This is a genomic window from Streptomyces sp. NPDC002867 (assembly GCF_053591895.1).
The window spans coordinates 55,803-112,263 of record NZ_JBSFUR010000016.1; the positions used below are offsets into that span (position 1 = coordinate 55,803).

The window sequence follows — 56,461 nt, forward strand, 5'->3', positions numbered from 1 at the left end:
CCATCCCCACGAGGTGAACGCGGCGTCCGAGAGCAGGGCGGTGAGCGCGGAGAGCACGCCCGTCGCGAGCAGCTGCCCGGCCGGCGCGCCGGTCTGCGGCCACGACGCCCAGAAACCGCGCCGGTCGGCGTCCCCGTGCTCGGACACGAGCAGGACGGCCCCGCCCCATTCGCCGCCGAGGGCGAAGCCCTGCACGAGGCGGAGGACGGTGAGCAGCACGGGCGCCGCGGTCCCGATGGTCGCGTGCGTGGGCAGCAGCCCGATCGCGAACGTGGCCCCGCCCATCAGCAGCAGGCTGAGCACCAGCAGCTTCTTGCGTCCGAGCCGGTCACCGTAGTGCCCGAAGACGAGCGCACCGAGCGGCCGGGCGGCGAAGCCGACCGCGTAGGTGAGGAAGGACAGCAGGGTGCCGACGAGCGGGTCGGACTCGGGGAAGAAGAGCTTGTTGAACACCAGCGCGGCGGCCGAGCCGTACAGGAAGAAGTCGTACCACTCGATGGTGGTGCCGATGAGGCTCGCGGCGACGATGCGCTTGAGCGAGTTCGGCGCTGGTGGAGCGGTTTGTGCGGCGGCCATGAACACCACTTCCGGACGGTTGGGCGGGGACGATTCCGTGTCGCCACACCGTAGAAACACGCAGGTCACGGGCACATGTGCTGGGACACCATAGTTCTGGGCGTGGAAGTGCGTGCGCCCCCCATGCGGGCGGTGCCGGGGTCTCCGCGACGGCCTTGACGAGGCCGCGAAGGGGGCTGTCCGAGGTGCGTTGTTCGGGCATGATGTGGAGGCGCCGTGCTGACTCCCGTGCTGGTTTGATGCTGACTGAAAGCCCACGTCATCACCCGTTCCCGCCCCTCCCGTGGCTGACTTGGTGCTGACTACGCTGCGTAGAACTACGGCATGTGGTGCAGATCGGGCGTTGGGGTTGAGTGCTGGGCAGGCCGACTGGTAAGTCGTAGCGGCCGACCACGATCCGCGAAGGGCCGGCCGAATCGTGGTCTGGCACAGGGATGTGCGACGGAAGCGTCGTGGCTTGGGCCGCCACTGTTGTTGGGCAGTTGCGCGTCAGCGGCAGGGCGCAGGGTCGCAATCTTTGTCTGCATGCCGACGCCGCGCAGAGACCTGGTCGTGCGACGCTGCGACAGCTGCCCGGGTGCGGCTTTGCGGAAACTTGGCTTTTCGCTGCCACTCGGTCCAGAGTCGACAGGCAGCGGTGGGCGGAGTCGGCGCCGAGACCTCTACGGCAGCGGATGGTCGGGGTGCCGGCTGACGGCACCCGGGGTCGTCGGGTCACCGCTCGGGTGGCGAGTGGCCGGGTGGGGGATCAGGTTGGTGTCGAAGTCGCCGTCGGCGATCTCGCGGGCCAGCTGTGCGAGCTGACGTTGGTGGGCGCGGGCGTAGGAGCGGAAGGCGGTGAACGCGTCGTCGAGTGAGATGTGCCAGCGTTCCGCGAGGATGCCCTTGACCTGCTCCAGGACGATGCGGCTGGTGAGGGCGTACTGGAGTTGGGCACGCTCGATGTGGCTGTGGTCCAGGGTGCGCTGCTGCAGGATGGCGATGGTCGCGATGTCGGCCAGTGCCTGAGCGAGGGTGATGTCCTGATCACTGAGGGGTTCGGGGTCGGTCTGGAACAGGGCGAGTGCGCCGATGACGTGGCCGCGCAGCCGTAGCGGGAGTGCGTTGGTGGCCACGAATCCGGTCTCGTGAGCACGGGTGGCGAACTGCGGCCAGCTCTCCGTGGTCTTCGGATCGGTGAGGTTGATGTTGGTGCGGGCCTGACCGCTCTTGTAGCAGTCCACGCAGGGGCCTTGGTCGTGCTGCAGGGCGAAGAGTTCCAGCAGCCGGGTATGTTCGTCGGAGGCGGCGATGGTCTGCAGGATGTCGTGCTGGTCGGCCAGCAGGATGCCGACCGCCGCCACGTCCAGCAGTTCCACGCAGCGCACCGAGAGCTGCTGGAGGAAGTCGATGAGGTCGAAGTCGTCGGTCAGGGAGTCTGCGACTTCCACGAAGACCTCGGTGAGTCGTTGTTCGCGGGGCATGTCGATCAGTCCTTGTCTACGACGGTCGGGGGCGTGCCGTTGCCGTTGCGGTCCAGGCGAAGCTGCCGGTCCACCACGTCCTGTGATATGTCGGTGAGGGAGCGCCCACTGCTGTAGGCATGCGCGCGCAGCCGCAGCAGGGCTTGGGGCAGGGGCAGGGAGAGTTGGACGCTGACCATGCCCGTCGCCTGGTGGATCACGGCGTGCTGCAGGGTGGGCGGGGAGCCGGCCGGGGGCGGCCCAGCCACGCGTGACTCGCCGATGCCCAGGCACCGGGCGGTGAGCGCGTCGGCCAGGATCAGCGCGTCGTCTGCCTGCTGTGCAGCCAGCGGGCCCGGAGTGCGGCGTACAGCGGTCAGGACACCTGTGCGGATCGCGCCGATCGCCATGGGGAAACAGAAGACCGCCCGGGCCGGCAGGGCGGGGGCCTCCATGGCCAGCGCGGGCCAGCGCGCAAGGCGAACGCCGACCAGGTCGGGCACCCACACCATCGCACCGGTACGGGCCGCGTCGGGCCCTGGGCCCTCCCCGAGGGTGAGCTGAAGGTCCTCGAAGCGGCGCGTCTCGGCATCCGAGCACCACAGGAGCTCCGTGAGGTCGCCCTCGGTGACCAGGGAGACCGCGAGGCCGTCCACGCCCAACGCGGCGGCGCCGGCCGCGGTGACATCGGCTACCTGGCCGGAGCCGTCGTCGGACTGCAGCAGACGCAGAACCCCGACCATGCGGTCACTGATCACCCACCACCACCTTGCCCCGTGCCGCCGGCGCCGAGCGGGGTCTTGGTCATGCTTCCCGGCCCGGTCACGAGGCCGGCGATGTGGGATGCCCGGCGGCCAGGTCGTCCGCGACGGTGGCACGCGACGCGGATACCAAGGGCCGGTCGTCGAGGAGGAAGCCGGTGGCGGTCAGATCCAGGAGGCGGGTCAGCATCGGGCTCGGATGTTGCAGACACAGCGACCCCCCGGCCGTGGTGGTGAGCCGAGATGTGACCAGGAAGGCATTGAGGCCGCTGACATCGCAGAAGGTGAGGAGGGTCAGGTCGATGTCGACCGTACGGATTCCGTCCCCCAGGCAGTCTTCGATCACCACGCGCACGGAGTGTGCCGTCTCCAGGTCGAGTTCACCCGCCAGGGTGATGGTCGCGTGGCTTCCCCGGTCGCGCCGGTGGATGTTCAAGCTTGAGAGAACAGGCATAGTGCCTCAGTTCTTATGACCACCTGGTGCAGCGCTGGGCGGGCCTGGAATTTCGGCTACGCCTGGCACGTATTCCGCGTGGTCGGACGCTTTTACAGGTGAGGCAAGCGCGACCGATGGCAACCCTGTTGCAGGGCCGTGAACCCGACCGGCTTCGCCTCGAATGTGGGCCTGTGGTGATCCAGACGTCCTGTCCTCTCCCCGCAGGCACCAGCACGACAACAGCATTGGGCCACGCCGGGGTCTGGGACGTCCATCGCAGCATAGCCCTCGCGTCCACCCCCCGGGCAGCCGTTCCTCGGCCACAGCCTTCCACCGACCCCGCGGCACCTTGTTCCGGCGTCCGGCTTCACGGGCCGTCCTTTCCCCGGTGCCCCATCGTTCACTTGTGATGCATGAGCGTGGTTGGTCGGGATTGGGTCCTGGGTCCCACCGGTGGGCTACGCCGCCAAGGCTGCGTCGTTCTCGCGGGCTGTCCGGTTCGATCACCTGATGTCCGAGGTGGCCAAGAGCCTGGCGGGGTTGCGGGCGTGGTGGCGGAGGCCGTCGGCGATGTTTGTGCGGCCGGTGAGCCGGAGGGGGCCGATGGCCAGGTTGCTGAGGGCGGCCATGGCTCGGGGGGCCGGTCCTCACTCGGGAGGCGTCTTCTGGTGGTTGAGTCGGCGGTAACCGGTCAGCCATGACATGGTGCGTTCGATGACCCACCTCGGCCGAGGCGTTCGCTGGATTCGATGCCTTTGCGTGCGATGCGGACACCGATGCGCTTGCCGCGTTTCGACCTGGTGGCTCCCGGCTTTGCGGGTCAGCGCGGAGTCCGCGCGGCGGCCGCGACGGTGAGGCAGAACAACGCGGGGGCGAGTCTGCGGCCCTGCCGTGTCGCGTTGGAGTCGGTGAAGCCCCCGCGGTGCCCAGACAGAAGGGCGGCAGCCGGCTCGATGTCGCGCGCCAGGCCATGGCCGTCGAAGGCGCGGGCGTGTTCCTTCGCCGCGGCCACCAGGCTCGCGTCGAGGAGAGGACCGGCCGTCGTGACCGCGGTCCTGAGCGTCATTGTCGCGGCCGGGCCGTCGGGGTCCCTGCGGATCTCGGCGATGGTGCCTGCGCCGACCGAGGGGTCGATGGCGGCTATCCTCATGCCCAGTGTGAAGGCCAGCGTCGCGGCGACATCGGCGTCGCGCTTCGGGTCGTAGTCCTTCTCGTGCTCCGGGTGAGCATGGAGGAAGTCGTCGATGGCCGCCCTCCACGCACGCTGGTGGGCGGTCCTGTCGAATCCGGCCGGGCCCGGTGGTATCAGTCCGGTGGTCCGCGAGGCATGCAGTGAGGTGACCGACAGACCGGCTTCCTCGAGCAGGGTCAGCCACGGCGGCTCGGGCAGGTCGAGAATGGACGGGTCGAACAGCGGATCGTTGACCTGCAGCGGCCGCTTCAGCTGTGCTTCCCGCAGCTTCCGCTGGAACTTCACCAAGGCCGCGGCCTGCTCTCCGAGCGCGATGTGTTCGTGCTCGCTGGTCCGGACGCATGTTCCCGGCCGCAGGGCAAGCGCCTCCCGTACGGCGGCGATGCCGATCTCTGATCGCCAGGAGACGTGGGCGCGCTCGGCCGGGACGTGCACCTGGGGCAGTGTCATCAGCCGCGCGAGCGTCTCGGCACTGCCCAGGCGCTGGGCCATTGCCCGGCAGGCGAGGTCGGCGACCGCGGTGACCGGAGCTCGTTCGGGAAGTCCGGCCACCCAGTCCTGTGCGCGCTCGCGAGCAAGCGCTGCGGTGACGCCGGCCGCGCCCTCGGCGTATCCGGTGTATCCGAAGAAGAGGGCCGGCAGTACGAGTTCGTGGTCGGCTGCTCTGACGTCGGCCGCGGTGAGAGTCCGCAGGCCGATGCGGAGGGCGTCGGCCGGAGTGAGGTCGTGGGGCAGCTCGGTCTCGACGGCCGCGAGCGCCCGCACGGCATCGGCCGCGCGGTGGGATTCCCGGGTGGGTTCGGGCAGCCGCTCACGGAGGTCGATGCCGGCAATGGATCGGTGCCCGGCGAGTGCCTCGGCAGGATGGAGGCCCAAGGGGAGCGCTTCCATGCACCGCTCAGCGGTAGAGAGGTCCGCGGACAGTTCCAGGAACAGTCGCGGGGTGTCGATGGGCACATCCAGCCTGTTGCTGAGCGCGAGCATGCGCTCCAGCAGCTCGGCGACGGCGGGCCACTGCCGGTTCTCGCGCAGTACGTCCAACCAGGCGTCCCGCGCGTTGGCGAAGGACGCCTCGCCCTTCGGGGACTTGCCCCTGCACATGCCCAGGAACAGAAGGTCAAGCGGATCGCACTTCGAGTGCCAAGGCGGGGCCGTTCCGGCCTGCAGCCTGGTGACGACCTCGGCATAACCCATGAACAGCCCGGCGGCCGACGACAGTTGGCGACCACGAATGGAGCTGAGGACCTGCTCCAGCCGCTCGTCCTGTGACGGCGTCCTCGCGCGAGTGCCCGCCCGCGACGTGTTCCTGACTCTCTTGCGGCTCCTGCTGGCCCTTCCCACCTCGAGTTCCTCTCACGTTTGTGCGGCGCTCGGCAGCGTCGGTCTGTGGTCCGGCTCGTCCCTGACGCGACCGGACCTGTCGCCGGCTTCGTCGTGGCCGAGCGCCCTTCGCCGAGAAGCTTCGTACCAAGGCAGACATCACCCGGCCGGCCAGCCGTAGGCGGTGCGGGGGAGGCCGGTCAGGCGGTCGAGGGCCGGCGGGCGCACCCCGATGGCGGCTGCGCGGTCCGCCCAGGCCGAACGCCCTGTGCGGAGCGTTGCCGGGCCGGCGGCGGCCGCGGCGTGCGCGGCACGGATTCTGAGCACCGCGACCACCGCGGCCAGCTCCTCGGGGGTGGGCCGCCCGTACAGCACTTCGATGGAATCCATGGGGTGCGTGCTCCTGATGCCGGAAGAACGTGTGACCTGGTGCGGCGCCGACTGGCAGGCCCAACACCTGTCCTACAGGGGGATGTTGCCGTGCTTCTTCGCAGGAAGAGCCTCCCGCTTCGTACGCAGCGCTCGCAGGCCGCGGACGATGTACTGACGTGTCCTGGAGGGCCTGATCACCGCATCGATGTCGCCGCGTTCGGCACTGGTCGAGGGGTTGAGCAGCGTCTGTGCGTACTCGGCCATCAACGTGGCGCGCCGTTCCTCCGCCGAGGCAACTCCGCTGTGGTCAGCTGTGGCCGGCTCGTGCGGAAAGAGGGGAGCCATGGCGGTGTGGGGACCGGCCGCAGCGATCTGTGCGGTGGTCCAGGCCACGCAGAGATCGGCGCCCAGGTGCTTGGTGCCCATCACGTCGTACGCGCCGCCGTACGCTTTGCGGGTGATGACGGTGACGAGGGGGACCGTGGCCTCACCGTAGGCGTATATCAGCTTTGCCCCGCGTCGGATGATGCCGTTGTGTTCCTCAGCGACTGTGGCGAGGAAACCTGGAACGTCGACGAACGTCAATATCGGCACGTTGAAGGCGTCGCAGGTCCGAACGAATCTGGCTGCCTTCTCGGAGGCGTCGATGTCCAGGCACCCGCCGAAGTGCAGCGGTTGGTTGGCGACCACGCCGACCGGGCTGCCCTCCACCCGGCCGAAGCCGGTCATGATGTTCGGGGCGAACAGTGGCTGCGTCTCGAGGAACTCCCCGTCGTCGAGCACGGACTCGAGGATCTGCCGCATGTCGTAGGGCTGATTGGGGGATCGGGGAACGACCGTGTCCAGCTCCAGGTCCTCGGTGCAGTGGTCCCGGCCCACCTCGCAGGGGTGTACCGGCGGCTCGTCACAGTTGTTCGACGGGAGATACGACAGCAGAGCCCTGACGTACTCGACGGCGTCTTCCTCATCGCCCGCCATGTAGTGCGCGACGCCGGAGGCGGCGGCATGCGTGCGTGCGCCGCCCAGCTCTTGAAGGCCGACATCCTCACCGGTGGCCACGGCGATGACGTCCGGCGCAGCGGTGAACATGCACGAGGTTCCCTCGGTCATCACCGTGAAGTCGGTCAACGCGGGTGAGAACACCGCGCTGCCGACGCACGCGCCGAAGACGAGCGAGATCTGGGGCAGCACGCCCGAGCAGTGCACATGGCGGCGGAAGATTCCGCTGTAGACGCCGAGGGCGCTCGTCCGGTCCCCCCAGCCGTCCAGCCCGGCATCATGGATGGCAACGACTGGACAGCCGGTCCTGAGTGCGAAGTCGATCACCTTGACGATCTTCCGGGCCGGCGCCTCGTCCAGAGCGTCACCGGGAACCATGCAGTCGACCGCATAGACGGCCACCCTCCGACCGTCGACCGTGCCGTACCCGGCAACCACCCCACTGCCGCGCGGGCGGCCGTCTCCAGGTCGCGCGGCCGCCTCCTCCAACTCCAGGAAGGAGGATGTATCGACCAGCTGCTCCACGCGTTCCCGGGCGGTCGTCCTTGCCCCCTGCTCCGCGCCCTCGACGCTCCAGTGATCCACGGGTTTCTTGGGCACCGCAGCGCCACGGTGGTCCTTGTTCTCGGCGGCCATGGGCGCCTCCTTATTTTGGCGAGCGGGCGGGTGACAGGTGGGTTGTTCCGGCTCATACCGCGCTCGGTGCGAGACGGGTGGCAGGGATCCGACGCTGCAGGGCTCCCTTGGGCGGTGGGGGTGGCCGCGGCCCGTCGGCGGTGAGGCCGTACCGGAGGAGGGCCGGCGCCGAAGCTGCTTCGTAGGCACTGCCGGCGGTATGCGGGGTCAGAAGAGGTCATGGCACGCCTTGGGTGTGTGGCGCGGCAGGACGCATGAGGCGGCATGGTCGAGGCGTCGCTGAATACGCGAGTGTAGTGATTGTTGAACGATTCCTCAATCCATTCCTCGTCGGTGGCGTCAGTGGTCCGCGTTCCTCTTCGGCGGCATGGACTCCAGGGCGGTCCGCACGTGCCCGTGAGGGCGGCTGAGCGACGGAGACGTTGCCCCAGTTCACCTGTCGTCGCCCCCAACCCGGGGCGCCTCGCCCGGTGAAGCGGGCGGCAGTGCCTGGCGTCTGGAGGGGCACCTGGGGGTGGCTGCAACTTCAAGGCGAAGCCCTTGACAATCGGTGAATTGCCTGCTAATCCAGAAAAAGGATTGTAGAACGATCCCCGGAAAAGGTAGGCGAAAGTCGGGACTCGCGAGCCCATGATCGCGGTCTCACCGAGCCAGAGGCGCCAGTCGCCATTCATTCCGCTCCGAGCCCTCTCGAGGCGGACCGCCTGCGGTCAGTCCCGGCAACGTCGGTGCCGCACACACATCCCTCTTGGGGTACGCAATGCCTCCCTTCGTTTCCGCCCAGGTGGAGCCGGCCGGTCCGACCTTCGGTCAGGCGGAGCTCCAGGCGAGTGTGACCTGGGTTCTGCCCCCGGCCGCCAGTTCCGCCCAGACCGCTCGTCGGCAGGTCGGCGCCCAGCTGGAGGCCTGGGGTCTGCGGCATCTTGTCGACAATGCCGAACTGATCATCTCCGAGCTGGTCACCAACGCCTTCAGGCATGGCTCGAAGGTGGAGCCGGTCTGGCACACGACGCGCCGCATCTCCACCGACTGCGGCGACATGATCCGCCTCGAAGTCGGCGACTGCGGGGGGTCGGGCAGTGTTCCCGCTCGGCGGGAGGTGGCCGATTCCGGCGCCGACGGGGACGAACTCCTCTGTAGTGGCCGGGGGCTGTGCCTGGTGGAGGCCGTCTCCTCGGACTGGGGAGTGTGGCGCCTGCCGCATGGCCATGTGGTCTGGGCGGTGCTGCCTGCCGGAGAGGCCGACCCGGGGATGATCCGCGCTGAAGAGCTGCCGACTGAAGAGCTGTCGTACGAGTACGGCCTGAAATGAACCCGAGTTGTAGAAGTAACCTCCCACCCTCTTGAAGGATCGTTCAACGATCCCTACCTTGTTCCCATCGTCGAGCCGAGCCCGATGTGCGTGATCTCCCGATCGCGAGGCCGGAAGCACCGCTTCACCGGCAGTTCTCCAGAGGTCTCGGCCCGTTCCTTCCCTCCCTCCGTGAGGTCATCGTGACATCCATCCCCACCACCCCCCCGACGACTGTCGAGGCTGAGCCGACCGGCCGGTTCGCCTGGTACCGGTCGATGTCCCCGCAAGGCCGCAAGGCGTTCAAGGGGGCTTTCGGCGGCTATGCCCTCGACTCCTACGACTTCCTTGTGCTGCCGATGGCGATGGTGGCCATCACCGCCTACTTCGGCCTGACGACGGCTCAGACCGGCCTCCTGACCACTGTCACGCTGCTTGCCTCCGCAGTCGGTGGCGTGATCGCGGGCATGCTGATCGACCGTATCGGCCGGGTGAAGACGCTGATGGTCACGGTGGCCACCTACGCGCTGTTCACCGTGCTGTGCGGCTTCGCCACCAACTACCCGATGCTGCTCGGCTTCCGGACGCTCCAGGGAATCGGCTTCGGCGGGGAGTGGGCGGCCGGAGCAATCCTGGTCGCCGAATACGCCAAGGCCCGCTACCGCGGCCGTGTTCTCGCCTGGGTCCAGAGTTCGTGGGCGGTGGGCTGGGCGCTGGCCGTCGTTGTCGGCACCGCCGTCATGAACAACGTCGACCCGGATCTCGCCTGGCGGGTGCTGTTCTGGACCGGAGCGCTGCCGGCGGTACTGCTGGTGTACGTGCGGCGCAATGTGGAGGATGCGCCCGAGGTGACCGAGCGGCTCGCGGAAAAGGACGCGCGCGTCCCACTGTCCTCCATCTTCCAGGGTGACCTGACCCGCAGGACGTTCTTCGCGACCTTGCTGGCCACCGGCGTGATGGGCGGCTACTACACGTTCGCCACATGGCTGCCCGCCTACCTCAAGGCGGAGCGTGGCCTCACCGTCGTCGGTACCGGCGGCTACCTGAGCGTGCTGATCACCGGCGCCTTCTGTGGCTATGTCACCGCAGGTCACCTCGTCGACCGGCTGGGACGCAAGGCATCGTTCGCCCTCTTCGCATTCCTCAGCGCGGGCCTGCTGATGACCTACGTGAACATCCCCGAGGGGTCGAACACTCTCCTGCTCGTACTCGGCTTCCCCCTCGGCTTCAGCGCCTCCGCCATCTTCTCCGGCTTCGGCTCCTACCTGGCCGAGCTCTACCCGAGCGCGGTCCGCGGCACCGGCCAGAGCTTCACCTACAACGTCGGACGGGCCGTCGGGGCCATCTTCCCCACCGCCGTGGGCTTTTCGTCGGCGGGTGTCGGCGGCGCGCTGATCTACGGTGCCATCGGCTACGGACTCGCCCTCGTCGCGCTCCTTTGGCTGCCGGAAACCCGCGGCAGGGAACTGTCCTGACGCACAGTCGGCCTTCAGGCAGATGATTCTGCAGATCAGTGGTGGTCGGCGGCACTGCCGGCCACCACTGTCATGCCTGGTCCGGACCGCCGGGCCGGCACTCACGAGAGGTTCCAGCCGTTGCACACCAGAGCGAGCCATTCCCTCAAAGGAAGGCTTCGGCGCCGGTATGAGCCGGACGTCAAGGCCGTGCGCCGCTTGTACCGACCCGAGAACTGGCGCGTCCGGCACAAGCTGACCGCGGTCGTGCTGTTCCCCGGCCTGCTGGCGGCTGCCATGGCCGTCGTGAGCATTTCGCACACCATCGGCGACGCGAACGACCACAGACGCTTCTCCGAGATGGCCCGGCTCCAGCAGCCGGCCCTCGACCTGGTCCGGGCTCTCCAGGACGAACGCGACGTCACGGCATTCTTCATCCGGGGCCGGCGCGAGGCTGAGGATACCGACCCACGGGAACAACGCGCCGAGGTCGACACGGCGGTGGCCGCCTACCGCTCGGCAGCGGCCGGCATCGACACCACCGATGATCCGCAACTCGACACAGTCCTCCAGGACATCGCCAGGGAACTGCGCAGCCTGCCGGAACTGCGCATCTCCGTGGACCGGGCCAACCTCACGCAGAGCTCCATCCTCGCCAACTACACCACGGCCATTCGCAGGTTGCTGGAGATCGGACCGGCCCTGGCCTCGCGAAACGGCGGCAGCGCGGCCGCTTCCCACGTGCGCTCCCTCAACGCCCTCTCCCGGGCCACGGAGAACACCAGTCGGGTGCGTGCCTCACTCAACAGCGTCCTGACCACCCGCACCTTCCTCGTCGGGCAGTTCCCGGACTTCGCCGGCACAGTCGCCCGCCAGCAGGAATCCATCAACGAATTCATGACCACGGCGAGCACGGAGCAGCGGAGTCTGTACGCCGACACCGTGAAGGGCGCACCGGTCAGCACCGCACACGCCATCCAGGAACGAGCCACCGAACAGGCGCAGTCTGCGCGCATCGACGTGGACCCCGCGGCCTGGCACAGAGCCTCCAGCCACAAGATCACCCTGATGCGGGAGGTGGAAGCGGAGATCCTCGCCGACCTCGTGACCGTCAGCAGCGAGGCACACGCCTCCCGGGAGCGTGTGGCCCTGTGGTCCGCGGTCGGACTGGCGGCCGTGTTCGCAGCCACGGGCTGCGTGATCACCGCCGTAGTGCGTTCCCTGACCCGTCCGCTGGCAAAGCTGCGCATGTCGGCACTGGAGGTTGCCAACGAGCGCCTGCCCGAGGCGCTCACCCGCCTGCGGCAGGCGGATGTCGACGATCTCGACGGTTACCGGTCGACGCCCACCGGCGTGGCGTCCGACGACGAGATCGGGGAAGTCGCCGAGGCCTTCGACGCGGTGCAGAGCGCCGCCGTCGCCCTGGTCAGGGACCAGGCAGCGCTGCGCGCGCACATCAACGGCATGTTCATCCACCTGTCACGCCGCAACCAGCAACGGGTGGGCAGGCTGCTCACTGAGATCGGCGACCTCGAGCAGCACGAGCGCGACCCCGACCACCTTGCCCGCCTCTTCCGCCTGGATCACCTCGCGACGCAGATGCTGCGCACGGACGAGAGCCTTCTGGTGCTTGCGGGGTCCGACACCGGCCGCATCTGGGAACAGCCGATGCCCCTGGCCGACATCATGCTGGCGGCCGGCGCCGAGGTCGAGCAGTACACCAGGATCGACTACCGTCCCCTGGTGACCGCGGACATAGCGGCGGATGCGGTCACCGACCTGGTGCACCTGCTCGCCGAGCTGATGGAGAACGCGACGGACTTCTCCGGCGCAGACACGCGCGTCACAGTGACCTGCGGGATGGCACCGGACCGTCTGAGCGACCTCCTCATCTCCATCCAGGACCACGGCACCGGGATGGCGCCCGATCACCTGGCCGCGGTGAATCAGCGGCTCGCTTCCGCTTCGTCTCTGGACCCGGGCGCAGGCCGGAGCATGGGACTGATCGTCGTCGGCCGCCTCGCCGCCAAACATGGCGTCCACGTCCATCTGGTCTCCGGCGTTCAGCGGGGGACCACGGCACTGGTACGCATCCCGGCGAGCCTGCTCACCGCCCGCCACCACGGCGCTCCGGCCACGCACGAGCAGTGCCCCCCGCCCGCCGACCGGCCCGTCTCCCGATCCGAGCCCGCCCGGCTCTCCTCCCAGGGAACTGCCGACGACCCGGGAACTGCCGACGACCCGGGAACTGCCGACGACGACGGTTTCCCCCGCGGCGCCCCCCACAGCACCGACGCCGCACCGGCCTTCTCCTCGCCCCAGGAATGGCTGACCCAGCGCCGGTTCGCCCAACGCTTGCACAGCGGTGACACCCCCGCTCCCTGCCCGCCGCCTCCCGCCCGATCCGGCAGCACCCCACCCGACACGGAAGGTCGCCTCTGATGCCCAGACCAGCTGCCGGCGTCGCCGCGCTCCTGTCCACCGCGCTGCTCGTCGCAACGGCCTGCACCGGAAGTGCCGACGTGCCGGTCCAGCCTCACAGCACGGTGAACATCGGCTTCCTCGCACCTGTGTCGGGGCCCGTGGCCACAGTGGGAACCGACACCCGGCGGGGCGCCGAACTGGCCGTCGAGATCGTCAACGGCCGTTACCCGATCCCTCTGCCACTGGCGAAGGGCGCTGGCCTGCCACGCCTGCACAACGCCCGGATCAAACTCCTGGTGGCCGACACCCACGGCTCCACGACGCGTGGTGCCGCCGAAGTCGAGCAGTTGGTGACCGATGGGCAGGCGGTTGCCGTCGTCGGTGGATACGAGTCGGCCGTCACCGAAGCGTCCAGCGCGCGGTCCGAGAAACTGAAGATCCCCTACGTCAACGGAGGCTCCTCCGCCTCCTCGCTGACCGAACGGGGACTGGACTGGTTCTTCCGCACCGGCCCCTCGGAGCTCGACTACGGCCGGGTGGTCTTCTCCCTGCTCAAGGAACGCCAGAGCACGGGTACGTCCGTCCGGCGCATCGCCGTCATCCACCAGGACGATCAGTACGGCAACGACGGAGCCGCCATGATCAAACGCCTCGCGTCCCACGTCGACGGGCACGTCGTCGCCGACGTGGCAGTCGAGAGCGGGACGGAGGGCCTCGTCGCTCCTGCGCGTGCGGTTGCGGAGGAGGAGCCCGACGTCGTCCTGACACTGCTGTACACCGCGCAGGCCCTGGCGCTGCAGGAGTCCTTCCGCTCCCTTGCCTACCGCCCCGAGGCACTCATCGCGTTCGGCGGCGGCCATGCGGATCCTGCCTTTCTGCGCAAGGCCCGGGCCGGGGCGGAAGGAGTGTGCAGCCGGTTCGCGTGGTCGGCAGACCTGGCCGAACGCAATCCCACGGCCAAGGCCGTCGCGGACCTGTACAGGAAGCACTATCGCGCTCCGATGAACGACGACGCCGCCCGCGCGTTCACCGCCGTCATGACCCTCGCCCAAGCGATCAACAGTGCTGGATCCCGCAAGCCGGCCGACATCCGCTCGGCACTGGTGAACACAGACGTACCGGGACGGGACACGATCATGCCCTGGGACGGTGTGAAATTCGACGACAATCATCAGAACATCGGCGCACGCGGCATCGTGGAACAGGTGCACGCCGGCAGATACCGCTTGGTCTACCCCTACGACGTCGCTCAGGCCCAGCTGGCGTGGCCAATGACGGGTGACGGTGGGTGAGCGGCCGCACGTCACCGGCGTCGGCCGGGTGGGGCCGGCGCGCCGGCCTGATGCCCGGCCCGTCAGGCGGTCCGGAGCTCCGAGTACCTCTGAACCAGCAGCTTTTCCGCGTCGGCAAGGTAATCGGCCAAGAGCAGTTCGGCTCTGACCCTGTCCGCCTCGCGCAGGGCGGACAGGATCTGCCGGTTGCGCTCCAGGAAGGGCTCGTGAAAGCCGCGCGGGTTGTCCATGGCATGGAAGACCAACCGCAGTTCCGCCAGGACACCGCGCATCAGCTCGTCCAGACGCTTGCTCCCGGCGAGGGCCACGACAGCGTGATGGAAGTGGATGTTCGCTGTGCCGAGCTCGAGCCAGGAGCCTTCTGCCGCCGCCTTGTCACCTTCGGCGACCGCGGCTTCAGCCCTGCTCAAGTCGTAGGGGGGTGCCCCGAGATTGCGGACTGCCGCGCATTCGATGAGCTTGCGGACCCGGTAGATGTCGGTCACGTCCTGCACCGTGAGGTCGCGGACGAAGACGCCGCGGTTGAGCTCGTGGACGAGCAGCCTCTCGTGGGTCAGCAGACGGAAGGCCTCGCGCAGTGTGTTGCGGGAGACTCCCAACGCGCTGCCGATCGCGTCCTCGGACAGCTTGCTTCCCGGTCGCAGATACCCGTCGGTGATACGAGACCGCAGGATGTCGGCCACCCGGTCCGCGGTACTGGACCGCCCCAAGAGCGCCCGGTCCCCGGCGAGAACTGACGGGTCGACCTCGGTTGTCATCCCTTTTCCTTCCCCGACGGCCGGCGGTGCGGCCGATGACCTCTTCAAGCCTGCTCGTTTCCAGTCAACCGGAAATGGGTGAACGAAACAACACACCATCTACCGGATCGTTCAACGATCCTCTAGTATGGATCCCAGAGGTGTTGCTCTGCCGGGTCAAGATCTGGGTCCGGATCAGGGGCACGCCGGCGCTGTCGAGGGCCGCTGCGCCCCAGTGGCCAGAGCTTGATTCCTACAGGCCTGCACAGGACGGGAGTCGTCGCCGACACCTGTGACGAGAGGATCATCGATGACAAATGTTCCAGCCCCGGTAGCCCTGACTCCCCGGGCGGCGCGGGCGAGATTCCGCGACGGCACCGACGTGCCCACCACGGGTTGGTGCGCCGCCTATACGCAGGTGAACCTCATCGCAGTGCCGGCCGACTGGGCCTACGACGTTCTTCTGTTCTGCCAGCGCAACCCCAAGCCGTGCCCTGTCCTCGACGTCACCGACCCGGGCTCCTGGTCGACACCGCTGGCCCCCGGCGCGGACCTGCGCACCGATGTCCCCCGCTACCGCGTCTGGCAGGACGGACAGCTGGTCGACGAGCCCACCGACGTCGTCGACGTGTGGCGCGAGGACCTGGTCACGTTCCTCATCGGCTGCAGCTTCTCCTTCGAGACAGCACTGGCCGAGGCAGGCGTACCCCTGCGCCATGTGGATCAAGGCCGCAACATCGCCATGTACCGGACCAGCCTCGACTGCCGGCCGGCCGGCCGGATCAAGGGATCCGTGGTCGTGTCCATGCGGCAGATTCCCGCCGGCCTGGTCGACACCGCGACACGCGTCAGTGCTCTCATGCCGGCGGTGCACGGAAGCCCTCTGCACGTCGGCGACCCCGCCGCTTTGGGCATCAAGGACCTCGACCAGCCCGATTTCGGAGATCCGGTGGCGGCCGTGCCGGGCGACGTACCGGTGTTCTGGGCCTGTGGGGTCACGCCCCAGGCAGCGCTGATGGTGTCGCGACCCCCCTTCGCGATCACGCACGCCCCCGGGTACATGCTTATCACCGACGCTCGTGACACGGACTACCGCCTCGCATGACCGCGCAGTGGCTGCTCGTGCCGAGTGGACTGCTTCAAGGAGACACAACAGCTGTGACAGACATCGTGATCGACCTCAACGCCGATCTGGCAGAAGGCTTCGGTCGCTGGACGCTCACCGACGACGAGGCGATGCTGTCGGTGGTGACCAGTGCCAATGTCGCCTGCGGTTTCCACGCCGGAGACCCGAGCATCATGCACCGCGTCTGCGACACGGCAGCCGAACGCGGCGTGCGGATCGGAGCCCAGGTCTCCTACCGAGACCTGGCCGGCTTCGGCCGCCGAGCCATGGACGTCCCCGCCCAGGAGCTCGCCGACGAGATCACGTACCAGATCGGCTCCCTCCAGGTGTTCGCCCGGGCAGCCGGAGCGGACGTCGCGTACGTAAAGCCTCACGGGGCGCTGTACAACCGTGTGGTGTTCGACCACGAGCAGGCAGCCGCCGTCGCTGCGGGTGTCCGGCTCGCGGATGCCACGCTGCCCGTCCTGTGCCTGCCCGGCTCGGCCATGCATGCCCAAGCCCGGCTCGTCGGCCTGCCGGCGGTCGAGGAGGCTTTCGTCGACCGCGCCTACACGGCGGAAGGGACGCTCGTTCCCAGGGCCACCCCGGGCGCGGTGCTCACCTCTGCCCAGCAAGTCGCCCGGCGGGCCGTGGACCTGGCGCGGAAGGGCTGCGTCGACTCCCTCGACGGGGAAACGGTGCCCATCAGGGCGCGCTCGCTGTGCCTGCACGGAGACACCCCTGGGGCCGTCGAGCTGGCCAAGCACGTGCGCGGGGCGCTGGAATCGGCGGGTGTCAGGGTAGAGGCCTTCGCATGAGACTGAACCCTGTGGGAGCCGATTCCCTCCTGGTCGACCTGGACACGCCGGAGGAGGCGCAAGCCTGGCATGTTCAGATCCTGGACCGCCGCAGCGCAGGCACGCTCCCGCCGGTGCGCGAGGTCGTGCCCGGCGAGAAGACCGTACTGCTGTACGGAGTCGGCGACGTCGACGCCATGGCCGCAGAACTGCGTCACTGGTCGGTACCGGCGCTCACAGCCGACAGCGGCCCGCTGGTCGAGATTCCGGTGCGCTACGACGGTGCCGATCTTCCCGCCGTGGCGGAGCTGTGGGGTGTCACCGAGCACGATGTGGCCGGCATCCACAGCAGCACCCAGTACCGCGTGGCCTTCTGCGGCTTCGTTCCCGGGTTCGCCTACATGCTCGGGCTCCAAGAGCCCTACCACGTGCCCAGGAAAGCGGAACCCCGCACGTCCGTACCCGCGGGCTCCGTGGCACTGGCAGGCCCCTACACCGGCATCTACCCCCGCGCCTCTCCCGGCGGCTGGCAGCTGATCGGCACGACTGACGTGTGCCTGTGGGACATGGAACGCGACCCCGCCGCGTTGCTGGCCCCGGGCACGCGTGTCCGCTTCATCCCACAGCCCGTATCCCGTGATCGGGGCGCGACCAAGAGAACCGTGCAGGCCGACACGAAGGGCGGGGGGCACAACGCATGAGCGGCGGCAAGATGGAAGTCATACGGGCCGGCGCCCTCACAACGATTCAGGACCTCGGCCGGTTCGGCCACGCCAGTCTGGGCGTACCGCGGTCCGGCGCCCTCGACCAGCCGGCGCACCGTCTGGCGAACCGGCTGGTGGGCAACCCGGCCGACGCTGCAACCCTGGAAACCACACTCACCGGCGTGGCCGTACGCGTCACGCAGGCTGTGGTCGTGGCCGTGACCGGTGCCCCCGCCCCGGTACGCGTCAACGACAGACCCGCGGCGTGGGCCGAGCCGGTGTACCTGCCCGCAGGCGCTGTGCTGTCGGTGGGCACGGTCACGAGCGGCCTGCGCAGCTACGTCGCCGTCAGCGGAGGTATCACCGTCCCGTCCACCCTGGGCAGCCGCTCCACCGATCTCCTCTCCGGCCTCGGCCCCGCCCCTCTCCGGGACGGCGACACCGTCGCCGTGGGCGTACCCGGCGGTCGGCCGATGCGATGCGACACCGTGGCATGGCAGGCGCCCCCGTCCGAATTGGTGCTCCCGGTACTCCTCGGCCCTCGGGACGACTGGTTCACGCGCGCCGCGGTGGACACTCTCGCGAGCGCCCGATTCTGGGTCTCCTCCAAGAGCAACCGCATCGCGCTGCGGACGGACGGCCCTGTTCTCGAGCGCGCCGTGCACCGTGAAATGGCCAGCGAGGGCATGGTCGTCGGCGCGATTCAGGTGCCACCCGAGGGGAAACCCGTGGTCTTTCTGGCCGACTCCCCGACCACCGGCGGCTATCCCGTCATCGGTGTCGTACCCGAGAACCGACTGGCTGCGGCAGCTCAGGCCGTGCCGGGCCTGCCGGTCAGGTTCGGTCCGATCCACCGACGCCGCCGGATCTGAGCCGGCCGGAGCGTGGGGCGGACGGGCTCCGCGCCGGCCGGCCCTCCAGACCTCCGCACTCCTGGCCCGCCACCGGACCGACGACGGGCGGCTGCCTGCGCCGCTGAGCCGGTCAGGTGAGTTCCGTGCCGCGGGTCTCCGGCAGACCGACAAGGGCGATGAGGGCGACGGCGTAACCCATGACGCCGTAGACAAGAGCGCCGCCGACGCCTTCGTCGCCTGCCGCAAACCCCACGGACGTCGGGAAGAAGGCCCCGCAGGCACGTCCGACGTTGTAGGTGAAACTCTGCCCGGTGCCCCGGACAGCACTCGGGTAGAGCTCGGCGAGGAAAGCGCCGAAGCCGGAGAAGATGGCGGAGGCACAAAAGCCCAGAGGGAAGCCCAGGACCAGAAGCATTCTGTTGGAACCCTGGGGGATGTTGATGTAAGCCATCAGCAGGCCCCCGCTGAGAACCGCAAAAAGGGCGAAGGACTTCTTGCGTCCCAGAAAGTCGATCACGTAGCCGGCGGTGACGTAACCACAGAAGGCGCCGGTGATGAGCACGAACAAATAGCCGCCGGTACCGACGACGGTAAGACCGCGTTCGGTCTTGAGATAGGCGGGCAGCCAGGTCGCAATGGTGTAGTAGCCGCCCTGCACCCCCGTCGCGAGCAGGGTGGCGAAGAACGTCTTGCGGGCCAGGGCGCCTTGGAAGACCGATGACAGCGGGACGCGCACCTCCTTCGCGAGCCGCCTGGTCACCTGGGGGGCGTCCTGCACCTTGCGGCGCACGTACACCAGCAGCAGTGCGGGAAGAGCGCCGGTCCAGAACATCACGCGCCAGGCGATGGCGGGGTCGAGGTTGTCCATCACCACGGTGCTCACGATGACCGCCAGCCCCCAGCCGACGGCCCAGGAACTCTGGATGAAGGCCAGCACCCGGCCCCGGTACTGGCTCCTGGCGTATTCGGCGACCAGGACGGCACCGGCCGCCCACTCGCCGCCGAACCCGATGCCCTGAAAGGCCCTGCTCACCAGCAGCATGGGATAGTTCACGGCGAAACCGCACAGCACGGTGAACAGGGCGTAGGTGCCCACGGTGATCATGAGGGTGCGGACCCGGCCCACACGGTCGATCAGCACCCCGGCGAGAATTCCACCGATCGCAGACATCAGCAGTGTGACGGTCGTCAGCAGTCCCGTCTGCGCCGTGCTGAGGCTGAAGTAGCCCGCGATCGCGACCATGCTCAGCGGCAGTACCTGAAAGTCGTAGGAGTCGAGAGCGAAGCCACCGAACGCCCCTTTGAAGGCCCGGCGTCCCTCGCGAGTGAACGACCGGTACCAGGACAGAGGGCCCGTCACCTCCTGGCCGTCCGGCCCCAGACCGCTCGGCGTGGACGCCACGGTGTACCTCCTATCGCCAGAGAGGAGGCACATCGGAGGCTGCTGAGCCGCCCGACGCGGGCCTCGCCGGGAAATCCGCGCTTCCAGCCTCTCATCCGCCGAAATGTGGTGAGCCCAGCTGCGCAGGATGTCGGCCAAGTCTGGCGCCCTTTCGAAGGGAATCCGGTGTCCCGGCGCGCGGGCCCCCGGTCGTCTCTGCGCCGGATTGCCGCATTGGTGAACGACCCCGTCTCGGCCACGGCCACGAGCAGCCGCAGCGCGTCGTTCTCGAACACGTTCCTCCCGCCGCCCCGGGCCTCCCCCCGGCCCTCGACTCGTCCTCAACCCATGCCTGTGGCGCATGGATTCCATCCAATCCAGTCGCTGGTTACATCTCTTGCCGCGCCCTAGCGTCTTTCGTGCGGCGGCGCTGCGGAGGAGGAAGGCGCACGGCCGCTCCACCGACACGTGCGATCCGAGGGGAGAGGTGTGATGTCGCGACGAGCTGAGAAGGGGCGGGGCCGGTGGGATCAATGAACCGGAGGGGCGTGCTCCAGTTGCCGGTCATGCTCGCTGATCTGAAGGAACTCGTCCGGTGCGAGTCCTTCTCGGGAGACCACGCCGCGGTGGCGCGCAGTGGCGAGGCGGTCGGCACCCTCGGCACGAGGCTGCTGCGAGCCGAGCCGGAGACGATAGTGATCGACGGGGTGACCCATCTGCGCTGGGCCTTCGGTACCCCGCGGGTGCTGCTGGTGGGACACCACGACACGGTGTGGCCCATGGGATCGCTCCGGTCCCGTCCCTGGTCGGTGGCCGACGGCATGGCCCGTGGCCCCGGGGTCCTGGATATGAAGGCGGGCCTGGTGCAGATGTTCCACGCGCTGGCCTCGCTGCCTTCCCCGGACGGAGTGTGCGTCCTGGTCAACGGGGACGAGGAGGTCGGCTCCCCGACATCCCGGCACCTGATCGAGGAAACCGCGCGGGGGTGCGGCGCCGCCTTCGTGCTGGAGGCGGCCGCGGACGAGAGGGGTGCGCTCAAGACCGCCCGCAAGGGCACCTCACGGTACGAAGTCGTGGTGCACGGCCGGGCAGCCCACGCGGGTCAGGAACCGCACAAGGGGGTCAACGCCGCCGTGGAGGCCGCTCACCAGGTACTGGCCCTCGCCGGCATCGAGGCAGCCGTGGGCGCAGCTCACCCTCTTCTGGGCGCCGCGACCGTCACGCCCACCCTGCTGTCGGCCGGCAGCGCGCGCAACACGGTGCCCGCGACGGCGAGGGTGTCGGTGGACGTACGTGTACCGACCGCGGCGGCACAGGACCGGATCGACGGGCTCGTACGAGAGCTCACCCCACGAACGCACGGTGCCCGGCTGGAGGTTCTGGGCGGCCCCGGGCGGCCGCCCATGGAACCGGAGTCCAGCGCCGACCTGTTCGCCCTCGCCTTCCGCGTCGCCGCGGAACTGGGCCAGGCGCCCCTGAGCGCAGCCGCCGTCGGAGGCGCCTCGGACGGCAACCACATCGCGGCGACGGGCTGCCCGACCCTGGACGGCCTGGGCGCGGTGGGTGGTGGAGCCCACGCGGACACCGAGTACGTGGAGGTCGCGCAGATGGTCCCTCGCGCGCGTCTGCTGGCCGAGTTGATGAGGAGGACCGCGCGATGAAGCAACCGGCACGACACCTCGCCCGGGACGAGGAAGCCGCCGCGCTGCTGGCTGCCCGCATCGAGGCGGAACACTGCTGCGACACCCCGTCGTGCCGGCGGCACAGCGTCGAACCGTCCAATGCCGTCGGCCTGCTCGCCGCGATCCGCGAACGTCAGGGCTTCCGCTCATGGTCGCGTGCGGCTTGAGTGAGGAAGCGATCGAGCAGGCACGAGCCCACCCTGAGGGCGGCACCTGGTACGCGGTCCGGTCCATCGCCGAATTGGTGGCGGACGCTGGACGCACCGAGGAGGCCGTCGCCGTTCTCGAACAGCACACCCCCGCTGACAGCAGCATTCTGGCCTGGCACCTCATCGACCTCGGTCGCGTCAAAGACGCCATGGCGCTTCTTCAACAGCGCGAGGCCACGCCGGCCGAGCCGCTGTGGACCGGCGCGCCCGACGACGAGCCTCCGTTCTGAATTCGCTGCCTGGCCAAGGGGCGCCGAGCCGGCCGACGACAGCGGTGGCGCGGCCGGCTTCGGCGGTCCGAACCCAGGAGGGCTGCCTTGTCGGTACCGCGGTCTACGGTGCGACCATGTCGTTTGACCTGCCCGATGGTCTGCCTCCCGGCCGGTTCCTGTCTTGTGGTCCCGTACGCGTGTGGAGCTCTGACGAATTCCCTCAAGACGTCGAACGGCTGTGGCCCCGCCTGCTGAGCGAGCAAGGAGCACACGGCCTGGTTCCCCTCCTGTGCCGGCCCGCCGCCATGGGAACACCGCTCAGCTTGGACCAGGTTCACGCCGTCCGTCTGGACGGGGTGCTGGCCGCGGACTTCGCCGAGTATCGCCGCAGGAGGCTGCCGTTGTGGACGGATCCGACGCCGGCCCCGGTACCTGAAGGAGTCGAGCCGTGGCCACACGACCCCGGGCCGCCCTTCGAACAGTGGCCGGGCCTGGCGCCTGAGTTGTCCTTCACCTCTGAAGGCCCCACGCCCGAGGAGGCTGCGTCAAGCCTGCTGGCCGGGCTCATCGAGACGGGCCGGTTCGGGCTGGACGAGTGTCGCCTCGTTCTCGTCCCTGCCCATCGCAGCAGCGATGCTCTGGCGTTGATCGGCTGGTCTGCGGAGGCGCCGCTTCCTCTGCTGTCCGCACTCCTGCGGAGCTGGGAGGACCGCTTCGGTGCCCAGGTCGTGGCGGTGTTCGGCAGGGAGCTGTACGTCTCGGTCGCGCGACCTCCCGTTGAAGCAGAGCACGCGAACCTGCTCGCTTTGGAGCACGTGCTGTCGACCGCGGACAACATCCTCGATGACCCGCCCACGCCGTTCCCCGAGTATGCGACGGAGCTCGTGGGGCGGACTTCCTGGTCGTTCTGGTGGGACTAGGCACGACGGCCGGGCTGCCCAAGGAAGTAGGTGTGGTCGAGAAGGCGGAGCTCGGCCGTGAGCGCACCGCAGTCCCGCCCAGCAGCAGGTCCTGCTCATCCTTGCCGGGCAGGCGTCGGCACTGCTGTCACAGGCGGCGTTCGACCTCCGCCGCCTGGAGGGAGCCAAGCGCCTCGCGCGCACGGCTGTTCTGGACGGCGAACAGCGCGGTGCGAGCCGCTGCGGGCTGGATCCGCTCGGTGTCTCACTCCTGCAGGCAGCTCAGCGCCTGCATGGCCTCGCGCTCCAGGCGTGAAAGATCGCACAGGATGGTCCCTGCCTGTGCGAGGTGCTGCGCATCGCCTGACTCGCCGGCTTTTGTGATCAGTGCTGCGGCTTCCGTCCACAGGGTGGCTGCCTCGGTGTACAGCCCGTGGCCGGTGCGCAGGTGTCTGCTGTCGAGTAGGTGGGTGCATTCGGCGAGGAAGTCGCGGTAGAGGTTACGGAACAGGGCGCCGCCGGTGCCGGCCTTCTCCATCAACAGGGCGGCTTGGGGCAGGTCCCGTTGCGGGTTGTCGGTCCGCTGGAGCCATGTGCGTACCAGCTTGCCGGCCTTCTCGATCCCACGGTGGCCCAGGTTGGAGATGGGCGGGTTGAGGAAGGCGTCGGCGCAGGCGGTGATGGCGGGAATGATCTGGCCCTGTGGGGAGGGCGGGTTCGTCGGAGCGGTGAGGGTGAAGGACCGGTGCTTGGCGGTCATCGGGCCGCGCGCGGCCCTGGCCCGGGCGAGGCTGGTCAGGCTGGTGGATACCGCTCCGCCTTGCTGGTCGGTGTCCACCAGGTAGGCGTCGTGGTCGCCATAGCCGTACATGGCGACGACATGACCGCCGAAGTGCACCTTCGACCCGAAGTAATCCAGGTAGTAGCTGTCGAGCTGCAGTCCGACGGGGCGGCCAGCGTCGATGAGGGCTGCCACGTTCTCCCATGCCCTGCGGGGGGAAGCGGTCTCCTGGACCAGGAGCTCCAGCCCGAGTCTGGTGGCCAGGTTTCTGGTGAGATCGAAAGGCTTGACCCGTCCCCCGAGGAAGGGGAAACCCATGTTCTTGCTGTCCCAGTAGATGAAGGACAGACCGGAGCCGAGGCCGAAGAGCATGGGCTCGGACAGATCGAGCCCTTGGTGCCGCAGCAGCACACCCAGAGCTGTCGTCTCGCAGTGCTGCGTACTGCGGTCATCGATGCCTTTCACCGTGGTCATGCCATGCTCTCCTGGACGGGGATGATCAGCCGGGTCATCAGTTCCTCTTGCGGTGCCTCCGCCGGTCCGACGAGATAGGCCTCGCGTACAGGCGCTCGCGGGCGCAGACCGCGCTCGTGGACGGCGGCAAAGAGCGCGTTGTAGGCCAAGGGCAGCTGGGCGTAGGGCCCGATGTGCATAGTCTCGGCCACGGGTCCGCCGGGCAGCACCTCGAACTCCGGACCGGTCGTCCTTTCCCTCTGCGGTGTCTGCACTCCGACGGCGATCTGCATCCGCTCTTGCAGGTCCAGCGGGTACAGCGCCCACAGCGGCGGCTCCCATGCCGTTCTCGCCTTGCCGAGCACGGGCAGCAGCCGGCCTACGCACTCCCCGACCATCTCCCCGATCTCCGCAGGGGTGCAGACCGCTCGCACCACAACCAGCCGTCGCTCCGGCTCTCTGCCCATCGTCACCTCGTAGCCGGGCAGGCCGCCCTCCGCCAGGCGCTCCAGCATCTCCAGCCGTGCCCGGTCCCTGCTGATCCGCTCGGCCAGCCGGTCCCGCTCCGCGCGCAGGATCTGTGCCCTGGACTCAGGCTCGGCAGCCAGCACCTGGGCGATCACAGCCAGGGGAAGATCCATTTCGCGGAGCAGGGCGATGGTCAGGGCATCGCGTGCCTGTTCAGGCGCGTAATAGCGATAGCCGGAGCCGGCGTCCACGCGGGCAGGAGCCAATAGCCCCATCTCGTCGTAGTGCCGTAGCTGCTTGACGCTGAGCCGGCACAGGCGGGCGAAGCGCCCGATGGTGAGAAGTTCGTCTTGCACGCCATCATGGTGGACTCTCCCACGGTGGGAGAGTCCACCGCTGTGCCCTGTTGAACTGCGGTGGCGGCCCAGGAAGTTGAGCAGATCGCGCGGACCAGGCGATGGCGGCGTTCATGGACGGTGAGCTGGCCTCGGCCGAACCCGTCGTCCTCGGGTACGAGGTGTATTGGTCACGAGCGTTGCTCATGACCACTGGGCTTGATCACGGCGAAGGCCTCTGGTGTGGTGGAGCTGTCCAGTGGCTCGTCACACCGTGTTGGCCGGGTGATCAACGGTGTCGATGACAGCGGCTGTGGTTCCCGGTCATGGGGTTCTCGGGTTCTCTCATCGTGGCGCGAGCCGTCCGGCCGTTGACGGAGTTGGCGGCGATGCGGTCCTCGGGCTGCGTGCCGTGTTGGTGGGCGCGTGACGGCGAGTGGCAGATCCTCCATGCGTCCCCCGGTGGGGATCCGGAGTCTTCGATCATCGGTGATGGCGCGGGATTACGGCCTCCCCTGTGAGTGGATCGGTGATCCGGTCGAAGTGAGTGAGCGAGCTGCAGTCTGGGCTCGCGAGGCCGGCCTTCGACCAGACCCGGTGGCCCTCAGGACTGCCCTGGTGGCTGAGTGCGATCCGCTGGCGGAGGACTTGGTCTTCGCGCTCGTTCACGCCTTGGGGTTCCGGTTTCGTGACAGGGTCGACCTCGAACCGCCAGCTATGTGATCAGGGAGTACCCGTTCGCCAACTGCGCCCCTGAGACTTCATCGCCGCCGGGGAGCTGCCAGTCGTCGACCTGCGCACACAACGCTGCCCACGCCAGGGAGCTGCAGCGGTGTGCGCGGCGGCCACGAACACCACTTCCGGACGGTTGGGCGGGGACGATTCCGTGTCGCGACACCGTAGAAACTCGCAGGTCACGGGCGTATGTGGTGGGCACACCACAGCTCTGTGGGCGGGAGCGCGTGCGCCACCATGCAGGCGGCCGTCGGCGGCGATGAGCCTTGCCTCCAGCCGATCGCGTCGGAAGGCGCGCATACGCCGGCACTTGCGCCAGGGGCCGGTTCGGCGGCGCCGGACGTGGGCACTCGCGCCCGGGCCCGGTTCGGCGGCGACCGGGAAACGGCGGACCCTGGAAGTAAAGAAACCTGGAGGCTGCCATGGACCTCGTGGAGGAGCGCCCGTACCGCTACCGCATCGATCCGCGGCGCGACATGAGGGTGCCCGGGATCGTGTTCGCCTCGCGCGTGCTGCTGCGGGACGCCGAGAAGTCGTTGGAGCAGGTCGCCAACGTGGCGACGCTGCCGGGCATCGTGACGGCCTCGTACGCGATGCCGGACGTCCACTGGGGCTACGGCTTCCCCATCGGCGGAGTGGCCGCGACCGACGTCGAGGAGGGTGGAGTGGTCTCACCCGGCGGTGTCGGGTTCGACATCTCCTGCGGCGTGCGGCTGCTGGCCGCCGACTGCGACCGGCAGGACCTCGCGCCTGTGCTGTCCCCCTTGATGGACGGACTGGGCTGGGCCACCCCACGCGGCGCCGGACGCGGCGCGGTCTGGCAGCTGGGCAGCACTGCTCAGCTCGAACGGGTACTGGAGGGGGGATCCCGGTACGCGGTCGAGATGGGCCACGGAGAGCCGCGCGACCTGAGCCGCTGCGAGGACAACGGGGCGGTACCCGACGCGGACGTGACGCAGGTGAGCGAGCGGGCGGCGGAGCGGGGGCTCGGGCAGGTCGGCAGCCTGGGCGGCGGCAACCACTTCCTGGAGGTGCAGGAGGTCGCCGAGGTCTACGACGAGCCCGTCGCCGCCTCCTTCGGACTCGCCCTCGGCCAGATCTGCGTGATGATCCACTGCGGCTCGCGCGGGCTGGGGCACCAGGTCTGTACGGACCATGTCCGGGCGATGAACCTGGCCATGCCGCGGCACGGCATCACGGTTCCCGACAAGCAGCTCGCCTGCGCCCCGGTCGACTCGCCGGAAGGGCGCGCGTATCTCGGAGCGATGGGCGCCGCGGCCAATTACGGGCGCGCCAACCGTCAGCTTCTTTCGGAGGCGGCGCGCCGTGTGTTCCGCCGCGAGCTGGGGGCCCGTCTCTCCCTGGTCTACGACGTGTCCCACAACCTGGCCAAGATCGAGACCCATCTCGTGCGGGGGAAACCGCGTACGTTGTGCGTCCACCGCAAAGGTGCCACCAGGGCTCTGCCGCCCGGCCACTCCGATCTGCCGGACGACCTGCGCGGGGCCGGGCAGCCGGTGCTCATTCCCGGCACCATGGGCACCGCCTCGTATGTCCTGACCGGGGTCCCCGACGGCGACGCGTTCCATTCCACCTGCCACGGGGCCGGCCGGGTCCTGAGCCGGCACGCGGCCGTGCGGGCGGTGCGCGGCCGGGAGCTGCGGTCCCGCCTGGAGGCGCAGGGGATCGCGGTACGCGGTGCGTCCTTGCAGGGCCTGGCCGAGGAGGCCCCAGAGGCGTACAAGGACGTCTCCGCCGTGGTGGAGGCGAGCGAGGGCGCGGGGCTGTGCCGCAAGGTGGTCCGGCTGGTCCCGTCGGGCGTGGTGAAGGGGTAGGCCGGACCATCAGGGATCAGGCGTCGTGGATCAGCCGGTCATACGTCCCGGATCAGCCCGTCATACGTCGACCGTCACCGCGCAGGACCAGCCGTACGGATCCGGGGCGAGGCGCAGATCGCTCCACGACACGGCCTTGGGCATGGCGCCGATGATCCGTACCGCCGCCACGTCGGTCACGGCCAGCCGTACGTCGAGTCCCCCGTCCGTCGGTTGCGCCTCCACATCCACCGGCACCTCGCCGTGCACCTCCAGCCGGAAGATGACCTCGTCCAGGGAGGCGATCAGCAGATCGTCGTCGTCGGCCTCGGCCAGCTCCACCTGCCGCACCGCGGTCGGCCGCACTCCGGAGACGTCCGCGAAGCACCCCACCATCCCGAGCACAGCCTCCGCCAGACACTGCTCCCGGCTCACCCCCCACGCCTCGATCCGCACATCGGCCGTGTGCGGGACCGTCCGGTGACCGCTCGCCCCCTGCCTGCCCGCCCGCCCGTCACCTTGTGCGTCGTCCTGTGTGTCGTCGGCCATGTCTCCATCATGTGCCCGGTCCGTGCCCGGGGCAGCATCGATGGTGTGGGCAGGGAGGCGTCGACCGGTGGCGGACCGTGGTGCATACGAGCAGGCAGCGCTCCCGTTGGTGGGCCCCGGGCACCGGAGCGCCGCGCAACACTTTGAGTAGGGCGGACACCGTACTGATCCGATCCCCGGGAGCGCCCCGAGGGCCCGCAGCTCGGGTGGAGGACCGCCCGCTTCAGCATTGGGAGACGGAGATGAACGGCTCGGTACGGATCGGACGAGTATTCGGCGTGCCGCTGCGCATCCACTGGACCGTGCCCCTGCTCGTGGTCCTCTTCGGATACAGCCTGGCAACCCAGACGCTCCCCGCCTGGATTCCGGACCAGTCGAACGCCACATACACGGCCGCCGGCCTGGTGGGGGCCCTGCTGCTCATCGCAAGCCTGCTGGCTCATGAGGCCGCGCACGCGATCATCGCCCGGAGGAAGGACATCCCTGTCCAGGACGTCACGCTCTGGGCGCTGGGCGGGATGACCCAGATGGGCAAGCCGCGCACGGCCGGCGCAGCCTTCCTGGTAGCCGTCGGCGGGCCGCTCACCAGCCTTGTCGTCGGCGCAGCGGCGCTCGGTGCGGGCGTCGGGCTCGACGCGCTGTTCGGCTGGGCGGTGCCGGCGGCCGTCCTGGCGTGGCTGGCGTGGGTGAACTTCCTGCTGGGAGTGTTCAATCTGCTGCCCGCCGCGCCGCTCGACGGAGGGCGTGTGGTGCAGTCCGTGATCTGGTGGCGTACCGGAGACCGGGACCGGGCCGAACGAGCAGCCGCACGCAGTGGGCAGGTACTCGGCTTCCTGCTGATCGCCGGCGGCTGGATCTCCGTCCTGCGCGGTGCCTTGGGCGGTCTGTGGCTGATGGTGATCGGGTTCTTCGTCCTGATCGTCGCCAACGCGGAGCGACGGCAGGCCGGAATGGCCTCAGCCCTGCACGGGGTACGAGCGGCTGACGCCATGTCGAGCCCTGTGGAGACCTGCCCCGATTGGCTCACCGTGGAACGCTGTGTCGACGACGTGGCGATGCGGGCCCGCCATTCCGCCCTGCCCCTGATCGACTTCGAGGGCCGCCCCAGCGGCCTGGTCGACCTGTCGCAGTTCGCGAAGATCCCCGTTTCCCAGCGCAAGGAACTGCGCGTGCGTGACATGGCGACCCCGCTGTCGCAGTGCACCACCTGCGCGCCGGACGACCTCTTGGCAGACGTACTCGAAAAGGCCGGCCCGGGCAGGAACGCCATGCGGGTCCTCGTCACCGATGGCCGGCTCCTGGTGGGCATCATCACCGCACGCGACATCGCCCGGCTCGTCCAGCGCCGCTCACTCCGCGGTACGGACAGCGGTACGAACAACGACACGGACGACTGACGCCCCCGCCACAGCCGTTGGTCAGGGGCCGCGGGCTGCGGGGGAGCCGCTGACGTCGCGGCCACGCGTCGACTGGGTGAGTCGGTTCGAGCAGATCGAGCACGAGGCGGAGGGAAGAAGGGCCGGTCAGCCGATCTTGAGGAGGCCGGCCTCGACGACGGCGCGGCCGAAGGGGCTCGCGAGTTCGGCGAGGCGTTCGCAGTCGGCGTCACCCAGGGCGGCGTAGGCGGGAAGGGCCAGGTGGTCGGTGCGGTCCTCGATGTGTTGGCGCAGGCGTACGCCTTCCGGGCTGAGGGAGTCGCCGTCGAGGAGACCTCGCGTGCGCAGGCGCTCCTGGGTGCCGGCCCACTCCTCCTCGGGCCATGCACGGCTTGCCTTGAGGAAGTCGACGGGAACCTCGCCGGTCGCGGCGTGCAGAATCAGGGACTCCAGGCCCCCGACGCCCTCGCTCAGCAGGCACGCGACATGGCCGTCTCCACGGAACTCCCGGAGCAGCGTCTGGGCGTGCCACAGCTGCAGTACCGGTTCCTCCGGCCAAGGCAGTGCGGCATGCGCGGCGAACAGCGGGCGGCCCTGTGCGTGTTCGCAGGCCGCCTCGGCGGCCCGGCGGGTCAGTGCCAGCACCTCGTCCAGAGCGGGGAGTTCGTGGATCCCGGCCCGGCGCAGGGCCTCGCTCGCGGCGGCGTGCCGCGCGTCCAGCACCTGCTGCGGCGTCGCCGCGTCCCAGGCCCCGTCGACCGCCTTCCGGACGAAATCGGGGTTGAAGTTGTAGAAGGTCGAGATGACCAGCTCGGCGGATGCCCGGCCGAAGGCGGCGCTCCGGGACGTGAAGTACCCGGCGCGTCCGCTCAGTCCGAGGTCCGCGTACCGTCGCCTTCCCTCGGGGGCGAAGTAGATCATGGCGTGTACGGGCTCGAGCCGGCGCCAGGCTGCTCGCGCTGTCTTCATGGGGGTCACCTGTTCTGAGAGTCGGCAGTCGGGGACTGCGCTGTGGCTTCGTGATCGCCGTGCGTCCGCAGATGTTCGAGCAGCAGGCGGTTCAGCGTCTCGGGCGCCTCCTCCGGGACCCAGTGGCTGACGCCCTGGAGGGTCTCGAACCGGTACGGCCCGCCCACCCACTGCCCGGTTTCCTGCGCGGCCGCCGGGCCGAAAGCACTGTCCTGCGTGCTCCAGACGTACAGCGTGGGCACGTCGATGACGCCGATCGCGCCGTCGGGGCGGCCGGCACGGTACCAGTTCAGCGCCGCGGTGAGAGCGCCCGGCTGGGACAGGTGCCGCACGTAGGCGTCGGCACTGTCCTGCGGGACCTTTCCGGCGTAAGAGGCGCGAAGCGCCTCGGCATCGTCTGCGAGCATGTGTTCTTCGGTCGCGGGAGCTTCGCGCCAGTCGATCATGTAGCGCGATCGTTCTCGCTGGTCCGGGTCGGTACGCAGGGTGGTGGCCAGAGCGCCGGGGTGCGGCGTCGAGACAACCGTCAGGGTACGTACGCGGCCGGGGTGGGCATCGGCGGTCCACCACGCCACCGCGCCGCCCCAGTCATGGCCGACCAGGTCGAAGGACGCCCAGCCCAACTCCTCTGTGATCGCGACGACATCCTCGACCAGAACGCTGATGCGGTAGTCCTCGGGCCGCTCGGGGCGGGCCCGGGGGGAGTACCCACGCTGGTCGGGTGCCACCACCCGGTAGCCGTGCGCGGCCAGCGCCTCGATCTGCCGTTGCCACACGAGCCCCGTCTGCGGGAAGCCGTGCAGCAGCAGCACGGGGCGGCCCTGAGGGGGACCCGCCGCGATCGCGTCGAACACGCCCGCAGCAGTGGAGATGCTCAGCTCGGTCACTGTCCGCCCCTTCATACCGACTGGTCGGTCAGCTTCCAGTCGTGGAAATGGATTGTCAAGGTCGAGGGAGCGCATTGCGCCAGGGGCATGGTTGAACCTGACGCCGGATTCAACTATAACCAACCGGGAGGCCGGCCCGTCATCCTGCGGCCATGGCGCACGCCCTCGGAAAAGGGAGGCGGAGCGCCCCGGGTGGCATGCGGAAAGGGCGACCGGCATCGAGCCCGGCTCGCGAGCCCGGGACACCGGCCCTGAGGCTCCCGGACGAACCGGACCGACAGAAAGCAGTGAGGCGACATGAGGGAAGCAGTCATCGTTTCGACGGCCAGGACGCCGATCGGGAAGGCGTACCGCGGCGCGTTCAACGACACCCAGGCGCAGGAACTCGCCGCCCATGCCCTCTCGCACGCGGTGCAGCGTGCCGGGCTCGAGGGAGGCGAGGTCGAGGACGTGATCTTCGGCTGTGCCGTGCAGCAGGGGTCCTCCGGTGGCAACGTCGCCCGCCAGGCCGTTCTTCGTGCCGGACTTCCGGACGCCGTGTCGGGGATGACGATCGACCGGCAGTGCTCGTCGGGCCTGATGGCGATTGCGACGGCCGCCAAGCAGATCGTCAGCGACGGGATGCAGGTCGCTGTGGGCGGCGGTGTCGAGTCGATCTCCTTGGTGCAGAACGACCACATGAACACCCACCGCATGGCGGATCCCTGGCTGGTCGAGCACAAGCCGAGCATCTACATGCCGATGTTGCAGACGGCGGAGATCGTCGCCGAACGCTACGGCGTGAGCCGGGAACGCCAGGACGAGTTCGCGCTGGTGTCACAGCAGCGCACCGCGGCGGCGCAGGAGGCCGGGCGGTTCGACCGGGAGATCGTCGCGCTTCCCAGTGTCAAGAAGGTCCTGGACAAGCAGTCCGGGGAGGTGCGGGAGGAGGCTGTGACCCTGACCCTGACCCGGGACGAGGGCAACCGTGCGTCGACCACACGTGAGGGCCTGGCCGGGCTGGCGCCGGTGCTGCCGGACGGTCGGGTGACCGTGCATTCCAGCGTGACGGCGGGCAACTCCTCGCAGCTTTCGGACGGGGCTTCGGCGTCGGTGTTGATGGAGTCGAAGGAAGCCGAGCGCCGCGGACTGGAGCCGCTGGGGGTGTACCGCGGCATGGCCGTTGCCGGTTGCGGGCCGGACGAGATGGGGATCGGTCCCGTCTTCGCCATTCCGAAGCTGCTGAAGCAGCACGACCTCACCATCGACGACATCGGTCTCTGGGAACTCAACGAGGCGTTCGCCTCCCAGGCGCTGTACTGCCGGGACGAACTGGGCATCGACCCGGAGCGGTTCAACGTCGACGGCGGCGCCATCTCGGTCGGTCATCCGTACGGAATGACCGGCGCCCGCCTGGTGGGGCATGCCCTGATCGAGGGCAAGCGCCGTGGCGTCAGGTATGTGGTGATCTCGATGTGCGTCGGCGGTGGAATGGGCGCGGCCGGGCTGTTCGAGGTGGCCTGAGGTGTCGAGCGTGACGGAAAAGGCGCGAACCGCGGTCCTCGTGGACTTCGGCGGGGTCATCACCTCCAGTGTGCTGCGGGCTTTCACCGATTTCGGCGCCTCGCTCGGCGGCGACCCGCGCCTGCCGCTCGACCTCCTGAGCCGGGATCAGCTGTCACGCGCCCTCCTGGCCGATCACGAGTCGGGCCGTATCGACGCAGAAGCCTTCGAGCGAGGGTTCGCCGAGCGTCTCCGCGCCCACGGGGCCGACGTACGGGCGGAGGGGCTCACGGCCCGGATGCAAGCGGGAATGTCGATCGATCAGGATGTGCTCGCCCTGCTCGATGATCTCCGCGCCGCCGGGTATCCCGTTGCGCTGGTGTCCAATTCGTTCGGGACCGGAACCTATGACGGCGTCGACCTCGCCGCCGTGGCCGACGCGGTCGTCATCTCCGCCGAGGTCGGCATCCGTAAGCCTTCCCGGCGGATTTACGCGATCGCATGTGAACGTCTCGGCGTCGCCCCCGAGGAGGCAGTCATGATCGACGATCTGCAGCAGAACCTCGACGGAGCGGCGCGGATCGGAATCGGGGGCGTACTGCACACCAGTGCCGCCGACACCCGCCGCCAACTCGCCGAACGCTTCAGGATCAGCGCCTGACCGCTCGACCGGTCGCAGGGGGCCGGTCGAGCGGACCCGCACCGCATCACCTGATCACACCTCCGGAAGGCACCGCCCATGGCCAGTGTTCTCGACCCGGTCTGCCGCCACGCGGCCGCAACTCCCGACAACATCGCGCTGCGCGGCGGCGCGGATCAGTGGACCTACCGGCAACTGCGCGACGCGAGCGCACGGTACGCGAGCGCCTTGGCGGCCGCGGGCCTGTCACCCGGGGACCGTGTGCTGCTGGCGGCGCCGTCGGTGCCCGAGTTCGTGGTGGCCTACCTCGGGATCCAGGCCGCGGGCTGTGTCGTGGTGCCGGTCAACACGATGTCGACCCGGGCCGAGGTCGAGTACGTTCTCGGCGACGCCGGGTGCTCGTTGGCGATCGCCTGGCACGCCCTGGGTCCCGCCGTCGCGGAGGCGGCCTCTTCGCTCACGGTGCCCTCCTGGACGCTGTCTCCCGGCGCGACGGTCACCGATGCCGACCCCGTCCCCGTGGTCGACCGGGACCGCGACGAGACCGCGGCCATCCTGTACACCTCGGGTACTACAGGGCGGCCGAAGGGAGCCCAACTCACCGTCGGGAACCTGTTGTCCGCCGGGGAGATCGGCGCCGAGTGCAGCCGCGGGACAAGCGCCGACCGTACCGGCACCGGTCTCCCGCTGTTCCACGTGTTCGGCCAGGCATCGGTCATGATGGCGACCTTGCCCGTGGGCGGCTCGATGTCGCTGCTGGCCCGATTCGACCCGACGTCGATGCTGGAGATGCTGCGTCGCGACCGGCTCACCATCATGGCCGGCGTGCCGACCATGTGGAACGCGCTGCTGCACGCGGCGGGTGATGCGGACCAGGCGGACTTCGCCGGGCTCCGTGTCGCCGTCTCCGGCGGTGCGTCCCTTCCCGGGGAGATCGCCCGGGCCTTCGAGGCCCGCTTCGGCTGCACCATCCTCGAAGGGTACGGGCTCACCGAGACCACCGCGTTCGGCACCTTCAACGACATCGACCGCGGCGGCAAGACCGGGTACACCGGGCGGGCGGTCCCGCGGCTGCAGGTGCAGGTGCGGGACGACGACGGCAACGAGTGTCCGCCGGGCACCGTCGGCGAGGTCCACATCAAGGGGCCCACGGTGATGCGCGGCTACTGGAACCGCCCTGCGGACACCGCCGCGGCCATCTCGCCCGACGGCTGGTTCCGGACAGGCGACCTGGGTGAGACCGACACGGACGGCGACCTGCGCATCGTCGACCGGATCAAGGACCTGATCATCCGTGGCGGCTACAACGTCTATCCCGGTGAGGTCGAGGAAGTCCTCTACGAGCACCCGGACATCGTCGAGGCAGCCGTGATCGGCGTTCCCGACGACCACTACGGCGAGGAGGTCGCCGCGCTGGTCGCCGCCCGGCCCGGTTCGGAGCTCGGTGCCGCCGAGGTGTCGGACTGGACACGAGAGCGGCTGTCCCCCTACAAGGTGCCGCGCATCATCCGGTTCGTCGACGCGCTGCCCAAGGGCCCGACCGGGAAGATCCTCAAGCGTTCCATCGACCGTACGGAGCTGACCCGTGATCCCGCGCCCGGCGACGCACCCGCCCGCCGACACTGAACATCCGTCGACGTTCCGCGGGTCCTCGCGCACCCTTGCGTTTATGATCCCGGCGTCGGATTCAAGTAGGGTTCTGGTGATGGATACCACTGCGCCCGAGGAGAACGACAGCGAGAAGGCCCCGCCGATGGCGCCTCTCTCGCCACTTCGCGAGCCGCCGACGACGAAGCGCGGAGCGCGGACACGCGCCGCTCTGGTGCAGGCTGCGCGGAAGGTGTTCGAGCGGGACGGCTACCTCGACACCCGCCTGGTTGACATCGCCAAAGAGGCCCGATGCGCGACGGGGTCCTTCTACACCTACTTCTCCAACAAGGAAGAGGTGCTTGCCGCTGTCCTCCTGGAGGCGCAGGAGGACATGTTGCACCCTGGCATGGGCCGGGTGCAGGGCACCGACGATCCGTATGCGGTACTCGAGGCCAGCAATCGCGCGTATCTCGAGGCGTACAAACGCAACGCGAAGTTGATGGGGCTGCTGGAGCAGGTCGCACAAGTGGAGCCGGTGTTCCGTGAGTTCCGGAGCCGGCGCTCGGACGCGTTCGTCCGTCGCAACGCCCGCGGCATCGCCGACCTCCAGGCGCGGGGTGTCGCAGACCGTGAGATCGATCCGATGATGGCCTCCCATGCGCTCTCGGGCATGGTCAGCGTCATGGCCTACAAGGCGTTCGTGCTCGGCGAAGGGCGAGCAGAAGGTACGCCGGCGGACTTCGAGGAGCTCGTGTCCACGGTCACACGGCTCTGGGCCAACGCCCTGCGCTTTCCCGGCCACTACTGATCCGGCAGTGGCCCACCGGGGCGGAGCCCGCCCCTACGACCGTTCGACGGTCCTGGTGCCCGCATCTGCGACGAGCACCGGCTTGCGCGAGCCTTCACGCGCGACCACCTGATCAATCACACCTTCGCACCGCCGGGGACCCTTCACTTCTTCTCGTCGCCTGGCCGCAGTTCGGTGGGCGAGGCGGCGCTGTCCCCGTGGTGATGTGCCCCACAGTTGAACTTGACGTCGGATTCAAATATACAGGTGGGGCACACCACGGTCACAACATGTCGGGGTGCCCTGGCACCGCATGCCCCGCCACGGAGAGGGTTCGCTGTGAACGTTGCACAAAGAGTCGCCGTCGTCACCGGTGGCGGTGGAGGCATCGGCGGCGCGCTGGTCGCACGGCTCGCTCTCGAGGGTGCGCGGGTCGTCGTCGCAGACCTCGACGCGGACACCGCACAGGCGGTGTCGGAGAGAGTCAACGCCGACCACCCCGGAAGCACCGTCAGTGCCGGCGCCGACGCGTCGGGCACTGCCCAGATCCAGCAGTTGATCGCCCTCGCGGAGAGCGCCTTCGGACCGGTCGACCTCTACTTCGCGAACGCGGGCATCGCCGGGGCACCGGGCCTCGACGTGAGCGAGCAGGACTGGGACCTCTCGATCGACGTGAACCTTCGAGCCCACATCCGTGCGGCGAAGCTGCTGGTGCCGGGGTGGCTCGAGCGCGGCGAGGGCTACTTCGTCAGCACCGCCTCGGCGGCCGGGCTGCTCACCCAGATCGGCTCCGCCACGTACGCCGTCACCAAGCACGCGGCCGTCGGCTTCGCCGAATGGCTGAGTGTCACCTATGGCGATCGCGGGGTCCATGTCAGCTGTCTGTGCCCGATGGGCGTGAACACCAGGATGCTGTCCTTGGGGAAGGACTCCGGGGACGCGCTGGGAAGAGCGGCCGCGCAGGCCGTCACGTCCGCGGGTGACGTCCTCGAGCCGGCCGAGGTCGCCGACGCCGTCCTCGCCGCGATCGAGGAGGAGCGCTTCCTGATCCTGCCGCACGAAGACGTTCTGGACATGTACCGGCAGAAGGGCTCGGACTACGACCGGTGGCTGCGCGGCATGCGCCGCTACCAGAACTCCCTGCTGGCACAGGCATGACCGGCGAAGCCGAGGAGCTCGTCCTCGCCGAACACCGCGGGCCGGTGCTGGTGCTCACGTTCAACCGGCCGGCCAAGCTGAACGCCTGGACCGACGAACTCGAGGACCGCTACTTCGCGCTGCTCGACGCCGCCGAGGACGACCCGGACGTACGCGCCGTCGTGGTCACCGGCGCGGGACGCGGATTCTGCGCCGGCGCTGACCTCCAGCGGCTGCAGGCGGTGGGCGAGGTCTCCGAGGCGGACAGGGCGCGGCGCCGACCGCGCGACCTGCCGCTGACCCTGCGCAAACCGCTGATCGGTGCGGTGGGCGGGGTGGCCGCGGGCCTGGGCATGGTGGAGGCGCTCTACTGCGACATTCGGTTCGGCTCGCCCTCGGCCCGGTTCACCACGGCATTCGCGCAGCGCGGTCTGATCGCCGAGTACGGGATCTCCTGGCTGTTGCCGCGGCTCGTGGGGCACAGCCGGGCCATGGACCTGCTGCTGTCGAGCCGCATGGTGGACGCCGAGGAGGCACTGCGTATCGGACTCCTCGACCACCTGGTCCCCACCGGCAGTGTGGTCGATGCCGCTGTCGCGTACGCCGCAGATCTGGCGACGCGCTGCTCCCCGGCATCCATGGCCACCATCAAGAGCCAACTGCAGGGCGACGCGGACGGCACGTACGCCGATTCCGTGACCCGCGCGGAAGGCGCCATGCTCCAGGCCTTTCGCGGAGCCGACTTCGTCGAAGGCGTGGCCAGTCACCTCGACAAGCGCCCACCGAGTTTTCCCTCCCTCCCCGTCAGGAGTTCAGATGTCCCTGTTTGACATGTCGGACCGCGCCAAGAAGTACCAGGCGGATCTGCTCGAGTTCATGGATTCGCACATCTACCCCGCCGAGGAGGTGTACCACGAGCAGATGCGCGCGTCGGGCGACCCGAATTTCCACCCGCCGATCCTGGAGGAACTCAAGGCGGAGGCGCGTAAGCGCGGCCTGTGGAACCTCTTTCACCCGCACCCCGAGTGGGGCCCGGGGCTGACGAACCTCGAATACGCGCCGCTGGCCGAGATCATGGGGCGCAGTCACATCGCCTCCGAGGCGTGCAACTGCAACGCCCCCGACACCGGCAACATGGAGGTGCTCACGCTCTTCGGCACCGACGAGCACAAGGAGAAGTACCTCAAGCCCCTGCTCGACGGGACGATGGCCTCGGCCTTCGCGATGACCGAGCCGCGTGTCGCCAGTTCCGACGCCACCAATATCGAGTTGCGGATGGAGCGCGACGGCGACGAGTACGTCCTCAACGGCCGTAAGTGGTTCGCCTCCAATGCCCTGCACCGTAATTGCCAGGTGCTCATCGTCATGGGCAAGACGGACCCCACCGCTGCCCCGCACCGGCAGCAGTCGATGATGGTCGTCCCGATCGACGCCCCCGGGATCACGGTGATGCGCGGGCTGCCGGTGTTCGGCTACCAGGACCGTGAGGGGCACGCCGAGATCGACTTCACCGACGTGCGAGTGCCGGCCAAGGACGTACTCAAGGGCGAGGGCGAGGGCTTCGCGATCAGCCAGGCCCGGCTCGGGCCCGGTCGTATCCACCACTGCATGCGGGCGATCGGCGCGGCCGAGCGGGCGCTGGAGCTGATGTGCCGGCGCGCGCAGTCACGGGTGACGTTCGGTCGTCCGGTTGCCGACCGGTCCAACATCCAGGACTGGATCGCGGAGGCGCGCATCGACATCGAGATGATCCGCCTGCTCACGCTCAAGGCCGCGTATCTGATGGACACGGTCGGGAACAAGGAAGCGCGCACCGAGATCGCGGCGATCAAGGTGGCCGCCCCCAACATCGCGCTGAAGATCGTCGACCGCGCGATCCAGGTGCACGGGGCAGCAGGAGTGACCGAGGACTTCCCGTTGGCGATGATGTACGCGGGTCTGCGGACGCTGCGGCTGGCGGACGGTCCCGACGAGGTCCACAAGCGGGCCATCGCCAGGCAGGAACTGCGGCAGTACCGCGACGCAGCCACGGCAGCGGTGAGTTGAGATGGCAGGACTCGATCTCACCGGTCGCACCGCCGTCGTCACCGGCGCCTCGCGCGGTATCGGGCTGGCGATCGCCCAGGCCATCGCCGCAGCCGGCGGAAACGTCGTCCTCACCTCCCGGTCCCAGGAGGCGGCGGACGCCGCCGCGGCCCAGGTCAAGGGCACAGCGGTCGGCATCGGTGCGCACGCGGTCGACGAGGAGGCGGCCCAGCGCTGTGTGGATCTGACGCTGGAGCGCTTCGGAAGCCTGGACATCCTCGTCAACAACGCGGGGACCAATCCGGCCTTCGGGCCGGTCATCGACCAGGATCACGGGCGGTTCGCCAAGACCTTCGACGTGAATCTGTGGGCTCCCGTCCTGTGGACGGGGCTGGCCACGCGGGCCTGGATGGGCGAGCACGGCGGCGCCGTCGTCAACACGGCGTCGGTCGGCGGCATGGCCTTCGAGGCGAACATCGGGTTGTACAACGCGTCGAAGGCCGCACTCATCCATCTCACGAAGCAACTGGCCCTGGAACTCTCGCCGAAGGTTCGCGTCAACGCGGTGGCACCGGGTGTGGTGCGCACGAAGCTGGCCGAGGCTCTGTGGAAGGAGCACGAGCAGGCGGTGGCCGACGCGACGGCGCTCGGGCGCATAGGGGAGCCTGCCGACATCGCCTCGGCGGTCGCCTTTCTCGTCTCGGACGCCGCGAGTTGGATCACCGGCGAGACCATGGTGATCGACGGCGGGCAACTGCTCGGTGACGCCGTCCCGTTCAGGCAGGGAGCCGGCATCGGTGTCTAGCGCGGACGTCGTCGGAATCGACGCCGGGGCGGTGAGCCGCTGGTTCCAGACCCTCGGCGTCGACTTCGCCGGGCCGCCTGTCTTCGACCGGATCGGGCTCGGCCAGTCGAATCTGACCTACCTGGTACGGGACCAGGACGGCCGCAGGTGGGTGCTGCGGCGCCCACCGCTGGGTCACCTGCTGGCGTCCGCGCACGACGTGGCGCGCGAGGCGCGGATTCTGACCGCGTTGGAGGGCACCGCCGTCCCGACCCCGCGGGTGCTCGGGCTGACCGATGATCCTGCCGTGACCGATGCCCCACTGCTGCTCATGGAGTTCGTGGACGGTCAGGTCGTCGACACGATGTCGATCGCACGGTCGTTGACGCCCGAGCGCCGCCGGGCGATCGGGATGTCGTTGGCGCGGACGCTGGCGAAGATCCACACGGTCGATCTCGAGACGGCCGGGCTGACCGGTCTGGCCGGCCACAAGCCGTACGCGCAGCGTCAGCTCAAGCGGTGGTCGGGGCAGTGGGAGAAGTCCAGGACGCGCGAGCTGCCCGCCCTCGAGGACCTCACCCGGCGCCTCGTCGCGGCAGTCCCGGAGCAGCGCGAACTCACGCTCGTGCACGGCGACTTCCATCTGCGCAACGTCATCACCTCCTACGGCAGCGGGGAGGTGACCGCGGTGCTCGACTGGGAGTTGTCGACATTGGGGGATCCGTTGGCGGACATGGGCAGCCTGCTGGCCTACTGGCCGGCCGAGGGTGAGAACACCTCGGGCGACTTCGGCGCGACCGCTCTCGACGGCTTCCCGACCCGCGAGGAACTCGTGGCGGCCTACTCGGCGGCGTCTGGACGCGACCTGACGGCGCTGGGCTACTGGCACGCGATGGGACTGTGGAAGGTCGCGATCATCGCGGAGGGCGTCATGCGCCGCGCGATGGACGAACCGCGGAACAAGGCCGCGTCCGGGACCCCGACCCCGGAGCGCATCGACGCGCTGGTGGCGAAGGCCCACGAAGTCGCCGACACGGCAGGCATCTGACCCGCTCGCATGACCACGGGACTTTCACACTCACGCATACAGGACAGAAAAGGAGCGGTGATGAGGCAAGCAGTCCTCGTATCGGCGGCGCGTACGCCGATCAAGAAGGCCTACGGCGGCGCGTTCGACAACACCGAGGCACAGGAGCCGGCGGCGGCGCACGCGATCGGTGCGGCGGAGCTGTTCGAGGTGGTGTCGTGAACCCCGCCGCACTGTTCGACGTCAGCGGAAAGACCGTGGTGGTGACCGGTGGCTCACGCGGAATCGGGCTGATGATCGCGCACGGTTTCGTGGCGGCCGGGGCCACGGTGATCATCTCCTCCCGCAAGGCCGAGGCGTGCGAGAGGGCGGCAGCGGAGTTGTCCGCGGTGACGTCCCCCGGCGCCGGAACCTGTCTGGCGCACCCGGCGGACCTGTCCACCGCCGAGGGCCTCGAGAGCCTGGCCGAGCGGGTCGCGGAGGTCGCGCCGCGGCTGAACGTCCTGGTCAACAATGCGGGAGCCGCCTGGGGCGCGCCGATCGGCGAGTTCCCCGATTCGGGCTTCGACAAGGTGCTGAACGTCAACGTCAAGGCCGTCTTCTCGCTGACGCAAAGGCTGCTGCCGCTGTTGCGGACGGCCGCCACCGCGGAGGACCCCGCGCGAGTGATCAACATCGGTTCGATCGACGGGCTCGTGGTCTCCGCGTCCGACAACTTCTCCTACGTCGCGAGCAAGGCGGCGGTGCACATGCTGACCCGCAAGATGGCCGCCACGCTGGCGAGTGATCACATCACCGTCAACGCCCTTGCGCCGGGCCCGTTCCCGACCAAGATGATGGCGCACGCCCTGGACGACCCCGAGCTGCGGGACGCCGTGGTCGAGCGGGTGCCCCTCGGCCGCGTCGGCACCCCCGAGGACATCGCGAGTCCGGCGATCTTCCTCGCCTCCCGCGCGGGCGCCTACCTGACCGGCACGGTGATCCCCGTGGACGGCGGGATCTCCGGGACGCGCTGACCGGTCGCATGTGAAGGTCACCGCGCTGCGAGCGAGGCACCCCCACACACTCTCTTCCCCGAAAGGCGGGTCAGGCCGCGATGAGCTGGTTCGACGACAGTCCGTGGACGGCGCAGTATCCCGAACGGATGGCGGAGGTGGAACGGGTCCCCGACCGCACCACGCTGGAACTGCTGTCCGACGCGGTGGCCACTGCCCCCCAGGGCCCGGCCGTCACCTACCTCGGTGGCACGCTGACCTACCGGGAAGTGGACGAGCTCTCCGACGGGGTGGCGCACTACCTGCTCGAGCGCGGCTTCCGTCCCGGCGACCGGCTGGCGTTGTACCTGCAGAACGTTCCGCAGTTCCTGCTGGCGCTGTTCGGTGCCTGGAAGGCGGGCGGCGCGGTCGTACCGCTGAACCCGATGTACCGGGACGAACTCGCGCACATCCTCACCGACGCGGAGGTGTCGGCGATCGTGTGCGATGAGCAGGCCTGGACGGAACACGTCCGTGAGCGGGCCACCGCGGCGGGGGTGACGACAGCGCTCACCGCAAGCCCGCTGGACCTGCAAACTCTGGACGACGCGCGCGTCTTCGCCGGTCTGACCCGGCAGCGCAGCGAGGGCGCGGACGACATCCTCGACGTGGCGAGGGCACGGGCGGGGCGGCGACCCGCCCGTCCCGGGCTGACACCCGACGACATCGCCCTGATCTCCTACACCTCCGGCACCAGCGGACTGCCGAAGGGGGCGACCAACACCCATCGCAACCTGACCGTCAACGCGGTCCTGCTGCGGCTGTACGACGAGATCCCCCCGGGATCGCCGATCTTCGCGCTGGCCCCGCTGTTCCACATCACCGGCATGGTCGTCCAACTGCTCAACGCGGTCGACCTGGCGAGCCCCCTGGTACTCGCCTACCGCTTCGAGCCGGGCGTGGTGATCGACGCGCTGAAGCGGGAACGGCCCGCCTACATGGTCGGCCCGTCCACCGCCTACATGGCACTGATGGCACACCCCGACTTCTCCGCCGAGGCGTTCACCTCGCTGAGGACCCTCAACTCCGGCGGCGCTCCGCTGCCGCCCGCGGTCGTCGAGCGGTTCCAGGAGCAGACGGGACGGTACATCCGCAACGGCTACGGGCTCACGGAGACCAGTGCCCCTTGCGTGGTGGTGCCCGTGGGCAGACAGGCTCCCGTGGATCCCGACTCGGGCACCTTGTCGATCGGTCTGCCCCTTCCGACCGCGATGGTCCGTATCGTCGACGAGGGCGGCAGGGACCTGGGACCGAACGAGGTCGGCGAGATCGCGGTCGAAGGCCCCATGGTGGTGCCCGCGTACTGGAACCGGCCCGAGGCCACCGCGGAGTCGATCCCGAACGGGCGGCTGCTCACCGGCGACGTCGGTTTCTTGGACCGGCAGGGCTGGGTGTACGTGGTGGACCGCAAGAAGGACATGATCAACGCCTCCGGGTTCAAGGTGTGGCCTCGCGAGGTCGAGGACGTCCTCTACCGGCACCCCGCGGTGCGCGAGGCGGCCGTGGTCGGTGCGTCCGACCCCTACCGCGGCGAGACGGTGGCGGCCTTCGTCAGCCTGAGGCCCGGAGGATCCGTCGAGCCCGAAGAGCTGGTCGCCCACTGCCGCGAGCACCTGGCCGCCTACAAGGCCCCTCGGACCGTCAGCATCCGGGACGAGCTGCCCAAGACCACCAGCGGCAAGATCCTGCGCCGCGAACTGCGCGGGAAGACGTCCGCATGACGAGCGAGAGGAGCCGAAGCATGGCCGGCCTGCCAGAGGTCCTGGCCCTCGACGAGATGGTGCCGGACCGGTTCCGGTCCGGCCCGATCCCCAGCGAGTGGGCGCGGACGTTCGGTGGCCAGATCGCTGCCCAGTCGCTGATGGCCGCGGCGCGCACCCTCGACCGGTCGTACTCGGCTCACTCGCTGCACGGCTACTTCCTGCGGCCCGGCCGTCCGCCCGAGCCGACCGACCATCTGGTCGAGCGGATCCGCGACGGCGGCAGCTTCTGCACCCGCCGGGTGACCGCGGTCCAGGCGGGGGAGGCGATCTTCACGGTGACGGCGTCGTTCCATCGCGGGGACGAAGGGTTCTCCCACCAGGTGGACATGCCGGCGGTGCCGGCACCTGACGACATCCCGGAGTCCGACCGCATCAACGGCTGGGGCATGCCGCGGCCCGCGGAGTGGCGCGACTGGGACATGCGATGGGTGCCCAGGGGCGAGATCGGCCACGCCCCGGGGGCGCCGGCCTGCCAGCGGGTGTGGATCCGGTACGGACGTCCGCTGCCGGACGAGGGTGCCGTCCACGCCTGCGCACTGACCTATCTCAGCGACATGGCGCTGCTGGGCTCCGCACGGTTGCCACATCCCCGAACCGCCGTACAGGGCGCGTCGTTGGACCATTCGCTGTGGTTCCTGCGTCCCTTCCGCGCGGACGAGTGGCTGCTGTACGACCAGGTCTCCCCGTCGGCCGAACACGGCAGGGCGCTCACCCGCGGAAGGCTGTTCGACACCCGCGGGCGTCTGGTGGCCGCCGTCGCGCAGGAGGGACTCATGCGCTTCGAACGGCCCCGGTCGACGGAGGGCGGCGACAGGGAAATGTCCCTGTCGTCCCCCGCTTCAGCCGTCCCCGACCCGCGTTGACCGACTACTCGTCAAGGAAGTGGTGCCGACCATGTCCACCCAGTACAGCGTCACCGGACGCACAGCGGTCCTCAGCCTCGACAACCCGCCGGTCAACGGGCTCGGGCATGCGACGCGGCAGGGCATCGTGCAGGGTCTGCACCGTGCCCTCGACTCCGGCGACATCGATGCCGTCGTGCTCACGGGCCGCGAGGGATTCTTCTCCGCCGGGGCCGACATCACGGAGTTCGGGACGCCCAAGACCACCGCGGAGCCGACGCTCGGCGACGTCATCGCGGCGCTGGAGGCCGCGGGCAAGCCCGTCGTGGCCGCGATCGACGGCACATGTTTCGGTGGTGGACTGGAGCTCGCGCTGGGAGCCCATTACCGGGTTGCGACGTCGAAGAGCAGGATCGGGCTCCCCGAGGTGAACCTGGGACTGGTCCCCGGCGCCGGCGGCACCCAGCGGCTGCCACGCCTGGTGGGGGCCGCCGTGGCGGCGGACATGATCAGCGGCGGTGCACCGCGTACGGCGCGAGAGCTCGGAGACCTCCCTGGACAACGGCTCTTCGATCGGGTCGTGGACGGCGACGTGATGGCGGCGGCGCTGGAACTCGCGGCCGAGATGTCCGCGGTACGGCCGCTCCCGCGGGTACGGGACCTGAGTGTGTCTCCCGGCGACGCGGACGCGGTGAGCGCGATGCGGGAGCGCCTGAGCCGGCGCAGCCGAGGATTCCTGGCGCCGGCGGTGGCTCTCGCTCTCGTCGGGAAAGCGGCCACCACACCGTTCGAGGAGGGGCTGGCCGAGGAGCGGAAGGCGTTCCTGGAGTTGATGAACGGCGACCAGTCGGCCGCCCTGCGCCATGCGTTCTTCGCCGAGCGGGCCGCCCGCAAGATCCCCGGCGTCCCGCCCGGGACGCCGGCCCGGAGGGTGGACACGGTGGCGGTCATCGGGGCCGGAACGATGGGCGGCGGCATCGCGATGACCTTTGTGGACGCAGGGATTCCGGTCACTGTCCTGGAGAGCAGCCAGGAGGCACTCGACCGGGGCCTGGGCGTCATGCGCAGCAATTACCAACGCCAGGTGGACAAGGGAAAACTGACGCCCGACGGCCTGGAGCAGCGCATGGCGCTCCTGACGCCGACCCTGGACTATGCGGACGTGTCGGACAGCGACCTGGTCATCGAGGCGGCCTTCGAGGACATGGACGTCAAGCGTTCGGTGTTCACCCGGCTCGATGAGGTGGCGAAACCCGGCGCGATTCTGGCGTCGAACACCTCGACCCTCGACATCGATGCGATCGCCGCGGTCACCGGGCGTCCCGGGGATGTCCTCGGCATGCACTTCTTCAGCCCCGCGAATGTCATGAAACTGCTGGAGATCGTGCGCGGGGCCAAGACCTCGGACGACGTGCTGGTCACAGCCATGGCGGTGGGACAGCGGCTCGGCAAGACCGGCGTGGTGGCCGGGGTGTGCGACGGCTTCATCGGCAACCGGATGCTGGCCAGGTACCGGGATGCGGCGATGGAACTCCTCCGCGCGGGCGCGACACCGGCCGATATCGATTCCGCCGCGGAGAACTTCGGCTTCGCCATGGGCCCGTTCCGGACGGCCGACCTGGCGGGCAACGACATCGGATGGGCAATCCGCAAGCGACGCTACGCGGAAGACCCCGGCATGCCCCGGGACGAGATCGCCGATGCCCTCTGTGACATGGGACGGCTCGGGCAGAAGACCGGTGCCGGGTGGTACGACTACAAGCCCGGCAGCCGGGAGGCGATCCCGAGCCCCGACGTCGACGAGTTGCTGGCTTCGTTCCACGCCAAGCATGACACCGAGCTGAGTACCTTCGAGGCGGATGAGATCGTGCAGCGCCTCGTCTTCGCCCTCATCGACGAGGGCGCGCGCATCCTCGACGAAGGCATAGCCCTGCGTGCCTCGGACATCGACGTCGTCTACATCGCGGGGTACGGCTTCCCGAGGTACCGCGGCGGACCGATGTTCTACGCCGACACGGTGGGTGCCGCACATGTCCTCTCCGGACTCAGGCGGTTCCACGCAGAGGACGGTTGGGAGCCCTCGCCGTTTCTGATGCGGCTGGCCGGCGAGGCCGGGACATTCAACTGACGCCACCAACTGCAGATGTGGGGCCCGGCGGTTACGCGGCGGCCGGCCGCGACTTCTCCAGGAGGAGTCGCAGCCGGCCGCCGCGCCGCGCGGGGCCGGTACACGTAGCCCAAGTTGTCACCCGGCTTCGCATCATTCACGCGTGGATCAGCCGAGGGGCTTGTCGAGGACGGCCTTGCGGTGGCTGAAGGTCTCGATGGAGTAGCGGCCGTGGTAGCTGCCCATGCCGCTTTCCCCGACGCCCCCGAACGGCAGGTCGGAGATGGTGAGGTGGGCCAGCGGCAGGCCGAACCCGAGGCCGCCGGAGGAGGTTTCGGCGGCGAACCGGTCCCGGGTGGTGTCCGATTCGGTGAACGCGTACAGAGCGAGCGGCTTGTCGCGGTCGTTGATGAAGTCGATGGTCTCGTCGAGCCCGGCCACCTCGACGATCGGGAGGATCGGGCCGAAGATCTCCTCCTGCATGACGGGCGCGTCCGGTGACACCTCGGCCAGGACGGTCGGCGCGATGTACTTGGTGTCCCGGTCGTACGCCCCGCCGGTGACCTGGCGGCCGGAATCGAGGAGGGCGGTCAGCCGGTCGAAGTGGCGTTCGTTGACGATGCGGCCGTACTCCGGCGAGGCGGAGGCGTCCGGTCCGTACATGCTCTCCACAGCCCTGGCCAGCGCGCCCTCCAGAGCGCGTGCGGTCTCGGGGTCGGTCAGCACGTAGTCCGGGGCGACGCAGGTCTGACCGGCGTTGAGGAACTTTCCGGCCGCGAGGCGGGCGGCCACGGCGTCCAGGTCGGCGCCCCGGTCCACGAATGCCGGGGACTTGCCGCCGAGTTCGAGGGTGACGGGCGTGAGGTGCCGGGCGGCCGCGGCCATCACGATGCGACCGACCGTGCCGTTGCCGGTGTAGAGGATGTGGTCGAAGCGCTGCTCGAGCAGGGCGGTGGTCTCCGGGACACCGCCTTCGACCACGGCGACCGCGTCGGTGTCGAGGTACTGCGGCAGCAGGCGGGCCAGGGCGGCGGAGGTGGCCGGGGCCAGTTCGCTGGGCTTGGCGACCACCGCGTTGCCCGCGGCCAGGGCACCGGCCACCGGGGCCAGCAGTAGCTGCGCAGGGTAGTTCCAGGGGGCGATGACGAGCACGACGCCCAAGGGGTCGGGCTGCGTCCAGGCCTTCGCCTCCCCAAGGAACGCGGGCACCGGGGCCGGTTCGGGGCGCAGCCACCCGTCGAGATGCTCCAGGGTGTGATCGATCTCGCGTATGACGAAGTCGATCTCCGTGCGGTAAGCCTCGGTGGCGCTCTTTGCCAAGTCGGCGTGGAGCGCCGCGGCGAATGTCTCCCCCTGCTCGGTGAGCAGGGTACGCATCCGGCGCAGCTGCTCGGTGCGCCACGCCATGGGCTTGGTCCTGCCGGCGCGGAAGGTGGCGCGCAGCCGGGCGACGAGCTCGGCGGGCTGCTCGGGCGCTGGATTGTTCATGGTTCCCTCACAGGTGCGGTACGTGGACGGGGGGCGTTGTCGCCGCGCCGCGGGGCCGCCCGGGCGCCGGCGTCGACAGGGGTTTCCGGCAGGGTGCCGGTGGTGGTGGTGCGGCGGCGAGCGGTGGCTCAGGCGACGGTGATGATGATCTTGCCGCGGGTGTGGCCCGGGTTCGGCACATCGCCGTACTCCAGGACCTCCGGGCCGCCGTAGGTGCGGTAGGTGATGGCCTTCATGGTGGTGACTCCTTGGTGTGGTGGTGCAGTGGTGCAGATCGCGGTGGGGCTCGTCAGGCAGCGGTAGGGGCAGCGGCCGGCTCCGTGGCGGGCAGGTGTTCCTTACGGGGTGCCTGCTGTCCCCGCCCGAGGCCCACCAGCGAGAGGGCCAGGACGAAGGCGAAGGCGACACCGGCCAGGGTGAAGCTCAGGGTGAACTGGCTCTCGGCGGGCAGCGGGGGCACTCCGGCCGGAAGGTTCTCGATGCTTCTGGAGGCGAGCAGTGAGGTGATCAGCGCGCTGCCGATCGAGCTGCCGACGGACCGGGAGATGGAATTGATGCCGTTGGCGATGCCGGTCTGGTGGGGTGGCACCCCCGTGACGATGAGGGCGGGCATCGCCGCGTAGCCGAGGCTGATGGCTGTTCCGACAGCCATTCCGGCGCCGATGACCGAGGGAGTCGAGGAGTGTGCGGCGGCCAGCCACGCGAAGCCGGCCATGCCGATCAACGCGCTGAGGGCGAGGGTGAGGCGTGGTCCGATCCTGCGGATCAGCAGGCCACCGAACTGGGAGGCGACGAGGGACGCGATGGTGCTGGGCAGCAGGTACTCGACGGAGGCGCGGAGCACGGAGGCGCCGAAGCCGTAGCCTGCGACGTCCCTCGGCACCTGCGCCAGATAGGAGACGCCGAGGAACTGGGCGAACATCCCGAATCCCACGAAGAGGCCCGCGAGGTTGCTCAAGAGCACCGGGCGGTGGAGGAACATCCTCATGTCGACCATGGGTTCGCGGACGCGGCTCTCGGTGAAGCTCCAGACGCCGGCCATGAGGACCGCCCCGGTGAAGCTGCCCAGCGTACGGGCGGAGGTCCAGCCCCACTCGTGCCCCTGGGAGATCGGCAGCAGCAGGAGAACCAGGAAGAGGCCGAGGGTGAGGGCGCCGAGTATGTCGGTGCGTCCGCCGGTCTTACTGCGGCTCGCCGGTACGAGGAGGACGACGGCGAGCAGGGTGACCACTGCGAGGCCGGTGGCCAGCCAGAACACGCGGTGGTAGTCGGCGCCCTCGCCGCGGGTCAGCAGGCCGGTGGTGACCAGTGCGAAACCGCTGCCGAAAGCCAGGGTACCGCTGACCAGCGCCATCGCTCCCGGCAGACGGTGGGCGGGGAGTTCCTCGCGGAGCACCGACAGAGCGAGCGGGAAGATCGCGGTGGCGGCGCCCTGCAACACGCGGCCGACGATCAGCCAGAGCAGCGAGTCGGTCGTGGCGGCCAGGACGGAGCCGACGATCATCACCGCCAGCACGCCGATGAGGGTCGGCTTCTTGCCGTGCTGGTCGCCGAAGCGGCCGAGCAGCGGGGTGAAGACGGCTGCCGAGAGCAGGGTCGCGGTGGTGACCCAGCTGACCTCGGCGGAGCTGGCGCCGAGGCTGTTCTGGATCAGGCCGAGGATCGGCACCACCAGTGTCTGCATCATCGACACGATCATCGCGGCGAGGCTCAGGGCAAGGACGACTGTGGTCTCGGCTCGGCGTCGGCCATGCGGCGGAGCGAGGGGTTGTGACACGGGTGCTTTCTCCGGTGCGGTGCGGGGGCGTCGTGGCGGGACTTCGACGGTGGGATTGGTCGAACGACTAGATGCTTGATGAACCCAAGCAATGGCTGAGACGGTAAGCCTCAATGGTTGAGGAAGTCAAACATTGATGCTCGCCTACACTTGGGGCATGGCCCACACCCCCGCCCCGCCCGCCGACCACTCCGCTGCGCAGGGCAGCGCCCCCGCCCACGACGCACTCGTGGAGCGCTTGGCGCGCGCTGCTGCCGGTTACTACCGGGATCTGACAGCGGCGGCCGCAATGCACGGGCTCACCATGACGCAGGCGAAGATGCTGATCCTGCTCCGGCAACCGCTGCCCATGCGCGCCCTCGCAGGGCGGCTCGCCTGCGACGCCTCCAACATCACCGGACTCGTCGACCGGCTGGAGGCGCGTGGACTGGTCTCCCGACACGCCGACGAGGCCGACCGGCGGATCAAGAACGTGGTCGCCACCGAAGAGGGAAGGGAGGCGGTCCGCCTCATCCGCGCCGACATGCGGGCCACCTCGGCAGCCTTTGCGCGTCTGGACGAGGAGGGTCGCCGCAGTCTCTACGAGCTACTGGGGCGCCTGCACCCCGAGGAGACCACCTGATCGCGGCCGGGCGCCGGCCGCTGCATGTCACCTCGATCCCGGCGCCCGGCGCCCGCGCCGCTCAAACCCCCAGCTGATCTCGTCAGTTCGTGCTCGCCGACCGTGGGCCTGGAGCCCCGACCGCCGAAGGCGTGCCGCGAGTGGGGCGAAGAGGTCTCCGGATCGGCCCGCCAGGTCATCGAACAACGCTGAACTCCGGCCCGGCGGCCGCCTGGCGGCCAGAGGGAGGAGAGTCCGGATGCGGACGAAGCGCGCCCTCGGAGAAGAGCGGCCCCCGCGAAGCGATCGGGAAGGCGGCCGGGTGCTCATGACGAGCTTGTCCCGGACTCGTCACCTGTGCATATGGGAAAAGGCCTGGGTTCCAGTAAAGGGGTAAATTGGCGTAAAGGGCGAATCAGTCGCCTGAGGTGCCCGAAGCCGTAGCGGCCGGGAGCGCGCAATGGATCCATGGCTGATCTGGTTGATCGCCGCAGGGGTGCTGGCGGTAGCGGAGATCCTCACTCTCACCGCTGCGCTCGGGATGCTGGGTGCGGCTGCGTTGGTCACGGCAGGGTTCGCCGCGGTGGGACTTCCGATGCCCTTGCAGTTCTTGGTGTTCACCGTCCTCGCTGCGGTCAGCTTGTTCTTCGTGCGCCCCATCGCGGTGCGCCACCTGCTCAAGCCTCAGGCCGAGCGGTTCGGTGTGGACGCACTGGTCGGCAAGGCTGCCTATGTCGTCTCGGAGGTGTCGGGCCTGGGCGGCAGGGTCCGCATCGGAGGCGAGGAATGGACGGCTCGTGCCTATGACGAGACGCTGGTCATTCCTCCGGGAACGACCGTCGACGTCATAGAAATCAATGGCGCCACCGCCCTGGTCTACCCCCGGGAGTGAGCCATGGACGTCTCGGCGTTGCTCATAGCCGGTGTGATCGTCGCGCTCATCGCCGTATTCACGGTGGTGCGGGCGGTACGCATCGTGCCTCAAGCGCGCGCTCGCAATGTCGAACGCCTCGGCCGCTACCGCCGCACGCTGAGGCCGGGTCTCAACCTCGTCATCCCCTATATCGACCGGGTCTATCCGGTGATCGACCTGCGGGAACAGGTCGTCTCGTTCAAGCCGCAACCGGTCATCACCGAGGACAATCTCGTTGTCGAGATCGACACCGTCCTGTACTTCCAGGTCACGGATCCACGAGCGGCCGCCTATGAGATCGCCGACTTCTTGCAGGGTGTCGAACAGCTCACCGTCACCACGTTGCGCAACGTCGTCGGTTCCATGGACTTGGAGAAGACGCTCACCTCGCGCGACACCATCAACAATCAGCTCCGTGGCGTGTTGGACGAGGCCACCGGCAAGTGGGGGCTGAGAGTCAACCGGGTGGAGATCAAGGCCATCGACCCTCCGCAGTCCATCAAGGACGCGATGGAGAAGCAGATGCGTGCCGAGCGCGACAAGCGGGCGGCGATCCTGGGGGCCGAGGGGCAACGGCAGTCGCAGATTCTCACCGCCGAAGGCGACAAGCAGTCCGCCGTCCTGCGGGCGGAGGGCAACCGTACCGCTGAGATCCTCAAGGCCGAGGGCCAGTCCCGGGCCATCGACGAGGTGTTCCAGGCCGTGCACCGCAACGATCCCGACCCCAAGCTGCTCGCCTACCAGTACCTGCAGATGCTGCCTCAGCTCGCCCAAGGGGCGGGCAGCACCTTCTGGGTGATCCCCAGCGAGGTCACTTCCGCGCTTCAGGGTGTGTCCCGCGCCTTCAGCGAGGTGCTGCCTCAGTCGCCGGCCACCCGTGAGACGTCCTCGGAGGACAGGGCAGCCGCCCAGGCCGCCGACGATGCGGCGCAGGCCGCGGAAGCCGCCGCCGAGGCCCTCGCCGACGCGGCCGAGGCAGACACCGGCCCGCCCCGCCCCCTCGCAGACGGTCAACGCCGATCACCGGACATGGAGTAGCCGTCGGGCATGTCCTTGCCGCAGCCGCACGGCGGATTCACCCTGTCGGACGGGCCGGGCGGGGTGTCCGCAGGCCCGTTCGACGTCAGGGCAGGCACCCTCGGCCCGGGCCGCTCGACGCTGGCGAAGACCACACTCGACCCGCGGCTGCCGGACGGGGCGTGGACCGCACAACTGTCCCTCGCCAGCGGACTCGTCACACGAGAGACCAGCGGTCGCATCACCATCGGCAGTCCGCAGCCGGCCCACCGGCGCGGTGGGACCACCCGGATGGCCATGCTCATGGTCGGCAGCCTCGTTTCGGTTGCCGCGACAGCGGTGATCGCGTACGCATACCGCCGCCGCAGCCGCTCCCGCTGACCGGGCCACCCCGCGCAGCGCGGCGGCACGCCGCATTCCCCTCTGTCGTACCTCCCGGAGGGCGTGCCAGCCAGAACCTGTCCGGTCGATCAGCTGTGTGCCGACATGGTGGGCCCCCTGCCCGGTGGGGCAGGGGGCGGCTGCGAGCGGCGTCGCTGCGGCGGTCACAGGTGCTTGCCGAAGAAGTCGGTCACCTCGGCGACGGCCGGCGTCACGGCCTCGTTCCTGTCGTAGAGGTCGACATGGGCCTACGCGGTGCGGGCCTGTCCGGACTGCTCGACCATGGCAAACCTCACTGTGCGCGCGAGGTGCCCAAGAGCTCGGGGTAGTGGGAGGCCGCAGCAGCCCGAGCGGCCTGCGTCGCGTCTCCCTCTAGGCGCATGTCTATGATCGCAACCTGGCTCAGCAGAGATGGCCGGGTCGGCTTGAACTCGCTGCGCTTGCGGGGTCGGGTACGCCCTTCGGCGTCGAGCGGCCCTGGGCGCCGGACTTCCGCGCACGACATGAGAGGTACAGCACGATGGTTGACCGCGACGCCCTGGCACTCGACGACCCGGTGGGCCAGTCACTCCGCGGCCACCACGCACATTTCGCCCGGCGACTCGGTCGGACTGCCACCTACCTGCCGGGAGTAGCGACCTTCTCCGCGGTGCCCGCCAACGCGGACGCGGCGGAATGGGCCGCCCTGGCCCGGCTGCTCGGTCCAGGTGAACTCGCCGACATGTTCAGCTCCCCGGCCGCTCCGCCGTCGGGCTGGGAGCCGGTCTTCAGCCTCGAGGGCCGCCAGATGATCTGGCCCGGCAGCGGCCGCCCCGATCACCCTCGTGCCGCGACCGACACCGGTGTCGTCGAACTGGGCGCGGACAGCGTGCCCGAGATGCTCGACCTCGTCGCGCGGGCCCAGCCAGGGCCGTTCTGGCCGCGTACCCACGAACTTGGTACCTACCTCGGCATCCGGGACAACGGCACGTTGGTGGCGATGGCGGGTGAACGGCTGCGGCCACCGGGCTGGACCGAGATCAGCGCCGTCTGCACCGCTCCCGAGGCACGCGGGCGAGGCTATGCCGCCCGTCTGGTCAGTGCGCTCGGCGCGCGTATCGTGGCTCGCAACGAACGTCCCTTCCTGCACGTGGCCGAGGCGAACACCGGCGCGATCGCACTCTACGAGCGGCTCGGCTTCAAGGTCCGCAAGCACGTGACCTTTTGGGGGCTCCGCACTCCCTGACGGCCCCGACCACGCACACCGCGGCGGATCGTCGCTGCGGCGCCGCGCCCATGAGTCGCGCCTGCAGGGCCCGTGGCGGCCTCGCTTCTGCCCGGCTCGTCGACCGCTACGGCCGCCCCGCCCTCGCGGCCGAGCCTCCGTCATCACGCTCCTCGCCGCAGGAATCACCGCCGCCGCAGCACCCGGGGACTCCGCCGGCCTCCGGGGCGCGGAGCAGCCAGGCCCCGGAACCGCTCCGACCGCCGGACATCGGTTCTGCGCTGTCGCGAATCTATGCCCGATCATCCCGATATGATCTGTTTCGTGATCAGGTCAGGACGGCTCCGGCGCCGCCATCGTCCGTACGGTGGCCAGCGGCAAGCCGTACTGCTGTCACCGGTGATCGTCACCGTTGTCATCGCCGGCCTGGCGTTCTCCACCCCGAGGGAGATCGCCTTCAGCCGCCTCCTGCCCGCGGCGCCCGCCCTCGCCGCCGCGTTGTGGCCCGTGCTCCCGACGGTCCTGCTGGGGGCGTTCTGCCTGATGATCATGATCGGACTCAGCTTCGTCTACTCCGATCTGGGGACGCCGTACACGGCTGCCGCGATCGTCGCGGTCACCTTGGCGGCCGCATATGCGAGCCATCTCCGACTCCAGCGAGAGGAGACGCTCTTCCAGGTACGGCTCGTCGCCGACGCGGCCCAGAAGGTGCTGCTGCGTCCGCTGCCGCACCGCATCCAGGACGTCGAGATCGAGTCGCTGTATCTGGCGGCCCAAGAGCAGGCCCGGATCGGAGGCGACTTCTACGAGGTGGCCGACACGCCGTACGGAGTCCGGCTGCTCATCGGCGACGTGCGCGGCAAGGGCCTGTCGGCGGTGGGGGCGGCCGCGGCGGTGATCAACTGCTTCAGGGAGAACGCGTACGACCAGCCCGACCTGAGGGGCCTCATCCATCGCCTGCAGATCACCATCGGCCGCGACAGCGCCGCGATCCCCGCTGATGACCAACCGGAGCACTTCGCCACCGTTCTGATCGCCGAGATCCCGCGCGGCAGCGGGCACGTCAGAATCCTCAACTGCGGACATCCACCACCGGTGTTCGTGCGGAGCGGGGAGGTCCACGTTCTTGATCCCGCCCTGGCCTCGACACCCCTCAATCTCGCGGCGCTCCTCGGAGACCACTACTACGTGGACACCGTCGCCTTCGGCCCGGGCGATCAGATGCTGCTCTACACCGACGGCGTATCGGAGACCCGGGACCGCACCGGCGAGTTCTTCCCGCTGCCGGACTGGATGCGGCAGCACACCGCGGCGCCGCCCCGTGAGCTGCTGGACCGGCTGCACGGAGACCTGCTCCACTACGGCGGCGGAAGGCTCGACGACGACATCGCGGCCCTCGCCGTGCGCTGCCGGCACACCCCGGCCCAGGAGGCCTAGCCCCACCTCGGGGGAGTGCGCGGCCGGGCCCTGGGCGTCGGCGGGCCGGGCGGTCAGCCGGGCGGCGCCGTCAGGTGGACGAGGATGCCGCACACCTCGTCCACGATCTCGCGGGCCTCACTCTCGTCCGCGCAGTCGCCCAGCTCGCGTGCCGCCCCGCCGATGACGGTGGTCAGCACTCTCACGCGAACCCGGCCGGCGCGTCGCTTCTCGTCCACCTCCAGGAGCCGGGCGTTGCGCCGTACCCACGCGCGGTCCCACTGGCGGCGCAGTGCGTCGAAGCCCGCGGGGCCGTCGTCCTCCAAGAGGAAGGAGCCGAGGCGCCGGTTGCCCCAGGCACCCTCCAGGTACGCCCTGGCTCCCGCCACGAAGAGGGCGATGGGATCGTCCACGCCACGGCCACGCTCGCCGGCCAGCGTCGCCGCGGTCCGGCGCTCCTGCTCCTCCCGGAACTCCTCCCAGAGGGCGAGGTAGAGCCCTCGCTTTCCGCCGTAGTGCTGGAAGAGGCTGCCCACCGGGATGCCGGCGCGTGCCGCGATCTCGGCGAGACCGGCCTCGGCGTAGCCGCGCTCGGTGAACACCTCCAGCGCGGCGTGCAGCAGGGCGTGCCGAACCGAGCCGTACCGCTCGGGGTGCCCCTCCGGCAGGCGCCTGCCTGCCTGCCCGTCCGGCCGCTGACGTGCCGCCTGCCTCCCGGTCGGCTCCACGATGCCGCTCACTGATCGTTCCCGCCTTCCCCGGCCCCGTCGCGGATGGCGAGGGCGACCAGCAGTTCCAGGAGGTCGGCGATCCGGCGCGGATTGCGCCCGGTGCGTTCCTCGATCCGGCGCAACCGGTAGTGCGCTGTGTTGTGGTGCACCCGCAGGCGGTCGGCGGCCAGCCGCAGGTTCAGGTCCGCCTCCGCGAAGGCCCGTATGGTCGCCGCCAGCATGTCGCCGCGTCCGCGGTCCTCCTCCAGCACCGCACGCACGCGGGGATCGACCAGCTGGCGGGCGAGGTCGTCGGCGCGCAGCGCCAGGTAGTCGAAGGGGGACAGGCGCGGCAGCGCCGCCACCCCGCCCCCGCTCGGCACCAGGTCGAGGGCGGCCCGCGCCTCCTCGTAGGCGCGTGGCAGTTCGCAGGCGCCCCGGGCGACGGTGCTGATGCCCATGGAGAGCAGAGTCCCCTCCCGGGCGAGCCGCCGCTGCACGGCCTCGAAGTGGGCACAGATGTCCTCCGCGTCCATACCGGTGCGCACCACGGGCACGGCCACCACCTCGCCATGGCGTACGACGACCAGGGTC

Annotated in this window: 53 protein-coding genes and 1 pseudogene (2 of these 54 only partly in view); 34 read left to right on the plus strand and 20 right to left on the minus strand. The window is 69.4% G+C overall.

What is annotated here, in order from left to right; translation table 11 throughout:
• The 9 genes and pseudogenes from ACWD0A_RS17640 to ACWD0A_RS17680 form a co-directional block, all read right to left on the minus strand.
• On the minus strand, positions 1 to 576 hold the beginning of the coding sequence (locus ACWD0A_RS17640; protein ID WP_451299013.1) for an MFS transporter. It extends 816 nt beyond the left edge of the window; 576 of the gene's 1,392 nt are visible here — the first part of the coding sequence; its start codon is at positions 574 to 576; the stop codon falls past the left edge of the window.
• A 662-nt stretch (positions 577 to 1,238) separates the two neighbouring features.
• Positions 1,239 to 2,039 (minus strand): GAF domain-containing protein, encoded by an 801-nt coding sequence (locus ACWD0A_RS17645; protein WP_451299015.1) that lies wholly within the window; start codon positions 2,037 to 2,039, stop codon positions 1,239 to 1,241.
• 5 nt (positions 2,040 to 2,044) lie between these two features.
• Positions 2,045 to 2,776 (minus strand): ANTAR domain-containing protein, encoded by a 732-nt coding sequence (locus tag ACWD0A_RS17650; RefSeq protein WP_451299017.1) that lies wholly within the window; start codon positions 2,774 to 2,776, stop codon positions 2,045 to 2,047.
• A 64-nt stretch (positions 2,777 to 2,840) separates the two neighbouring features.
• On the minus strand, positions 2,841 to 3,215 hold the full coding sequence (locus tag ACWD0A_RS17655) for an STAS domain-containing protein (RefSeq protein ID WP_451299019.1): 375 nt from the start codon (positions 3,213 to 3,215) through the stop codon (positions 2,841 to 2,843).
• A gap of 503 nt (positions 3,216 to 3,718) precedes the next feature.
• On the minus strand, positions 3,719 to 3,844 hold the full coding sequence (locus tag ACWD0A_RS17660; protein WP_451299021.1) for a hypothetical protein: 126 nt from the start codon (positions 3,842 to 3,844) through the stop codon (positions 3,719 to 3,721).
• 42 nt (positions 3,845 to 3,886) lie between these two features.
• Positions 3,887 to 4,005 (minus strand): annotated as a pseudogene (locus ACWD0A_RS17665) (IS5/IS1182 family transposase); the annotation flags it as partial.
• Between the two features lie 30 nt (positions 4,006 to 4,035).
• Positions 4,036 to 5,508 (minus strand): hypothetical protein, encoded by a 1,473-nt coding sequence (locus ACWD0A_RS17670; protein WP_451299023.1) that lies wholly within the window; start codon positions 5,506 to 5,508, stop codon positions 4,036 to 4,038.
• Between the two features lie 378 nt (positions 5,509 to 5,886).
• Positions 5,887 to 6,117: an acyl-CoA carboxylase epsilon subunit gene (locus ACWD0A_RS17675; protein ID WP_451299025.1), complete on the minus strand. Its 231-nt coding sequence runs from the start codon at positions 6,115 to 6,117 to the stop codon at positions 5,887 to 5,889.
• A 72-nt stretch (positions 6,118 to 6,189) separates the two neighbouring features.
• Positions 6,190 to 7,734: an acyl-CoA carboxylase subunit beta gene (locus ACWD0A_RS17680; protein ID WP_451299027.1), complete on the minus strand. Its 1,545-nt coding sequence runs from the start codon at positions 7,732 to 7,734 to the stop codon at positions 6,190 to 6,192.
• Positions 7,735 to 8,566: 832 nt separating this feature from the next.
• On the opposite strand from ACWD0A_RS17680, the gene ACWD0A_RS17685 reads away from it, so the two are divergent.
• The 4 genes from ACWD0A_RS17685 (at position 8,567) to ACWD0A_RS17700 (ending at position 14,195) form a co-directional block, all read left to right on the plus strand.
• Positions 8,567 to 9,046, plus strand: coding sequence for an ATP-binding protein (locus tag ACWD0A_RS17685; RefSeq protein WP_451299029.1), 480 nt, complete (start codon positions 8,567 to 8,569; stop codon positions 9,044 to 9,046).
• A 182-nt stretch (positions 9,047 to 9,228) separates the two neighbouring features.
• Complete coding sequence (locus ACWD0A_RS17690; RefSeq protein WP_451299031.1) at positions 9,229 to 10,500, plus strand: MFS transporter; 1,272 nt, start codon at positions 9,229 to 9,231, stop codon at positions 10,498 to 10,500.
• Positions 10,501 to 10,698: 198 nt separating this feature from the next.
• Positions 10,699 to 12,921, plus strand: a complete 2,223-nt coding sequence (locus ACWD0A_RS17695) for a sensor histidine kinase (RefSeq protein ID WP_451299033.1) — start codon at positions 10,699 to 10,701, stop codon at positions 12,919 to 12,921.
• A complete protein-coding gene (locus ACWD0A_RS17700; protein ID WP_451299035.1) occupies positions 12,921 to 14,195 on the plus strand; it encodes an ABC transporter substrate-binding protein in 1,275 nt (424 codons plus the stop codon). The genes ACWD0A_RS17695 and ACWD0A_RS17700 overlap by 1 nt, the downstream gene beginning before the upstream one ends.
• A 62-nt stretch (positions 14,196 to 14,257) precedes the next feature.
• Here the strand turns inward: ACWD0A_RS17700 and ACWD0A_RS17705 are convergent, their stop codons facing one another.
• A complete protein-coding gene (locus ACWD0A_RS17705; RefSeq protein WP_451299037.1) occupies positions 14,258 to 14,953 on the minus strand; it encodes a GntR family transcriptional regulator in 696 nt (231 codons plus the stop codon).
• A 289-nt stretch (positions 14,954 to 15,242) separates the two neighbouring features.
• On the opposite strand from ACWD0A_RS17705, the gene ACWD0A_RS17710 reads away from it, so the two are divergent.
• From ACWD0A_RS17710 to ACWD0A_RS17725, 4 genes are read left to right on the plus strand one after another with little or no spacing between them, the layout of a single operon-like run.
• On the plus strand, positions 15,243 to 16,037 hold the full coding sequence (locus ACWD0A_RS17710) for a putative hydro-lyase (RefSeq protein ID WP_451299039.1): 795 nt from the start codon (positions 15,243 to 15,245) through the stop codon (positions 16,035 to 16,037).
• A 53-nt stretch (positions 16,038 to 16,090) separates the two neighbouring features.
• On the plus strand, positions 16,091 to 16,855 hold the full coding sequence (locus ACWD0A_RS17715; protein ID WP_451299041.1) for a LamB/YcsF family protein: 765 nt from the start codon (positions 16,091 to 16,093) through the stop codon (positions 16,853 to 16,855).
• The gene (locus ACWD0A_RS17720; RefSeq protein ID WP_451299043.1) at positions 16,852 to 17,535 is read left to right on the plus strand and encodes a 5-oxoprolinase subunit B family protein; all 684 of its coding nucleotides are present in this window, start codon (positions 16,852 to 16,854) and stop codon (positions 17,533 to 17,535) included. The genes ACWD0A_RS17715 and ACWD0A_RS17720 overlap by 4 nt, the downstream gene beginning before the upstream one ends.
• Complete coding sequence (locus ACWD0A_RS17725; protein ID WP_451299045.1) at positions 17,532 to 18,410, plus strand: 5-oxoprolinase subunit C family protein; 879 nt, start codon at positions 17,532 to 17,534, stop codon at positions 18,408 to 18,410. Before ACWD0A_RS17720 ends, ACWD0A_RS17725 begins: the two co-directional genes overlap by 4 nt.
• A 112-nt stretch (positions 18,411 to 18,522) precedes the next feature.
• Here ACWD0A_RS17725 and ACWD0A_RS17730 read toward each other — a convergent pair whose 3' ends face one another.
• Positions 18,523 to 19,827, minus strand: a complete 1,305-nt coding sequence (locus ACWD0A_RS17730) for an MFS transporter (protein WP_451299173.1) — start codon at positions 19,825 to 19,827, stop codon at positions 18,523 to 18,525.
• A gap of 512 nt (positions 19,828 to 20,339) precedes the next feature.
• Between ACWD0A_RS17730 and ACWD0A_RS17735 the strand changes: the two genes are divergently transcribed.
• The 4 genes from ACWD0A_RS17735 (at position 20,340) to ACWD0A_RS17750 (ending at position 22,796) form a co-directional block, all read left to right on the plus strand.
• Complete coding sequence (locus ACWD0A_RS17735) at positions 20,340 to 21,434, plus strand: M20 family metallopeptidase (protein WP_451299047.1); 1,095 nt, start codon at positions 20,340 to 20,342, stop codon at positions 21,432 to 21,434.
• Positions 21,431 to 21,622: a hypothetical protein gene (locus ACWD0A_RS17740; RefSeq protein ID WP_451299049.1), complete on the plus strand. Its 192-nt coding sequence runs from the start codon at positions 21,431 to 21,433 to the stop codon at positions 21,620 to 21,622. The genes ACWD0A_RS17735 and ACWD0A_RS17740 overlap by 4 nt, the downstream gene beginning before the upstream one ends.
• Positions 21,619 to 21,894, plus strand: coding sequence for a hypothetical protein (locus ACWD0A_RS17745; protein ID WP_451299051.1), 276 nt, complete (start codon positions 21,619 to 21,621; stop codon positions 21,892 to 21,894). Before ACWD0A_RS17740 ends, ACWD0A_RS17745 begins: the two co-directional genes overlap by 4 nt.
• 116 nt (positions 21,895 to 22,010) lie before the next feature.
• A complete protein-coding gene (locus tag ACWD0A_RS17750) occupies positions 22,011 to 22,796 on the plus strand; it encodes a DUF4253 domain-containing protein (protein ID WP_451299053.1) in 786 nt (261 codons plus the stop codon).
• 244 nt (positions 22,797 to 23,040) lie between these two features.
• On the opposite strand, the gene ACWD0A_RS17755 is transcribed toward ACWD0A_RS17750, so the two are convergent.
• A complete protein-coding gene (locus ACWD0A_RS17755; RefSeq protein WP_451299055.1) occupies positions 23,041 to 24,030 on the minus strand; it encodes a BtrH N-terminal domain-containing protein in 990 nt (329 codons plus the stop codon).
• Entirely contained in the window at positions 24,027 to 24,833 is an 807-nt protein-coding gene (locus ACWD0A_RS17760) for a MerR family transcriptional regulator (protein ID WP_451299057.1), read from the minus strand. The genes ACWD0A_RS17755 and ACWD0A_RS17760 overlap by 4 nt, the downstream gene beginning before the upstream one ends.
• Before the next feature lie 1,136 nt (positions 24,834 to 25,969).
• Here ACWD0A_RS17760 and ACWD0A_RS17765 point away from each other — a divergent pair.
• Entirely contained in the window at positions 25,970 to 27,382 is a 1,413-nt protein-coding gene (locus ACWD0A_RS17765; protein WP_451299059.1) for an RtcB family protein, read from the plus strand.
• Positions 27,383 to 27,442: 60 nt separating this feature from the next.
• Here ACWD0A_RS17765 and ACWD0A_RS17770 read toward each other — a convergent pair whose 3' ends face one another.
• Positions 27,443 to 27,910 (minus strand): archease, encoded by a 468-nt coding sequence (locus ACWD0A_RS17770; protein ID WP_451299061.1) that lies wholly within the window; start codon positions 27,908 to 27,910, stop codon positions 27,443 to 27,445.
• A gap of 242 nt (positions 27,911 to 28,152) precedes the next feature.
• Between ACWD0A_RS17770 and ACWD0A_RS17775 the strand changes: the two genes are divergently transcribed.
• Positions 28,153 to 29,307, plus strand: coding sequence for a site-2 protease family protein (locus ACWD0A_RS17775; RefSeq protein WP_451299063.1), 1,155 nt, complete (start codon positions 28,153 to 28,155; stop codon positions 29,305 to 29,307).
• Between the two features lie 126 nt (positions 29,308 to 29,433).
• Here the strand turns inward: ACWD0A_RS17775 and ACWD0A_RS17780 are convergent, their stop codons facing one another.
• Both ACWD0A_RS17780 and ACWD0A_RS17785 read right to left on the minus strand, forming a co-directional pair.
• Positions 29,434 to 30,255, minus strand: a complete 822-nt coding sequence (locus ACWD0A_RS17780; RefSeq protein WP_451299065.1) for an SCO6745 family protein — start codon at positions 30,253 to 30,255, stop codon at positions 29,434 to 29,436.
• Positions 30,256 to 30,260: 5 nt separating this feature from the next.
• On the minus strand, positions 30,261 to 31,142 hold the full coding sequence (locus tag ACWD0A_RS17785) for an alpha/beta fold hydrolase (protein WP_451299067.1): 882 nt from the start codon (positions 31,140 to 31,142) through the stop codon (positions 30,261 to 30,263).
• 297 nt (positions 31,143 to 31,439) lie between these two features.
• Between ACWD0A_RS17785 and ACWD0A_RS17790 the strand changes: the two genes are divergently transcribed.
• From ACWD0A_RS17790 to ACWD0A_RS17855, 14 genes are all read left to right on the plus strand, one after another.
• Complete coding sequence (locus ACWD0A_RS17790) at positions 31,440 to 32,645, plus strand: acetyl-CoA C-acyltransferase (RefSeq protein WP_451299069.1); 1,206 nt, start codon at positions 31,440 to 31,442, stop codon at positions 32,643 to 32,645.
• Position 32,646: 1 nt separating this feature from the next.
• Complete coding sequence (locus tag ACWD0A_RS17795) at positions 32,647 to 33,285, plus strand: HAD family hydrolase (RefSeq protein WP_451299071.1); 639 nt, start codon at positions 32,647 to 32,649, stop codon at positions 33,283 to 33,285.
• Between the two features lie 78 nt (positions 33,286 to 33,363).
• Complete coding sequence (locus ACWD0A_RS17800) at positions 33,364 to 34,890, plus strand: AMP-binding protein (protein WP_451299073.1); 1,527 nt, start codon at positions 33,364 to 33,366, stop codon at positions 34,888 to 34,890.
• A gap of 79 nt (positions 34,891 to 34,969) precedes the next feature.
• On the plus strand, positions 34,970 to 35,662 hold the full coding sequence (locus ACWD0A_RS17805; protein WP_451299075.1) for a TetR/AcrR family transcriptional regulator: 693 nt from the start codon (positions 34,970 to 34,972) through the stop codon (positions 35,660 to 35,662).
• Between the two features lie 318 nt (positions 35,663 to 35,980).
• On the plus strand, positions 35,981 to 36,799 hold the full coding sequence (locus tag ACWD0A_RS17810) for an SDR family oxidoreductase (RefSeq protein WP_451299077.1): 819 nt from the start codon (positions 35,981 to 35,983) through the stop codon (positions 36,797 to 36,799).
• A complete protein-coding gene (locus tag ACWD0A_RS17815) occupies positions 36,796 to 37,608 on the plus strand; it encodes an enoyl-CoA hydratase-related protein (protein ID WP_451299079.1) in 813 nt (270 codons plus the stop codon). Before ACWD0A_RS17810 ends, ACWD0A_RS17815 begins: the two co-directional genes overlap by 4 nt.
• Positions 37,595 to 38,824: an acyl-CoA dehydrogenase family protein gene (locus tag ACWD0A_RS17820; protein ID WP_451299081.1), complete on the plus strand. Its 1,230-nt coding sequence runs from the start codon at positions 37,595 to 37,597 to the stop codon at positions 38,822 to 38,824. Before ACWD0A_RS17815 ends, ACWD0A_RS17820 begins: the two co-directional genes overlap by 14 nt.
• Before the next feature lies 1 nt (position 38,825).
• Positions 38,826 to 39,608 (plus strand): SDR family oxidoreductase, encoded by a 783-nt coding sequence (locus tag ACWD0A_RS17825; protein WP_451299083.1) that lies wholly within the window; start codon positions 38,826 to 38,828, stop codon positions 39,606 to 39,608.
• Positions 39,601 to 40,635 carry a phosphotransferase family protein gene (locus ACWD0A_RS17830; RefSeq protein ID WP_451299085.1) on the plus strand — a complete coding sequence of 345 codons (1,035 nt, stop codon included), beginning with the start codon at positions 39,601 to 39,603 and terminating at the stop codon, positions 40,633 to 40,635. The genes ACWD0A_RS17825 and ACWD0A_RS17830 overlap by 8 nt, the downstream gene beginning before the upstream one ends.
• Positions 40,636 to 40,695: 60 nt before the next feature.
• Entirely contained in the window at positions 40,696 to 40,836 is a 141-nt protein-coding gene (locus ACWD0A_RS17835; protein ID WP_451299087.1) for a hypothetical protein, read from the plus strand.
• A complete protein-coding gene (locus ACWD0A_RS17840) occupies positions 40,833 to 41,630 on the plus strand; it encodes an SDR family oxidoreductase (protein WP_451299089.1) in 798 nt (265 codons plus the stop codon). The genes ACWD0A_RS17835 and ACWD0A_RS17840 overlap by 4 nt, the downstream gene beginning before the upstream one ends.
• A gap of 80 nt (positions 41,631 to 41,710) precedes the next feature.
• Positions 41,711 to 43,369 (plus strand): AMP-binding protein, encoded by a 1,659-nt coding sequence (locus ACWD0A_RS17845; protein WP_451299091.1) that lies wholly within the window; start codon positions 41,711 to 41,713, stop codon positions 43,367 to 43,369.
• A 20-nt stretch (positions 43,370 to 43,389) separates the two neighbouring features.
• Positions 43,390 to 44,274, plus strand: coding sequence for an acyl-CoA thioesterase (locus ACWD0A_RS17850; protein ID WP_451299093.1), 885 nt, complete (start codon positions 43,390 to 43,392; stop codon positions 44,272 to 44,274).
• A gap of 31 nt (positions 44,275 to 44,305) precedes the next feature.
• On the plus strand, positions 44,306 to 46,381 hold the full coding sequence (locus ACWD0A_RS17855) for a 3-hydroxyacyl-CoA dehydrogenase NAD-binding domain-containing protein (protein WP_451299095.1): 2,076 nt from the start codon (positions 44,306 to 44,308) through the stop codon (positions 46,379 to 46,381).
• Positions 46,382 to 46,528: 147 nt separating this feature from the next.
• Here the strand turns inward: ACWD0A_RS17855 and ACWD0A_RS17860 are convergent, their stop codons facing one another.
• Together ACWD0A_RS17860 and ACWD0A_RS17865 are read right to left on the minus strand one after the other, a co-directional pair.
• On the minus strand, positions 46,529 to 47,848 hold the full coding sequence (locus ACWD0A_RS17860; protein WP_451299097.1) for an aldehyde dehydrogenase family protein: 1,320 nt from the start codon (positions 47,846 to 47,848) through the stop codon (positions 46,529 to 46,531).
• Between the two features lie 289 nt (positions 47,849 to 48,137).
• Positions 48,138 to 49,535, minus strand: a complete 1,398-nt coding sequence (locus ACWD0A_RS17865) for an MFS transporter (RefSeq protein ID WP_451299099.1) — start codon at positions 49,533 to 49,535, stop codon at positions 48,138 to 48,140.
• A 247-nt stretch (positions 49,536 to 49,782) separates the two neighbouring features.
• On the opposite strand from ACWD0A_RS17865, the gene ACWD0A_RS17870 reads away from it, so the two are divergent.
• The 6 genes from ACWD0A_RS17870 (at position 49,783) to ACWD0A_RS17895 (ending at position 55,178) form a co-directional block, all read left to right on the plus strand.
• Complete coding sequence (locus ACWD0A_RS17870; protein ID WP_451299101.1) at positions 49,783 to 50,247, plus strand: MarR family winged helix-turn-helix transcriptional regulator; 465 nt, start codon at positions 49,783 to 49,785, stop codon at positions 50,245 to 50,247.
• Positions 50,248 to 50,686: 439 nt separating this feature from the next.
• The gene (locus ACWD0A_RS17875) at positions 50,687 to 51,118 is read left to right on the plus strand and encodes an NfeD family protein (protein ID WP_451299103.1); all 432 of its coding nucleotides are present in this window, start codon (positions 50,687 to 50,689) and stop codon (positions 51,116 to 51,118) included.
• Positions 51,119 to 51,121: 3 nt separating this feature from the next.
• Positions 51,122 to 52,177, plus strand: a complete 1,056-nt coding sequence (locus tag ACWD0A_RS17880; RefSeq protein ID WP_451299105.1) for an SPFH domain-containing protein — start codon at positions 51,122 to 51,124, stop codon at positions 52,175 to 52,177.
• Between the two features lie 9 nt (positions 52,178 to 52,186).
• A complete protein-coding gene (locus ACWD0A_RS17885) occupies positions 52,187 to 52,537 on the plus strand; it encodes a hypothetical protein (RefSeq protein WP_451299107.1) in 351 nt (116 codons plus the stop codon).
• A gap of 520 nt (positions 52,538 to 53,057) precedes the next feature.
• The gene (locus ACWD0A_RS17890) at positions 53,058 to 53,762 is read left to right on the plus strand and encodes a GNAT family N-acetyltransferase (protein ID WP_451299109.1); all 705 of its coding nucleotides are present in this window, start codon (positions 53,058 to 53,060) and stop codon (positions 53,760 to 53,762) included.
• Between the two features lie 303 nt (positions 53,763 to 54,065).
• On the plus strand, positions 54,066 to 55,178 hold the full coding sequence (locus tag ACWD0A_RS17895) for a PP2C family protein-serine/threonine phosphatase (protein ID WP_451299111.1): 1,113 nt from the start codon (positions 54,066 to 54,068) through the stop codon (positions 55,176 to 55,178).
• 53 nt (positions 55,179 to 55,231) lie between these two features.
• Here ACWD0A_RS17895 and ACWD0A_RS17900 read toward each other — a convergent pair whose 3' ends face one another.
• A complete protein-coding gene (locus ACWD0A_RS17900; RefSeq protein ID WP_451299113.1) occupies positions 55,232 to 55,897 on the minus strand; it encodes a TetR/AcrR family transcriptional regulator in 666 nt (221 codons plus the stop codon).
• Positions 55,894 to 56,461, minus strand: partial view of a PucR family transcriptional regulator gene (locus ACWD0A_RS17905; protein WP_451299115.1) — the final stretch only. The gene runs 728 nt beyond the window's last position; only the last 568 of its 1,296 coding nucleotides appear in the window; its start codon lies off the right edge, out of view — the gene reads right to left on this strand; the stop codon is at positions 55,894 to 55,896. Before ACWD0A_RS17905 ends, ACWD0A_RS17900 begins: the two co-directional genes overlap by 4 nt.

Excerpts from the sequence above, each read along its gene's own strand:
- ACWD0A_RS17885 (WP_451299107.1), top strand. The coding sequence starts at position 52,187 with ATGTCCTTGCCGCAGCCGCACGGCGGATTCACCCTGTCGGACGGGCCG.
- ACWD0A_RS17735 (WP_451299047.1), top strand. The coding sequence starts at position 20,340 with ATGCTCGCTGATCTGAAGGAACTCGTCCGGTGCGAGTCCTTCTCGGGA.
- ACWD0A_RS17865 (WP_451299099.1), bottom strand. The coding sequence starts at position 49,535 with ATGATGCAGACACTGGTGGTGCCGATCCTCGGCCTGATCCAGAACAGC.
- ACWD0A_RS17765 (WP_451299059.1), top strand. The coding sequence starts at position 25,970 with ATGGACCTCGTGGAGGAGCGCCCGTACCGCTACCGCATCGATCCGCGG.
- ACWD0A_RS17755 (WP_451299055.1), bottom strand. The coding sequence starts at position 24,030 with ATGACCACGGTGAAAGGCATCGATGACCGCAGTACGCAGCACTGCGAG.
- ACWD0A_RS17675 (WP_451299025.1), bottom strand. The coding sequence starts at position 6,117 with ATGGATTCCATCGAAGTGCTGTACGGGCGGCCCACCCCCGAGGAGCTG.
- ACWD0A_RS17700 (WP_451299035.1), top strand. The coding sequence starts at position 12,921 with ATGCCCAGACCAGCTGCCGGCGTCGCCGCGCTCCTGTCCACCGCGCTG.
- ACWD0A_RS17645 (WP_451299015.1), bottom strand. The coding sequence starts at position 2,039 with ATGCCCCGCGAACAACGACTCACCGAGGTCTTCGTGGAAGTCGCAGAC.
- ACWD0A_RS17780 (WP_451299065.1), bottom strand. The coding sequence starts at position 30,255 with ATGAAGACAGCGCGAGCAGCCTGGCGCCGGCTCGAGCCCGTACACGCC.
- ACWD0A_RS17820 (WP_451299081.1), top strand. The coding sequence starts at position 37,595 with ATGTCCCTGTTTGACATGTCGGACCGCGCCAAGAAGTACCAGGCGGAT.
- ACWD0A_RS17855 (WP_451299095.1), top strand. The coding sequence starts at position 44,306 with ATGTCCACCCAGTACAGCGTCACCGGACGCACAGCGGTCCTCAGCCTC.
- ACWD0A_RS17890 (WP_451299109.1), top strand. The coding sequence starts at position 53,058 with ATGGTTGACCGCGACGCCCTGGCACTCGACGACCCGGTGGGCCAGTCA.
- ACWD0A_RS17790 (WP_451299069.1), top strand. The coding sequence starts at position 31,440 with ATGAGGGAAGCAGTCATCGTTTCGACGGCCAGGACGCCGATCGGGAAG.
- ACWD0A_RS17860 (WP_451299097.1), bottom strand. The coding sequence starts at position 47,848 with ATGAACAATCCAGCGCCCGAGCAGCCCGCCGAGCTCGTCGCCCGGCTG.
- ACWD0A_RS17805 (WP_451299075.1), top strand. The coding sequence starts at position 34,970 with ATGGATACCACTGCGCCCGAGGAGAACGACAGCGAGAAGGCCCCGCCG.
- ACWD0A_RS17725 (WP_451299045.1), top strand. The coding sequence starts at position 17,532 with ATGAGCGGCGGCAAGATGGAAGTCATACGGGCCGGCGCCCTCACAACG.
- ACWD0A_RS17800 (WP_451299073.1), top strand. The coding sequence starts at position 33,364 with ATGGCCAGTGTTCTCGACCCGGTCTGCCGCCACGCGGCCGCAACTCCC.
- ACWD0A_RS17870 (WP_451299101.1), top strand. The coding sequence starts at position 49,783 with ATGGCCCACACCCCCGCCCCGCCCGCCGACCACTCCGCTGCGCAGGGC.
- ACWD0A_RS17740 (WP_451299049.1), top strand. The coding sequence starts at position 21,431 with ATGAAGCAACCGGCACGACACCTCGCCCGGGACGAGGAAGCCGCCGCG.
- ACWD0A_RS17825 (WP_451299083.1), top strand. The coding sequence starts at position 38,826 with ATGGCAGGACTCGATCTCACCGGTCGCACCGCCGTCGTCACCGGCGCC.
- ACWD0A_RS17850 (WP_451299093.1), top strand. The coding sequence starts at position 43,390 with ATGGCCGGCCTGCCAGAGGTCCTGGCCCTCGACGAGATGGTGCCGGAC.
- ACWD0A_RS17815 (WP_451299079.1), top strand. The coding sequence starts at position 36,796 with ATGACCGGCGAAGCCGAGGAGCTCGTCCTCGCCGAACACCGCGGGCCG.
- ACWD0A_RS17680 (WP_451299027.1), bottom strand. The coding sequence starts at position 7,734 with ATGGCCGCCGAGAACAAGGACCACCGTGGCGCTGCGGTGCCCAAGAAA.
- ACWD0A_RS17880 (WP_451299105.1), top strand. The coding sequence starts at position 51,122 with ATGGACGTCTCGGCGTTGCTCATAGCCGGTGTGATCGTCGCGCTCATC.
- ACWD0A_RS17730 (WP_451299173.1), bottom strand. The coding sequence starts at position 19,827 with ATGTGCCTCCTCTCTGGCGATAGGAGGTACACCGTGGCGTCCACGCCG.
- ACWD0A_RS17705 (WP_451299037.1), bottom strand. The coding sequence starts at position 14,953 with ATGACAACCGAGGTCGACCCGTCAGTTCTCGCCGGGGACCGGGCGCTC.
- ACWD0A_RS17775 (WP_451299063.1), top strand. The coding sequence starts at position 28,153 with ATGAACGGCTCGGTACGGATCGGACGAGTATTCGGCGTGCCGCTGCGC.
- ACWD0A_RS17845 (WP_451299091.1), top strand. The coding sequence starts at position 41,711 with ATGAGCTGGTTCGACGACAGTCCGTGGACGGCGCAGTATCCCGAACGG.
- ACWD0A_RS17875 (WP_451299103.1), top strand. The coding sequence starts at position 50,687 with ATGGATCCATGGCTGATCTGGTTGATCGCCGCAGGGGTGCTGGCGGTA.
- ACWD0A_RS17835 (WP_451299087.1), top strand. The coding sequence starts at position 40,696 with ATGAGGCAAGCAGTCCTCGTATCGGCGGCGCGTACGCCGATCAAGAAG.
- ACWD0A_RS17670 (WP_451299023.1), bottom strand. The coding sequence starts at position 5,508 with ATGTGCAGGGGCAAGTCCCCGAAGGGCGAGGCGTCCTTCGCCAACGCG.
- ACWD0A_RS17660 (WP_451299021.1), bottom strand. The coding sequence starts at position 3,844 with ATGGCCGCCCTCAGCAACCTGGCCATCGGCCCCCTCCGGCTCACCGGC.
- ACWD0A_RS17770 (WP_451299061.1), bottom strand. The coding sequence starts at position 27,910 with ATGGCCGACGACACACAGGACGACGCACAAGGTGACGGGCGGGCGGGC.
- ACWD0A_RS17710 (WP_451299039.1), top strand. The coding sequence starts at position 15,243 with ATGACAAATGTTCCAGCCCCGGTAGCCCTGACTCCCCGGGCGGCGCGG.
- ACWD0A_RS17720 (WP_451299043.1), top strand. The coding sequence starts at position 16,852 with ATGAGACTGAACCCTGTGGGAGCCGATTCCCTCCTGGTCGACCTGGAC.
- ACWD0A_RS17750 (WP_451299053.1), top strand. The coding sequence starts at position 22,011 with ATGTCGTTTGACCTGCCCGATGGTCTGCCTCCCGGCCGGTTCCTGTCT.